This is a genomic window from Rhodococcus sp. AD45-ID, from assembly GCF_003023755.1.
Classification (GTDB): domain Bacteria; phylum Actinomycetota; class Actinomycetes; order Mycobacteriales; family Mycobacteriaceae; genus Rhodococcus_F; species Rhodococcus_F globerula.
In genome coordinates this window covers 57,672-115,342 of the sequence record NZ_PYHL01000001.1, presented here as the reverse complement: position 1 = coordinate 115,342, position 57,671 = coordinate 57,672, and the positions used below count along the sequence as shown (strand labels likewise).

Sequence of the window (57,671 nt, the reverse complement as noted above, 5' to 3'; positions counted from 1 at the left end):
TGCTGGGTATCGGGCGATACACAGTGACGGTGGAACTGCCCAACGCCGGTGGCCTGTACCGCAATGCGAATGTGACGTACCGCGGCGACACCATCGGTCAAGTCCGATCGGTGCAGCTCCACCCCGACGTCGTGAAAGCCGAATTGTCCTTGCAGAGTTCAGTTCCCGTACCCAGTACCGATCTGGTGGCGGCTGTGCGCAGCGTATCGGCGATAGGCGAGCAGTACGTCGATCTGCAGCCGACCACCTCTGACGGCCCGTTTCTGGCCGACGGCGACGTGATCGACACCGAGTCTGTGGTGATATCTCAGGAGATCGGACCCGTTCTCGATCAGGCGCAGGCGTTGCTCGCCTCCGTCCCACAGGACAAACTGCGCGCGGTGATCGACGAGTCTGCAGCTGCGTTTGCCGGTGGCGGCGAAGATCTTGCGAGACTGCTGGATTCGACCACGTCCTTTGTAGATCAGTTGTCCGACGCCACTACTCCCGCGACAACTCTTGTGCAACAACTCGCCCCGCTCCTCGAGACCCAAGTTGTCACGGGGGATCAAATCCGATTGTGGGCGTCGAGCGTCGCCCGGCTGAGCGGGCAATTGGAAATCGCGGACGGCACTATTCGCAACATCATCGACACCGGGCCAGGGTTCGCCACCGAGGCGGAGCTCTTGTTCCAGGATCTGCGTCCGACCCTGCCGATTCTCCTGGCCAACCTGACCAGTGCCGGGCAGGTTGCGCTCACCTACAACGCGTCACTCGAACAGGTACTGGTCATACTGCCGCCGCTTGTTGCTGCTCAGGAGACCGTTGTACAACGCGGCCAGGCGGACGGAGCCGCCAACGTCAATTTCCATCTGCAGGCTCAAGACCCGGCGGCCTGCTCCACCGGATACCTACCGGCGGATCAGCGCCGCGACCCCACGGTGACCAGTGTTCCGGACACTCCGCCCGATCTGTTCTGCAAGGTGCCGGCGGATTCGGTCTTTGCCGTGCGCGGTTCGCGGAACATTCCGTGTATGGAAGTTCCGGGCAAGCGGGCGCCGGACCCGGTGACGTGCCGGAGCCCGGAACCGTACGTGCCGTCGGGAACCAACGCTCCCGACGAGTTGTACACCGGGCCAGACGGGATTGCATACGGGCACACCGATATCGGTAAGGGGGATTCGTGGCAGCAGTTGTTGACGACACCGAATCCCTGACAACCGAGGATGTTTCGCGGCATGTAACCACGCGCGGACGCGTGCTTGTCGCGGTGGTGATTGCAGGTTTGGCGGCAGTGGTGGTGACCGGCGCTATGTCGATGCGGGGCGACAATGCCCGGGACGCTCATCGGCAGGAACTGGTGGACGGGGCGTCGGCGGGAGCGCTGGCATTGGTCGACATTCACGTCGATACCGTGGACGAGGATCTGGCCCAACTGCGAGCGCTCAGCACGGGCGAGTTCGCAGAGGAGTTGGTTGGCGATCAGTCGGAGTTCGTCAACGCGATACGTTCCGCATCTGTCAACTCCGACGCAAGGATCGATGCTGCTGCACTGTCGTCGGAGACGGCGACGTCGGGATTAGTACTGATTGCGGCGTCTGCGGAGGTCGCCAATTCTGCGGGCGAGACGACGTCGCGGACCTATCGACTGCGCATCGGTGTCGAGGACGTCGACGGGAAAATTCTGATGTCGAGTGTGGAGTTCGTGCCGTGAGGCGGGCGATCTCTGTCGTGCTGGTTGCGGTTCTCGCAATTGCCGCGTGCGCCCTGCTGTGGATTCGCCGCGACGGCGCTGCACTCGAGTCGGCGAGAGCGGATGCGATTGCAACGGCACCTGCGTTGGTGGAGGACTTGCTTACGTACACCAGTGAAATGGTGGACAGTGACCTCGCGGCCGGGGCTGGCGCAGCCACCGGAACGTTCAAGGACGAATTCGTCGAGTTTGCTGCGACAACTGTTGCGCCCCAATCGAAAGCGCAAGGAATCAGTACCAGCGCCCGGGTTGTGGATGTCGGGTTGCTCGGTGCCATGTTCGATCGCGTCGAATTGCTGATGTTCGTCGATCAGATCACCACCAGTTTTGCGCAGCCGGCTCCGGCGTCGAGTTCGAGTCGCGTGAAGGTCACCGTCGAACGCGTCGATGACCGGTGGTTGGTGAGTGAGCTGACACCGATCTGAGTTCTGCTCAGCTGTTGTCGTGGCCCGCCATGATCAGCCTTGCGGTGATCTCGAGGCGATCCGCGATCTGCGAGTAGGACTCGTATCCCATTCCAGCCCGCACCAATGCACCTGACCAGGCGATTTCAAGGGCTTCGAGGACGTCGGCATCATGTTCCGGTCCCAATGCCTCGACCAGGCGTTCGCGAATGTTCTTCCCGATCCGGGCGCGGAGATGTTCGACGTCCGGGTCGTCGGCCATCATCGCGGTGGTGACTGCGGCGGCGAGTTCCGGTTCATCGGACACCAGGAGTGCGACACTGCGCAGGACCGAACAGACCTGACTCTCGCGGTCCTGCTCTGCGTCGGCCTCGTGAGGGAGCGCGTCAAGGCGTCGCCAGAACAGTTCTGCGACAAGGTGGCTCTTGGACGAGAAGTAGGTGTACGCGGTTGCCGGCGCGACCCCAGCTTCGCTCGCGACCATGCGAATGGTCAGGGCGGAAAACCCATGCGTACGCAGGATGGCAACAGCTGCCTTGGTCAAACGATCGACAGTTTCGGCCTGTTGTCCCGACAGGCGCCGGCGGGTGGACTCGAAGTTGGCCTTACCAGACATGTGTCCAGACACTACGGGAGCCGGGGAAGTTGTGCGCGGTGTGGGTGGTCCCGTCAGGCTTTCCCGAGTCCGCCGGCAATTCCTCTGTCGAGTTGGTCGACCATGGCGGCGCTCAGGGCGGAGAGTTGTGCGACCTGGCTGTCGTCGAGGCCTTCGAACACCAAGGCTTGGACCAACCGAACGTGGCCGGGCGATGCCTCGATGACCTTGGCCATTCCGGCATCGGTGAGTACCGCGTTGGAGCCTCGGCTACCGCGGATCACTTCACGCTTGACCCAGCCGGCCTTCTCCATCTTCGTGACGACGTGGGAGAGGCGCGACAGCGACGCATTGGCTTGCTGTGCCAGTAGAGAGAGTTGCAGCTTGTGGTCGGGTACTTCTGACAGCGCCGACAGCACGAAGTACTCGAAATGGGTTAGTGAGCAATCGCGTTGGAGTTGGGTGTCGAGAGCCGCTGGTAGGCGGGTTACCAAGGAGATGAGGGTGCGCCAGGCCTGCTGTTGCTCGGTGGTGAGCCACTTGGTCTGAACCGGCGACTCGGCCTGGCCGTTCGATCCACTCATCGGTCTGTACCCCTTCGAAGCGCTGTGTTCTACCACTACAGGGTTGCAGACGAGTGTCCAGTGGGTGCAGGCAGGGAATAGTTGCGCGTTTCAAGTGTTGAGTTCTATATTAGGTTGAACCTTCAACTTAAAACTATTCGGTGAACTCATGAGGAGCCGCTATGTCCGCCGCCACAATGCCCGCGCTGTATCTCAGCCACGGTGCCCCGCCGTTGGTGGACAGCGCTCTCTGGGTGAAGCAACTAGGCGCGTGGGCCGGTGACCTGCCACGGCCGACGGCAATCTTGATCGTGTCGGCACATTGGGAATCCGCGCCGCTGACCATCGGATCGACCACAACGGGAACCCCGCTGATCTACGACTTCGGTGGATTCCCCGAGCGGTTTTACCGGGCTCGGTACAACTCGCCGGGGGCGCCGGACCTGGCCACGCAGGTGGCAGCGTTGATGCCAGATAACGAGCAGGTCGTCCAGCAACCCAATCGTGGCCTCGATCACGGCGCCTATGTTCCGTTGACGGTGATGTACCCGGATGCGGACATTCCCGTGCTGCAGATCTCCCTGCCGACGCTGGACCCCGAACGTCTGCTAGACCTCGGCCAACGGTTGCGTCCACTGCGCGAGCAGGGCGTGTTGATCGTGGGATCCGGATTTACAACCCATGGCCTGCCATTTCTGCGTGACCCGTCGCCGGAGGCAAAGGCTCCAGGTTGGTCTGCCGAATTCGACGCGTGGGCCGGGGAGCGGTTCGCAGCCGGCGACGTCGATTCGCTCATCGATTTCCGAGCACAGGCTCCCGGTATGCCGTACGCACACCCGACCATCGAGCACTTCGCGCCGCTGTTCGTGACTCTCGGTGCGTCGTCCGATCCTGAGCAGGTGCCCACCCAGGTCATCGACGGTTTCTGGATGGGACTCGCAAAGCGCTCGATTCAGGTCGCGTAGCGGGTCAGGTGCGACTCCGGAGAAACTCGAGTGCCTGATCGCCATGTGTGCTCGCGCGGAATTCGCTCGAGATGACCTTCAATACGGTTCGATCCGTGTCGATCACGAACGTTGAACGTTTGACCGGCATCAACTTGCCGAGCAGTCCGCGTTTGACGCCGAACTGCTCGGCAACGGTGCCGTCGGTGTCGGCGAGCAGGGGATAGTCGAAGGACTGGGTAGTGGCAAACGTCGACTGCGCTTCGACGGTGTCGGTGCTGATGCCCGCGCGAGCGGCGCCTACCGCTGCAAAATCCTTGCCGAGGTCGCGGAAGTGGCACGCTTCCGCGGTGCACACCGGCGTTGAGGCTGCCGGATAGAAGAACAGCACCAGTGGCCCCTTCTCCAGCAGGCTGGTCAGCGAACGGGGCGTTCCGTCCTGATCGGGCAGGGTGAAATCGGGAGCAAGCTGACCTGGTTTCATTCGGCTGAGGTTACCCGCGAACGAGGCCCGCGCAGGTGAGCCTGGGATGATGGAGTCATGCACGGCGAGCCCACCTCCAAGTCCGCACCCTCGTCCGACACCGCGATCGTCGATGCGGCGTCCGATTCCACCACCACGCGAGAGCAGTTCCGTGCCCTCGCCGCCGAGCATCGGGTAGTTCCGGTGACACGAAAAGTGCTGGCGGACTCCGAAACTCCGCTCTCGGCTTATGAGAAGTTGGCCGGGAACCGTCCGGGAACCTTCCTTCTCGAGTCTGCGGAGAACGGCCGGTCGTGGTCACGATGGTCCTTCATCGGCGTCGGCAGTCCTGCCGCTCTGACCGTCATCGACGGTGAAGCCGCCTGGTACGGCAACGTCCCCGCCGGCGCACCGTCCGGTGGCAACCCTGTCGACGCACTCGGTGCCACTCTCGAACTTTTGCGCTCGGAACGTCTGCCCGACCTGCCGCCTCTTACCGGCGGGATGGTCGGATTCCTCGGATACGACGCCGTCCGTCGGCTCGAAAACGTGGGCAACTCGGCCGTCGACGACCTGCAGATCCCCGAGATGGTCATGTTGCTGGCCGCAGACATTGCCGCCGTCGACCATCACGAGGGTGCGATCACGTTGATCGCCAACGCAGTCAACTGGGACGGCACCGACGCACGGGTCGAGGAGGCGTACGACGACGCCGTCGCGCGTCTCGACGCGATGACGCGGGCACTTGCGGCACCAGCCAAGTCGACGGTCTCCACGTTTGCCAAGGTCACCCCGAGTTACCGCCGTCAGCGCACGACGGAGAGTTTCGGCGTCGACGTGAAGAAGCTGATCGGCGATATCGAAGCGGGCGAGGCATTCCAGGTCGTGCTCTCCCAACGATTCGAGATCGACTGCACCGCAGCACCTATTGACGTGTACCGAATGTTGCGGGCCTCGAACCCCAGTCCGTACATGTACCTGCTCAACGTCCCGAACGGTGACGGTGAGACCGCATTCTCCATTGTCGGCTCCAGCCCAGAAGCACTGGTTACCGTCTCGGAAGGTGTCGCAACCACTCACCCGATCGCCGGAACCCGGTGGCGCGGTGCAACCGAGGAAGACGACATCCTCCTCGAGAAGGACCTCCTCGCTGACGAGAAGGAAAACTCCGAGCACCTGATGCTGGTCGACCTCGGACGCAACGACCTCGGTCGTGTCTGCCGACCCGGCACGGTCAAGGTGCACGATTACCGCCACATCGAGCGATACAGCCACGTGATGCACCTGGTCTCCACCGTGACCGGGCACCTCGCGGAGGGCAAGCAGGCGCTCGACGCTGTCACGGCGTGCTTCCCGGCCGGAACGCTCTCGGGCGCTCCCAAGGTCCGGGCGATGCAGTTGATCGAAGAACTCGAACCCACCCGCCGCGGGGTCTACGGCGGCATTGTCGGGTACCTCGACTTCGCCGGTGATGCCGACACCGCGATCGCGATTCGCACCGCACTCATCAAGGACGGCATCGGATACGTCCAAGCCGGTGCAGGTGTGGTCGCCGACTCCGATCCGGTCTACGAGGACACCGAGGCGCGGAACAAGGCGATGGCCGTGCTCAGCGCGATCGCATCGGCACACACGTTGCGCACCATCGGAGGTGAAGGGTAAGTGAGCGAACAAGCTTCGAGCACCGGCGCGGACTCGCCGACACCACGTTCGGGCCGCAGCACCACGATGCTGACCACGCTCCTGCTGGGGATCGCGGCCATTGCGCTGTGGGGAAGCTCGCGGATGACGTGGGTACAAGTAACCTCCAGTGACGGTAAGACTTTGGCGCGCACCACGGATCTCGACGGTGGCACGTGGGCTGCGGCGATGACGCCGCTCGCTCTCACGCTTCTTGCTGCTGTTGCGGCGTCGTTCGCGGTCCGTGGGTGGGCGCTCCGAGTTGTCGGCCTGTTGGTGGGATTGGTCGGCATCGGAGTCGCAGTTCCAGCTGTCCAACTGTTGGTTTCGGGAGCAGATGACGACCGCGCCGCAGATCTTGCCGAACTGTCCTCGCACCTCGAAGAAGTGTCCGCCGAAGCATCGGTGTTGCCTGCGCTGCTCGCGCTCGCCGGGGCCCTTGCGGCTCTCGCTGCCGGTGTTCTGCTCATGCGAAAGCCCAAGGCGCGCGCCGGTCTCTCGTCGAAGTACGACAACCCTGCAGCTCGCCGGGAGGCAGCGGCCAAGCTCGGACAGGGAAGCAAAGATGCGCCCGACGAGCCTGTGACACAACGGATGCTGTGGGACGCGCTCGACGCCGGGGAAGATCCGACGCTCGATACGGAAGGCGAGAAACCTGACGTGGACGGCAATGAGCCGGGCAAGGATTCACGATCGTGACCTCGATTACGTCCGAACTCCCACGCGCGTGGGTACCCGGGCGGAGTAGCAAAAAATCGCCCAACTAGGCTGACACCACCCCGATGACGTATCTCACATCGGGCACTTGCCCAGAAAGGATTCGGGCCACGATGACCGTACTCGACTCGATTCTCGACGGGGTGCGCGCTGATGTCGCCGCCCGCGAAGCCGTACTCGACTTCGCTGCAGTCAAGGCTGCCGCGGCCACTGCACCGCCCGCCCTCGATGCTGTAGCGGCACTTCTGGAACCGAGCATCGGCGTCATCGCCGAGGTGAAGCGCGCAAGCCCGTCCAAGGGTGCGCTCGCAGACATCGCCGACCCCGCCGAATTGGCAGCCGCCTACCAAGCGGGCGGTGCTCGAATTATCAGCGTTCTCACCGAAGAACGTCGTTTCCACGGATCGCTCGCCGACCTGGATGCCGTCCGCAAGGCCGTCACTATTCCGGTGTTGCGCAAGGACTTCATCGTGGGTCCGTACCAGATTCACGAGGCACGCGCCCATGGCGCCGATGTCATTCTGCTGATCGTCGCGGCACTCGAGCAGCAGGCGCTTGCCTCGTTGATCGATCGCACCGAATCGTTGGGGATGACTGCGCTGGTCGAGGTTCACACCGAGGAAGAGGCCAACCGCGCGCTCGAAGCCGGCGCCAAGGTTATCGGTGTCAACGCCCGCAACCTCAAGACCCTCGAGGTCGACAAGAACACCTTCGGTCAGATCGCCCCTGGCCTTCCGACCGAAACCATCAAGATCGCCGAGTCGGGCGTTCGTGGCACTGCTGATCTGCTCGCGTACGCAGGCGCAGGCGCAGACGCAGTCCTGGTGGGCGAAGGCCTCGTGACCAGTGGTGATCCGCGTAAAGCGGTTGCCGATCTGGTCAACGCCGGAGCGCATCCGTCCTGCCCTAAACCGTCACGCTGAATCGCATCACCGCTCGGGAGGGGTTTGCCCGCACCCGAGCGGTGGCAACTGCCCGTACCCGGGCGGTGACAGGCGACACGCTTGGGGCAGACTGGGGGAGTGACTTCACGTACTCAGGGACCAGTCTTCAAGGGCGGCAATCTGCCGCCGGCCAGTGCCGGACTTGCCGAGCGCACCACTCATGATCCGGATGCCGGAGGGCACTTCGGTGTCTACGGCGGACGTCATGTGCCCGAGGCGCTCATGGCGGTTATCGAGGAAGTTACCGCCGAATACGAGAAGGCCCGCAGCGACGACGCTTTCCTGAACGAACTCGACCGACTGCAGCGCGACTACACCGGACGCCCGTCGCCGATTTTCGAAGCAACGCGCATGAGCGAATACGCTGGCGGTGCTCGCATCATCCTCAAGCGTGAAGATCTGAACCACACCGGTTCTCACAAGATCAACAACGTCCTCGGTCAGGTACTTCTGGCCAAGCGAATGGGCAAGACTCGTATCATCGCCGAGACCGGAGCGGGACAGCACGGCGTCGCCTCGGCCACCGCCTGCGCGTTGCTCGGCCTCGAGTGTGTCATCTACATGGGTGCGGTCGACACCGAGCGTCAGGCGTTGAACGTCGCCCGGATGCGCCTGCTGGGCGCCGAGGTCGTCTCGGTCGAAACCGGTTCGCGCACACTCAAGGATGCGATCAACGAAGCTCTCCGCGATTGGGTTTCCCACGCGGACGACACTTACTACTGCTTCGGTACCGCTGCCGGTCCGCATCCGTTCCCGACCCTCGTGCGCGATTTCCAGCGGGTCATCGGTCTCGAGGCCCGCGCTCAGGTTCAGGCCTTGACCGGTCGGCTTCCCGACGCCGTCACGGCTTGCGTCGGTGGCGGTTCCAACGCCATCGGTATTTTCCACCCGTTCATCGACGATCTGTCGGTGCGACTGGTCGGTTACGAGGCAGCGGGCGACGGCGTTGAAACCGGTAGGCATGCAGCAACATTCGCAGGCGGAACGCCTGGCGCATTCCAGGGTGCGTACTCGTACCTGCTGCAGGACGAAGACGGTCAGACCATCGAATCACATTCCATCTCCGCAGGTTTGGACTATCCGGGTGTCGGTCCGGAACATGCGTATCTCAACGACATCGGTCGGGCTACCTACGAGCCCGTCACCGACTCCGAGGCAATGGATGCGCTCCTTCTGCTCTCGCGGCGCGAAGGAATCATCCCGGCCATCGAATCCGCGCACGCGGTTGCCGGCGCGCTGCGCCTGGGCAAGGAGCTCGGCGAAGGCGCCATCATCGTCGTCAACCTGTCCGGTCGTGGCGACAAGGACATGGATACTGCCGCGAGCTGGTTCGGTCTGTTCGACAACGCAGACCAGCCCGCAGACCAGAACAACACGGAAGGCTCGGACAAGTGAGCGAACGACCATCACGCCTCGCATCCACGTTTGCGGCATGTAAGGCGGAAAACCGAGCTGCGCTCGTCGGCTACCTGCCAGCAGGCTACCCAACGGTGTCCGAATCCATCGACGTCTTCAAGACGATGGTCGACGGCGGCTGCGACATCATCGAGGTCGGGGTCGCGTACTCCGACCCCGTGATGGACGGACCGACCATTCAGCGTGCCGCTGAAACTGCCCTCAGCAACGGCGTCCGCTTGCGCGACATCTTTACCGTCGTCGAGCAGATCAGCTCGGTCGGCGGCAAGGCCGTAGTCATGACGTACTGGAACCCGGTCATGCAGTACGGGATCGACAAGTTCTCCCGCGACCTCGCTGCCGCAGGCGGACTCGGACTGATCACCCCCAACCTCATTCCTGACGAGGCCGCCGACTGGATGGAAGCGTCCGAGAAGCACCACCTCGATCGGATCTTCCTCGTGGCACCCTCGTCCACCGAAGAGCGACTGGCTATGACGCTCCAGGCAAGTAGCGGGTTCGTATACGCGGCCTCCACGATGGGTGTCACCGGAGCGCGCGACGCAGTGTCGTCGATGGCACCTGAACTCACCGCACGGATCCGCGCGCATTCCGATATCCCGGTCGGTGTCGGGCTTGGCGTTCGCTCTGGCGCCCAGGCAGCAGAAATTGCCGGCTATGCCGACGCAGTAATCGTCGGGTCTGCGCTGGTCTCGGCTGTGGAAAACGGACTCGGAGCTGTCCGTGCCCTCACCGAAGAACTCGCTGAAGGTGTCCGCTCGGCTAACGTGGCGTCGTGACGTCAACTGTTGAACTACTGGCCTACATTCCCAGTCCTCCACAAGGTGTCTGGTACATCGGGCCCGTGGCACTGCGCGCCTACGCGCTCTGCATCATCGCCGGAATCATCGTCGCCATCGTCTGGGGCGACCGGCGGTGGGTCGCGCGAGGCGGCGAGAAGGGCACCGTTCTCGATATCGCAGTCTGGGCCGTGCCGTTCGGATTGATCGGTGGCCGGCTGTACCACGTGCTCACCGACTGGCCGCAGTATTTCGGTGAAGGCGGCACACCGATCGACGCACTCAAAGTGTGGAACGGTGGCCTCGGAATCTGGGGCGCAGTCTTCCTCGGCGGTGTCGGCGCCTGGATCGGGTGCCGCAGGCGTGGGATCCCCGTCGCGGCGCTGGGGGACGCGATCGCGCCTGGTGTGCTGCTTGCGCAGGCGATAGGTCGGTTCGGCAACTACTTCAACCAGGAGTTGTACGGGCGCGAAACGACAGTGCCATGGGGATTGGAAATCTTCCAGCGTGTGAACTCGTCAGGTCAGACCGATGCGTTGTCCGGTGTATCGACCGGCGTCGTAGAGAAGGTCGTGCACCCCACCTTCCTGTACGAGGCCGTGTGGAACGTCCTCATCGTCGTCCTGCTTGTCGTGGTCGATCGCCGATTCAAGATCGGCCATGGACGACTGTTCGCCCTCTACGTGGCGGGTTACTGCGCCGGTCGGTTCTTCGTCGAACTCATGCGCGACGATCCGGCATACGAACTTGCAGGCATTCGCGTCAACTCCTTCACCTCGGTGATCGTGTTCGTGGCGGCAGTTGCGTACTTCCTGCTGGCCAAGAAGGGTCGTGAAGATCCTTCCGAACTGAAGTCCAAGGACTACGTCGAGAACACGCCTGTCGAGAACACGCCCGTCGAGAACACAGCTTCGGAGGCCACCGACAGTGATACCGACTCGGATGACGGTATCGCGACGGCAAAGGTTGCCGATTCAACCAGCGTGGACGCAAAGCAGGATGTTGATCTGAAGAAGCCGGACAAGCCATGACTGGTCCGCATCGCACCCAGTTCGAGGTATAAAGATCACTTGCCTCAACGATTTGCCGGACCGTCGTCGACCCGAAGGAATACACGTTGCCTGACTTGAACAAGTATCCGGATCCCGCAGAGTCCGGGGACGCTTCGAGCTCTCAATCCGCGGTTCCCCCGCAGTTCGGTTCGCCCTTCGATTACGAGGCAACCGCTGATGCTTCCTTGAGCGAAACCTCGGCGCCCACGGAGAAGACTCCGTCAACCGAAACAACGGGCACCGGTCCCGGCTGGGACACATATGCGGGAATGGGCAACGGCCCGGGGTGGGGGAGCCATCCGATTTACCCGCCGCCGGCGGGGTCGGAGCCCACAACAGCGTTCTCGGCTGCTTCAGATCCGACGGCTGCGTATCCGATTTCGGAGCCCGCGCCGCCGAACTACACGCCGCCGAGCTACACGCCGCCGAGCTACGAACAGCAGCCTTATCAGCAACAGAGCTATCCGCCTCCGGCGGATGGTCCGGTGTACGGCGTCCCAGCCGACCAGAGCGCAAATCCGTATGCAGCGCCACCGGTTCAGGGTTACACCGCTCCGCCGCAGAACCCCGGTTACGGGCAGCAGCAGCCTTATGCGCAGCCCTATGGTTTTGTCGATCCGTCGGCGCCGTTCGGTCGTGATCCGATCACCGGGCAGCCGTTCTCCGACAAGTCGAAGGTGACCGCCGGCCTGCTCGGCATTCTGCTCGGCGGATTCGGCGCCGGCCGGTTCTATCTCAATCAGCCCGGTACTGCGATCGCACAGATTGCGGTGACTTGGTTGACGTGTGGAATCGGTGGTATCTGGCCGTTGATCGACGGCATCATGATGCTGACCGGCAGTGTGAAGGACAAGTACGGGCGACCACTCCGCAGTTGATCCCCTCGCTCGTTTCACCGTGGCACCTCGATACAGGGGTGCCACGGTTTTTTCTATCGCAACCTGCACATACCGGTTGTAAACTGACCTTTGCCGGTTGCGGGTTCGTGTGGCGGCCCCGCATGGTGGAGGGCACGCATGCTGTTTTCTCAGATGCCTGGTCCACAGGGGCTGTACAACCCCGATCAGGAAGCAGATTCGTGTGGTGTCGCCGTTGTCGCTGACATCTACGGCAGACGCTCTCATTCGATCGTGCAAGACGGCTTGTCCGCACTGCGCAAGCTGTCCCATCGCGGTGCCATCGGAGCTGATTCCACCACCGGTGACGGAGCGGGAATTCTCCTTCAGCTACCCGTCGAACTTCTGAGGGCTGTCACCGACTTCGTGTTACCGGATGTAAACGAGCGTGGTGAGAGTAGGTTTGCGGCCGGTATCTGCTTCCTTCCCCGGGCCGCGCGGCCCCGGCGACGTGCGTTCGTGCGCATCGAGCGGTGCGCGCGTTCAGTGGGATTGTCGGTACTCGGCTGGCGAGATGTTCCCGTCGATTCGGCAGTCCTGGGTATATCGGCAACGGAATGTGCGCCGTTCATCAGTCAGTGCTTTGTCGCGGACACACGTGGGGGCTCGGCCGGTATCGCTTTGGACCGCCGTGTCCTCGAGCTGCGTAAGCAGGCCGAACGGATCACCCCACATGTTGTGGACGAGGGTTCCGGCGTCTACTTTCCATCGTTGTCCGCGCGAACGATGGTGTACAAGGCGATGGTGACGCCGTGTCAGTTGCCGCTGTTCTACCCGGACCTGCAGGACGAGCGGATGCGTAGCGCACTGGCCGTCGTGCACAGCAGGTTCTCGACCAACACCTTTCCGTCGTGGACGTTGGCGCAACCGTTCAGATTTGTTGCACACAATGGCGAGTTCAATACCATTGTCGGAAACAGAAATTGGATGCGCGCGCGCGAGCCGCAGCTTCGGAGCGAGCTCTTCGGCGGCAATCTCGACGGGCTGATGCCGATCTGCACGTCCGGGGTGTCGGATTCTGCGTCGTTCGACGAGGTGCTCGAGCTGTTGTCCCTCGGCGGGCGCAGTGTGCCCCACGTTGTGGCGATGATGATTCCCGCTGCCTGGGAACAGGATTCGGCCATGTCGGCCGAGCTACGTGCGTTCTATCAATTTCATGCGTGCCTGATGGAGGCATGGGACGGACCTGCCTCGGTTACGTTCAGTGACGGAACCGTGGTGGGAGCCGTCCTCGACCGCAACGGGCTTCGGCCCGGGCGCTGGTGGCGCACCCGGGCGGGTCGAGTCGTATTGTCCAGCGAGAGTGGTGTGTTCGATGTGCCGTCGGCCGACGTGATAGCAAAGGGTCGACTCGAACCCGGTCGAATGTTCCTGTTGGACACGTCGCAACAGCGTATTGTTCCGGACGACGAGGTCAAGGCCGAGTTGGCAGGTGCTGCGCCCTATCGGCGTTGGCTCGACGCGAACCTCACTCTGGTTGGCAACACACCTGATCCGCCCAAATCACGTGGGGACCCATCGGTGCTGATGCAGCATCAGCAGGTCTTCGGGTACACCGAGGAAGAGTTGAGTGTAGTTCTGACGCCGATGGCCGCCACCGGTCACGAGCCGGTGGGATCGATGGGAACCGATACGCCGCTGGCAGTGCTCTCCGCGCGTCCCAGGCTGCTGTACGACTACTTCGTTCAACTGTTCGCACAGGTCACCAATCCACCGTCGGATGCGATTCGAGAGGAAGTTGTCACCACGTTGTCGGTGGTTCTGGGCTCTGAACAGAATCTCCTCGACCCGAACGAATCATCGTGTAGGCGAACCCTGGTGCACAGGCCCGTGGTGTCCGGAGCGGAACTGGCGGAGATCGTCCGCATATCCGGCGCTGGTGTGACGACACTGCACGGTGTGTTCGACATTGCCGCCGGCACAGAAGGTCTGGAAGCGGCGCTCGGCGAGCTACGTGACGAAGCCAGTGCGGCAGTAGACGCCGGGCGCCACATCCTGGTCATCTCCGATCGAACGTGGGACCGTGACCACGCGCCGATTCCGTCGTTGCTCGCAGTTGGCGCGGTCCATCACCATCTCGTTCGGAAGCGTCGGCGCAGTAAGGTCTCGTTGATCGTCGAGACCGGCGACGCTCGGGAGATTCACCATTGCGCATTGCTGCTCGGATACGGCGCTGCTGCTGTCCAACCGTATCTGGCCCTCGAGTCGGTTGCGGAATGTGGCCTGGACGGAGTGGATTCAGGTACTGCGGCGACGCGCTATCTGGACGCGGCCAATCAGGGTGTGCTCAAGGTGATGTCGAAGATGGGAATCTCGACCGTCCAATCCTATACCGGTGCACAGGTATTCGAGGCCTTCGGCCTGAGTGCGCGGCTTGTGGACGAGTACTTCTGCGGCACCACGAGCAAGCTCGGCGGCATAGGTATCGCGGAGCTTGCCGAGGATGTGGTGGTGCGCCACGCGGCCGCGCATGCACATCGACGTCAGCTCGACTTCGGCGGCGAATACCATTATCGCCGAGACGGTGAAATACACGTGTTCACACCGGAATCGGTGTTCTTCCTCCAGCACGCCACACGGTCGGGCCGCGCCGACGTGTTCCGGCGGTACAGCGACGAGGTCGATCGCAGCGGCGCGCAGGGCGGAACATTGCGAGGGCTTCTTGGCTTCCGAACCGGAGATCGGCCTGCACTCAGCATCGACGAGGTGGAACCTGCCGAGGCGATTCTGCGCCGATTCAACACCGGCGCCATGAGTTACGGCTCGTTGTCCGCGGAAGCCCACGAGACGATGGCGATAGCGATGAATTCGATGGGTGGACGATCCAATTCGGGGGAGGGCGGTGAGGATCCGGATCGCCTGTACGACTGTGCGCGTCGTAGCGCCGTGAAACAAGTTGCCAGCGGTAGGTTCGGCGTGACCAGCGATTATCTGGTCAGTGCAAGCGATATTCAGATCAAGATGGCGCAGGGAGCCAAGCCGGGCGAAGGTGGACAACTACCTGGCAGCAAGGTGTATCCGTGGATCGCCCGGACGCGGTATTCGACGCCGGGTGTCGGTCTCATCTCGCCGCCGCAGCATCACGACATCTACTCGATCGAGGATCTCGCACAACTGATCTACGATCTGCGCCAAGCCAACAACAAGGCCCGAATTCACGTCAAACTTGTCAGCGCTGTCGGCGTCGGAACCGTTGCAGCAGGCGTGGTCAAAGCGCATGCCGACGTGGTGCTGATCTCCGGCCACGACGGTGGTACCGGTGCGGCCGCGTTGACCTCGATCGAGCACGCCGGGACGCCGTGGGAGCTCGGGCTCGCGGAAACTCAGCAGACGTTGGTGCTCAATGGGTTACGGGAGAGAGTTGTCCTGCAATGCGACGGTGGTATGCGCACGGCCCGTGATGTTGTCGTGGCTGCGTTACTCGGCGCGCAGGAATACGGATTCTCGACAGTGCCGTTGATCGCCGCCGGTTGCGTCATGATGCGAGTGTGCCATCTCGACACCTGCCCGGTCGGGGTGGCGACGCAGAATCCGGAGCTACGGGCACGGTTCACCGGACGCCCCGAGTACGTCACAAGTTTCTTCCGGTTCATCGCCGACGGTGTGCGGGAGATTCTGGCCGACATCGGTTTTCACAGCCTCGACGAGGCAGTGGGGCGTGCTGACATGTTGGTGCCCTGCACCGAAAGTGGAAATCGGAAGAGTCGCCGCCTGGACTTGGCGCCGCTCCTGTCGGTTCCGGTCGTGACACGGCGCGGCGTCGCAGCTGCGACGCGGCCCGGCGTCGGTGATCTCAACAGGATGCTTGTCGAGCGCGCTGCCGACACACTCCACCATGCGACACTCGTTCGGATCGACTGCCACGTCCACACCGGGGACAGGGCAGTGGGTACAGCCCTCGGCGCCGAGGTGACCCGGAGATACGGGGCACCTGGGTTGCCGGACAACACCATTGTCGTGCGGCTGCACGGAACGGCCGGTCAGTCACTCGGTGCGTTCCTGCCGAGGGGGATCACTCTCGACTTGACCGGTGACGCCAATGATTATGTGGGTAAGGGGCTTTCGGGAGGGCGGATAGCTCTCCGTCCCGACGCTGATGTCGGCTTTCGCCCCGAAGAGCAGGTGATCGCCGGCAACACGCTCCTGTACGGGGCCACTGCAGGGGAACTGTTTGCGCGCGGCCGGGTGGGGGAGCGCTGTGCTGTGCGCAATTCCGGCGCCGACGCAATTGTCGAAGGGGCCGGTGATCACGCGTGTGAGTACATGACCGGCGGACGGGTAGTGATCCTCGGTGCAACCGGTCGAAATCTCGCAGCGGGGATGTCCGGCGGTATCGCGTTTGTTCTCGACGTGGATCCGAACAACGTGAACCTGACGTCGGTGACGTTGCAGGAACCGACGCCCGATGATCTCCAGTGGTTGAAGATGATGATTGCCGCCCATGTCGAATGGACGAGGTCCTGCGTCGGGGCGCGTCTGCTTGCACACTGGTCGTGCGAGTCTGGGCGATTCACCAAGGTGATGCCGGTGGATTACGAGCGAGTAATCGAGGAACAAAAACTGGCAGGTGCAGCGGAGGCCGGCGACATTCTGACGGAGACGGCCAGTGCCTGATCCGCGAGGTTTTCTCGGCATCACGCGCGCTTCGACGCCGATGCGCCCGGTGCCGGAGCGAACAGCTGACTGGAGTGAGGTCTATGCCGAGCTTCCCACCGATCAGCGCAAGCACGAGGTGTCCGAGCAAGCATCGCGCTGCATGGATTGCGGAATCCCGTACTGCCATTCGGGTCTGTCGGGGTGCCCACTGGGGAATCTGATCCCGGACTGGAACGACCTCGTGCGGCGCGACGACTGGTCCCTTGCTGCGGACCGATTGCACGAGACCAACAACTTTCCGGAGTTCACCGGACGGCTGTGTCCGGCGCCGTGTGAAACTGCCTGCGTACTTGCTCTTTCCAATCACTTGACCAGCGGAAGCGTGGCGATCAAACGCATCGAAGCGGCGATTGCCGACACCGCGTGGGAAGAGGGTTTGGTGCACCCGCAGATCCCGTCCGTACGTTCCGATGCCCGGGTGGCGATCGTCGGATCAGGGCCTGCGGGTCTCGCTGCAGCGCAACAACTGACGCGTGTAGGTCACCGAGTCACGGTGTTCGAGCGGCATGACCGCGTCGGCGGGCTGCTGCGTTACGGCATCCCTGATTTCAAGATCTCGAAGCATCACATCGACCGCAGGCTTGAACAGATGCGCGCCGAGGGGACCGAGTTCGTGACGGATTGTGATGTGGGGACCGACCTCGCGGCGGGCGAGCTCCTCTCCAACTACGACGCCGTTGTTCTGGCAATCGGGGCCGGGAGAGCGCGCGACGTCGACGTTCCCGGTCGTGATCTGACAGGAATACATCCGGCAATGGAGTACCTCGTGCCGGCCAACCGCGAATGTGCTGGTGACGGGCCGAGCAGGATCAGTGCAGCGGGCAAGAATGTCGTCATCATCGGCGGTGGTGATACCGGTGCCGACTGCCTCGGAACCGTTCACCGTCAGGGAGCTGCGTCGACTGTCGAATTGGATTACCACGAGCAGCCCCCACTCGAACGCGACGACGGCGCAGACCCGTGGCCACTCTGGCCGTTGTTACTGCGGAGCGCCCCCGCCGACGCCGAGGGGGGAGTGCGTGAGTTCGAGGTAGCCGCTCAGGAATTCACCGGTGAAAGTCACGTCCGGGCAGTGCGCGTCGCGCCCGTTCGTGTGTCACGGGACGAGAGTGGCCGACGGATTGCCGAACCGGTGGGGGCTGTATTCGACGTGCCGTGTGACCTTGTGTTCTTGGCCGTCGGGTTTACAGGCGTCGAGCGCACCGGCTTGCTGTGCGGCTTCGGCCTCGAGCCGAATTCACGAGGGGTGATCGCCTGCGGGCGCGACTGGCAGACTTCGTGCCCCGGCGTCTTCGTGTGCGGTGACGCACACCGGGGCGCATCGTTGGTGGTGTGGGCCATTGCTGAAGGACGCTCGGTTGCGCGGGCGGTCGATCGGTATCTGACTGGGGCATCGCAGCTTCCAGCTCCCGTACATCCCGGTGCGTTGCCACTCGTAATCAGGAATCGAAACTGAATCGAGTAAGAACAAAAGATGCACGTCGGACGCGCCGGATAGAAGTGCGCACTGCGAGCGACTAGGCTCGAGCCGTGAACCGACGGACAAAAATTGTATGCACCCTGGGACCGGCAACAGCTACCGGTGACCGAATCCGTGAGCTCGTGGAGAGCGGCATGGACGTGGCCCGGCTCAACTTCAGCCATGGCGACCACGCCGATCACGAAGAGAACTACATCCGCGTCCGCGCAGCGTCAGACGCTACAGGCAAGGCCGTCGGCGTCCTCGCCGACCTGCAAGGCCCAAAAATCCGGCTCGGTCGATTCAAGGACGAGCGGACCGTCTGGGAAAGCGGTGAAGAGGTTCGTATCACCGTCGACGACGTCGAGGGCACTCACGACCGCGTCGGAACCACGTACAAGGAACTCGCACGCGACGCCAAGCCGGGCGATCGCCTGCTCGTCGACGATGGCAAGGTCGGTCTTGTCGTCACGGCGGTCGAAGGGAACGACGTAGTCTGCACGGTCACCGAGGGTGGACCGGTCAGCAACAACAAGGGCCTTTCGCTTCCCGGTATGAATGTCTCCGTTCCGGCACTGTCGGGCAAAGATATTGCCGATCTGGAATTCGCCCTGAAGTTGGGTGTCGACTTCATCGCTCTGTCGTTCGTTCGTTCGCCTGCGGACGTCGAACTGGTTCACGCCATCATGGACCGAGTCGGTCGCCGCGTTCCCGTTATCGCGAAGCTCGAAAAGCCGGAAGCTATCGACAATCTCGAAGCCATCGTGTTGGCATTCGACGCCGTCATGGTTGCCCGTGGCGACCTCGGCGTGGAGTTGCCTCTCGAGCAGGTTCCGCTCGTGCAGAAGCGTGCCATCCAGATCGCCCGCGAAAACGCCAAGCCCGTCATCGTGGCAACGCAGATGCTCGAGTCGATGATCGAGAACTCGCGCCCCACCCGCGCTGAGGCTTCCGACGTTGCCAACGCTGTCCTCGACGGCGCGGACGCGGTCATGCTTTCCGGCGAGACATCGGTTGGCAAGTACGTCATGGAGACCGTCCGCACGATGGCACGCATCGTCGAGGCTGTCGAAACCGAATCGACACGCGTTCCTCCGCTGACTCACGTGCCGCGCACCAAGCGAGGCGTGATCTCCTACGCTGCGCGCGATATCGGAGAGCGCCTCGACGCCAAGGCCCTGGTTGCCTTCACCCAGTCCGGCGACACCGTGCGTAGGTTGGCGCGTCTGCACACGCCGTTGCCGCTTCTGGCCTTCACCCCATTGCCCGAGGTGCGGAGTCAGCTGTCACTCACCTGGGGAACCGAAACGTTCCTCGTCGACTCGGTGTCCACCACTGACGAAATGGTGCGTCAGGTGGACAGTGCACTGCTGTCGCTCGGGCGCTACGCGAAGGGCGATCTTGTTGTCATCGTCGCCGGTTCGCCTCCGGGAACCGTGGGCTCCACCAACCTGATCCACGTTCACCGCATCGGCGAAGAACTCCACTAGCGTGAGCGACGCGGACGCGTCGACAGACCTCGGCACACTTCTCGGTCTGCTCGATCTCGAAACCATCGGAGACGACGCGTTCCGCGGGCATCACCCGGCGCAGGTAAGTTCGCGGACGTTCGGCGGTCAATTGGTGTCTCAGGCGCTGATGGCCGCCGGCCGTACCGTCGACGGTGATCGACCGATCCACGCGATCAACGGCCACTTCATTCGCGGCGGAGATGTCAAGGCGCCCATCGAATATCGCGTCGAGCGGCATCGCGACGGGCGCGCGTTCGCAAACCGTCAGGTCACCGCGTATCAAGGCGACAACGAGCTGTTCGTGATGCTGGCAGCGTTCCAGGATTCCGGCACAGGGCTAGAGCATGCCGTCGAAATCCCGGACGTTCCGCTACCGGAGTCTTTGCCGCCCTTGGGTGATCGACTGTCCGGCTACGAGGCGACGCTTCCGCATTTTGTGGGCGCACTCAAGCCGATCGACATGCGGTACGCCAACGATCCGGCGTGGATTTTGAAAGGCGCGGGGGAGAAGCTCACCCATAATCGCGTGTGGATGCGACCGGACGGCATGCTACCGGACGACTCACTGATTCACGCCGCCGTATTGGCGTACTCGTCGGACACCACCGTGCTGGATTCCATCCTGACCACCCATGGATTGTCGTGGGGGCACGATCGGATTGTTGCAGCGACGGTAAATCATTCGATCTGGTTTCACCGGCCGTTCCGCTTCGACGACTGGGTTCTGTACGCGACGGAGTCGCCGGTTGCCGCGGGTTCACGAGGATTGGCGACCGGGCGATACTTCTCGATCGAGGGCATGCTGATGGCAACGGTGGTGCAGGAAGGCGTCATCAGGCACTTCCCGCGCAAGGGGGAATAGGACCCAGCCCCCGTAAGGGGGAACAGTCAGGCTGATTTGCGGTACTGCGATGCGAGTTCGTCGGCGCGATCCCAGGGCGACCAGTCGACTTCACGGCCGTCGAGTTGTGCCGCAACCACTTCCAGGCCGGCATGCCAGCCCGCTGCATGCGCGTACGCGGAGTCCTCGTCCTCCATCGTGTGTGTGAGGGTCAACCAGCACCCTCCGGTGCCGTCGGGGTGCAATTCCCAGTGCAATGTGTCTGCGTCCCACAGGTACTCGAAGATGTGGTGCGGATGGACGCTGATGACAGTTCCGTGTGAGCTGTGATCAGCGGGCAAGCCGTATCGCTTGACCTGTTGCGGCGTCACTTTGAACAGTAGGTCTGCGCCGGGAGTCAGTGTGAAATCGACGTCGGCGGGAAACCACGTGTCGAGAAATTCGCGTTGAGTGATGACCTTCCATACTTTGTCCGGCGATTGTGGAACGGCGAGCCGGAAGTTCAGAGACACCCGACCGTCGTACGTCAGGTTGATTGTGCCGTTGTCCATCGGTGCCTCCAACGTTGGTGCCCGTGCGGTTGCCACTATCGTGCCATTTTTGAGGCGCGGACGGAATAACTGCAGGTCAGATCGTTGTAATGTGTGCATGTCGATGTTCACGTGGCGTGCGGTTCTTCTCGGTCGGTGAGGACGCCATAGGGGTAGAGGCAATTCTTTGGTTATCATTCATTCTTTGTTTCCAGTGGTTCGTCATGCCTCCTGTACTGGCGATTCTCTGCTTAACCGTCCGGCATCGGCCGAAAGCGCTAGGCATGGTGAACACTTGGTAATGTAATGGTAAGTTCGCGTCATGGTCGTAACGAAGGTGTCCCGGGCGGAGTGTGTGGACGACGCGGATCGCGCTGGTGTCGAAACTGTGCGCTTCTACGACAACCCCGAGGCGATTCGCGGGGACTGGGAGCGTTTGGCTGCCCGTGTCGGGACTCGAATGTCGTCGCGGTTCCTGTACGCAGTCGGCGCTCACGACACCGACGGCAAAGGCTCATTCCTCTCGGTCGCGGTGTACCGGGGAGCAGAGATGGTAGCGCTGGCACCCTTTGCGGTTCGTCGCATGCTCACTGTCGAGGTGGTTCGCCTTCTCGGGCATGGGCGCGGTGTGGTCGGCGAGATCCTTGCCGCAGACGCCGATGCCGCTCGGGTCCTCTGGCGAGCGGTCGCTGCCCGGGGACTGGTGCTGCACGCCGATCTTGTTGTTGGTTCGGACATTGCGGTCAGTACACTGTTGGACGATCCGCGATGGAACTGTGCTGTGCGAGTACGGGATACCAATCTCTCTGTGGATTTGCCGGAAGGTACTGTCCCCGTGGATATTCGGAGCGCGCGTTCGTTGAAGCGGCTACGTTCCTATCGGGCGGCACTCACTCGATCCGGGTCTTCACTGGAATTCGAGCAGTTGACGACTCCGGCCGATGTAGACCGGCGATGGTCCGACATGTGCACGGTTGCTGCAATCGGAACGTCAGGGCGCGACCGCGTGAACTTCCTGGCACCCCCGAACGAGGCGTTTGTGTACCGATTCCTCCGGAGAGAAGCAGAACTCGGACGCCTCGTCATCGTCGGGTTGGTCATCGACGGGGTGTGGTGTGCCCACGATGTTTCCGTTCGGACCGGTAGTCGGCTCGAAGGATGGGTCACGCATTACCGACCTGAATGTGCCCGGACTCAACCCGGACATCAAATGATGGAATGGCTTGTCGCGCACAGCAACGAACTTGCCGTCGACGAACTCGACATGGGAATCGGTCCCACTGACCTGAAATTGGTGTGGGCGAACAACCGCACACCGGTCGTGACCATCACCGGTGTGCGGTCGGGCAGAATCGGTTCGCGGGCAATCGTTCGCGCAATCGAGACCTGGGAATCGGGATCGTGGGTCGGCCGCTCGAGAAATCTGCGGGACAAGGCTCGGTCTGCTTGGCGCCGCGTGCGCTAATCCGGACGCCGTCGGCGTTAGCCGTTCGATCAGGCAGGCGGTAACCACGTCCTCGTTGCCGTGACCAACGCGGAAACTCCGATGGTCAGTGTCGGTTCGATCACGGGCGCGTAGTGCGGAGAGTGGTTCGACGGCACGGTCCGGAGGGCAGGGTCGCTCATGTCGCCAGTCGTGAACAGCGACGGGTCGGTACCGCCGAGCAGCCAGTACGACAGTTGTGCGCCCGAACTTGTCGCGAGGATGCCGACATCCTCGCTACCGGCGCCTGCCCCCGGATCGAGAATATTGTCCTCGCCCAACCATGTGGCAAACGCGTCGAGGGTTTTGCCCAGAGCAGCCGGATCATTCACGACGATGGGGAAGCGTTCGATCTCGGTGATCGTGGGATCTTCCGGCGCGCCGGCCGTTGCGGCTTCGCCTCGGACGATGCGGTCAACGCTGTTCAGAATGCGCTCCCGGACGGCTGAGTCGTAGCTGCGGATGTTCAACTGCAGTTCGGCTTCGCCGGGTATGACATTGGCTGCGTCGCCGGCGTGGATCGACCCGACCGTGAGCACTGCGATCGCCGTGCTCGGTACCTCGCGGGAGACGATTGTCTGCAGGCGCAGAACGGTTTCCGCTGCCATCACCACGGGGTCGACGGAGTTCTCCGGCATGGATCCGTGAGCGCCTTTGCCGACGAGTCGCACGCGCAGCGAGTCGGAACCTGCATACGAGGGGCCTGCGTGGCCGGCGATCTTTCCGGCAGGCAACGGAGCTACGTGTTGCCCGAGAACAACGTCGGGCTTGGGGACCTTGTCGAACAATCCGTCGTCGACCATGGCTTGGGAGCCGGCGCCGAGTTCTTCGGCGGGTTGGAAGACGAGTAGTAGGGTGCCAGACCAACTGGCCGTGTCCGTGGAGAGGATCTGGGCGGCCCCCAACAGGCATGTCGTGTGGAGGTCGTGGCCGCAGGCATGAGCCACCGGAACGGTTTTCCCGTTCTGATCGGTCGCGGTGACGGTGCTGGCGTAATCCAGTCCGGTGTCTTCCTTGACCGGAAGTGCGTCCATGTCGGCACGCAGGAGTGCCGTTGGTCCTGGGCCGTTCTTCAGGACACCGACTACTCCTGTTTTTCCGATGCCCGTGGTGACGTCGAAACCGAGTGAGGTCAGGCGCGTGGCAACTATTTCGGCGGTGCGATGCTCTTGGAAGCCGAGTTCCGGGTGACTGTGGAGGTCCTTGTACAGGTCGGCCAGCGTCGGATCTACGGTGATGTTCTCGTGCGCAGCGTGTGGCATGAGAGTCCTCTCGATCGAGAAAAGCAGACTAATCGGACGATTTTCACGCTAACAGTGTTCAGGCACTCGGGCGCCGAACGTTACCCGAATGAGTTGATGGACTTCAGCACCGCAAAGTGGGGAGTGCCGGCTACTCAGGCCGGCGCGTAGAAGACATCGACAACAATTTGACCGGGCGATCCCATTCCGGTTGCCTGGAACTCGGGGCGCCCTGCGGCAGTGCCGACAAAAGACTGAACGATCTCACCGCTCACCAGTGCGGTCTCGACGCTCGAAATGGTGCCGCCAGACGTTTCGATCGGTGGAAATTGTTGTAGCGCAGTAGCTCCCATGATATCGATCTGAAGGATCGATGAGCCGTTCACGTCGACCACGTGATTGTCGCCGCCGCGAATCGCTTCGCTGACATACTCGACTTTCCATGTCACAGTGCCGGTTCCACTGAGGTGATACGTCACCCGCGAACGGTCGTCAAGGTGCTCGATGGCAACGGCGGTGACCTCGGCGATGGGCAGCGGTGCGTTTGTTTCAGTTCCAGGAACGACGAGACCGGGTGGCATATTTGGTGGAGGGCTGCCGATTCTCATTGTTCCAGTCTGCGCAACTGAACCTTCGACGGTTGAATATGTCGGCCGCGAATGGGAGTCGGAACCTGGTTGCGGAGATTCGGATTGGCTTTGGCAACCAGTAAGTGTCGCGGCGGACAAGAGTGCTCCGCAGCACGCAACCAGGTATCGGTGCCGCATGGGGGAAACTTATCGGCTCCGTGGATGACGCGTACGCGGATTGCGAATTTCGGTGGCGTTGGTGCCCGAGACGTTGGTGCCGGATGTTGGTAATGGATGTCCGTCAGGTGAGACCGACCCGGGGTACGAATCTGCCGACAGTGCGGCTGTAGGTGCGGTAGGTGTCGCCGTGGCGGTCGCGGAGGTAGGGCTCTTCGACGACCCGCACTTGCAGTTCTATGGTGGCGAGCAGCAGCGCGAAGCCGATAAGCGCGAGTGGGTTCGGTGTGAGGAGCATGATGCCGGCACCGAAGACGAGCATGGCGGTGAAGATGGGATTGCGGACGATTCCGAAAACCCCGGTGTGGACTAGATCGGTTGTCTCGGTCGGATCGACGCCGATGCGCCAGGATTCACCCATCTGGTTCTGTGCGTAGAGCGTGCCGACGATTCCGGCCAGCGCGAGCGCGATCCCCATCGTCTGGACAGCCGGAGTGGTGAGTACGCCGATCGGGTGCAGCACTGCGGCGAGTTGCAGTGCGGGTGCAACGACGCCAAGGGCTATCGCGACGACGAATCCGGTGCCGGCGATCCATTCCAGCGAGCCGAGTCGTCCGGTGACGCCGCGGAATCCGGTCGAGCCGGTCCGTTGGTACTGCAGCGCGCTGCGCCAGCCGAAACCGAGGACCCCGAACAGGGCGTAGAACACGAGCGCGGTCACAGCCATCTCAGATCTTTCCTCATCTGTGGTGTGTGGTCAGTCGCAGCAGTCGCGGCCCGCTGCTGACTTCATGGTTGTTGTCGGCGTGGGGCAGCAGGTATCGCCTTTCCAGGCGTTGAGGCCTTCTTTGACTGCGAGAACGGCGATCACGAGGCCGGCGACAGGGTCGGCCCACGACCAGCCGAACAGGCTGTTGAGAAGTAGCCCCACAAGCAGGACCGCAGACAGGTAGGTGCAGAGCAGGGTCTGCTTGGAGTCGGCGACCGCGGAGAGTGACCCGAGCTCACGGCCGGCGCGGCGCTGCGCGTAGGACAGCACCGGCATGATCGCGAGACTGGCTGCAGCCAAACCGATCCCGATCGGGGAGTGCTGCGCTTCGCCGAATCCTGTCAGGGCCCGGACGGCGTCGGCGGTGACGTAGGTAGCGAGAGCGAAGAAGGAGAACGCGATGATCCGTAGCGCGACCTTCTCCCGCGCTTCGGGGTTGCGGCCGGCGAACTGCCAGGCAACCGCGGCGGCAGAGGACACCTCGATCACCGAGTCCAGTCCGAACCCGATGAGCGCGGTCGACGACACACGCGTTCCCTCGGTGAGAGCTATTGCCGCCTCGATCACGTTGTAGGTGATCGTCGCCGCGACAAACCACTGAATCCGCCGCGACAGCAAAGCCTTTCGGTGGGGCGGCAGTATCGCTGAGGTCCGGGACGGCATGCCTAGCGGGGTCTCCATCAGCAGCAGTCTTCGGTCTCGGAGGCTGGACAGCAGTCCGGGTCGACGGCCAGGACCAAGCCCACGAGGTCGTCGAGCGCTCTGCCGATGCGAGGGTCGGCGAGCTCATAGCGGCTGCGTCTGCCCTCCGGGATGGCGACGACCAGGCCGCATCCGCGCAAACAAGCCAAGTGGTTGGACAGAATCTGGCGTGACACCCCGATCTTTTCCGCCATCTCGGACGGGTAACCCGGAGTAGTGCGCAGGCTCAACAAGATCTGGGTGCGCGTCGAATCCGATAGGGCGTAACCGAACCTCGACAGGGCATCGGCGTGGATTGCGGTCTTCACCCTTCCAATAGTACAGATGTTTCTGTATTCAGAAAAGGCTGTATCTGTATGGTTTCAGTAATCGAGGGTAGAGGTGTGCTTGCGGATTTCGTCTTGCCATGGCGAGTGGGCGGCCGAGGTTGGCTGACACCTGGCGAGTTCCGTATGAGCTACGTCATAGCGCGGCAACGTTGGCGATCAAGTCAGGTGCGAAAGTCACAGTTATTCAAGGGATTGCTGGGCATAAGAGCGCAATGCTGAGATTTGACCGATGCGGACGACTGTTTCCCGATGAACTTGATGCATCGGCTACTCGACATGATGAAGATCGGATCAAGGCTTTAGCGGACTGAATCGAATTTCTCGATGTACTGCGAACTGACGCCCTAGCCCGCTGGGAGATAAGACTGGGATATAAGACTGAAATTCGCGCTAGCCCGCACCTTTCGGTGCCCTCGGTGAGACTCGAACTCACACTGGACGGGTTTTGAATCCGTTTCCTCTGCCAATTGGGATACGAGGGCTTGTTGCGATGACTACATTAGAAGATGCGATTCGAATGTCAAACACCGGTACCCTCTAAATGTTCGCGCCTCGTGTCGGGGCGGTTCGATCGAGGAGGGTGGTGGCCATGAATTCGCTAGAGCTGCAAGGCAATCAGAGCAAATCACGTCGAGTTGTTGTTGCCGAGGACGAAGCGTTGATCCGGATGGATCTGGTCGAGATGCTCCGCGAAGAGGGCTACGACGTTGTCGGCGAGGCCGGCGACGGTCAGGTTGCGGTCGAACTTGCGGAGGAACTCAAGCCCGATCTTGTGATCATGGACGTGAAAATGCCCAGGCGCGACGGTATTGATGCCGCTTCGGAGATTGCGGCGAAGCGAATTGCTCCTGTGGTCATTCTCACAGCATTCAGTCAGCGTGAATTGGTGGAGCGAGCGCGGGACGCGGGCGCCATGGCATATCTGGTCAAACCTTTCTCGATTTCCGATCTTGTGCCGGCCGTTGAATTGGCCGTCAGCAGGTTTCGTGAGGTTACTGCGCTGGAACGGGAAGTCGCGGATCTGTCCGACCGCTTGGAGGCGCGCAAGCTGATCGAGCGGGCGAAGAGTGTGTTGATGGTGCGCCAGGCACTCACCGAACCAGAGGCGTTCAAATGGATCCAGCGCGCTGCCATGGACCGCCGCTCCACGATGAAGGCCGTCGCCCTGGTCGTGATCGAGACCTTGGGCGGTGAACCTGACGCCTGAGCCCGGTGCGCTCGGTGGTGCCGATTAAACCGCGCATTCGGCACGGTTGTGTAAATTGTCGAGGCCATCAGGTAACAGTCAGGTCACAGGGCTTTCTTGTCGGATCGCGATACGGTTTCGAGGTCTAGCGTCTTTTCCCACAGCGAGCGTCGTTTCGGTTGACGCGAGCACCGGCTGATCTAAGGAGCGTGGGATGGCTAGACGAACACTTGTGCGCACTGCCGCAGTTCTCGGCGTTGCAGCATTGGCATTGGCAGGCTGTAGCTCGGACGACTCCGACAGTTCGTCATCGGGCACCACCACGTCCGGCTCAGCAGCGGCAACAACCGTCTCGACGGATTGCACGCCGCAACAGGCCACGGCAGGCACTACACCGTCCACCGACCCTCTGCGCATCGGAACCTTGTTGCCGGACACGGGAAGTCTGTCCTTCCTGGGCCCGCCGATGGTTGCCGGTACGCAACTCGGCGTCAACGACGTCAACGCAGCGGGAGGTGTACTCGGACAGCCAGTCCAGTTGATCCCCGGCGATTCCGGCGATACGACCACGGACACGGCCAACACCACGGTTGACCGCGAATTGGCGGCAGGCACCCAGGTGATTGTCGGTGCGGCGTCGTCGTCCGTGTCATTGAAGGTGATCGACAAGATCGCAAGTGCGGGCGTCGTCATGTTCTCCCCGGCCAATACCTCCGACCAGTTTGTCTGCTACCCCGACAAGGGGATGTACTTCCGCACCGCTCCCACGGACGTACTGCAGGCTCAAGCAGTCGCACAGCTCATTTCAGACGACGGTGGACAGCGCGTAGCCATCCTGGCTATGAACGACCCCTACGGCACGGGTCTCGCCGACAACATCCAGAAGAATCTGATCGACTCCGGCGTTCCGTCGGATCAGGTCGAGAAGATCATCTACGACCCCAACGCGCAGTCGTTCAACTCCGAGGTCGATCAGATCAAGAACTTCAATCCGGACGCCGTGGCGTTGGTGGGCTTCGAGGAATCAGCGAAGATCATCACCCGCATGCACGAGGTGGGCATCGGACCGTCCGACGGAATGGCGCTGTACGGCGTCGACGGCAACATGGGTAACGCACTCGGTGAAGCCGTTGCGACGCCGCTGCTCGACACCATGCAGGGCACTACGCCACTGACGGATGTGGGAGCCGCGTTCCAGGATCGGCTGAAGGCTGTCAACAGCGCTTTGATCGACTTCAACTACGCGGGTGAGTCTTACGACGCCGTGGTGATCTCGGCCCTCGCGGCGGAGCAGGCAAAGTCGACGGCAGGCGTCGATATCGCCGCCAACATCAACAGCGTCACCGAGGGCGGCACCAAGTGCACGTCGTACGCGGAGTGCCTACCGCTCGTGAAGGCGGGAACCGACATCGACTACGACGGCATCACCGGTGAACTCGACTTCAACGACTCGGGCGAGCCGTCCATCGGTTCGTACGGCAAGTTGGTGTTCGGACCTACGAACACACTGACAACCGAAGGGTTTGTCGTCGTCGGTAAATAGCAGATCAACACACGAGGGTGGGCCAGGGTCTCGAAGACCCTGGCCCACCTTTTCTGTCGTGGTTACTTCTCCTTGCTGCCGGCCAGCGTTCCGAGGTACAACTCGATCACCTTGGGGTCGTTCATGAGGTTGGCTCCCGTATCGGTGTACGCATTCTTGCCCTGATCCAGCACGTACCCCCGATCGCAGATCTGCAGGCACCGGCGCGCATTCTGCTCGACCATGATCACCGAAACACCGGCTGCATTGATCTTCTTGCAGCGGATGAACACTTCGTCCTGGAACATCGGTGACAAGCCGGCAGACGGTTCGTCGAGGAGCAACACCGACGGATCCATCATCAGGGCCCGGCCCATCGCGACCATCTGACGTTCTCCGCCGGAGAGCGCGCCTGCCTTGACCTTTCGGCGTTCGCTCAGAAGTGGGAACAGGTCACTGACAAAAGCGAACCGCTCCGCGAAGGACTTGGGACGCAGATAGATTCCCATTTCGAGGTTCTCTTCGATAGTCAAGGACTGGAAGACGTTCTGAGTCTGGGGAACGTATCCGACTCCCTTCTGGACGAGTACGTGTGCGGGAGCGGACGTGATGTTGTCCTCCCGGAGAGTTACCGAGCCTTCGCGGACGGGGATGAGCCCGAACAGCGATTTGAGCAGCGTCGACTTGCCGGCGCCGTTCGGCCCGATGATGCCGACGATTTCGCCTTCCTTCAGGAAGAAGTTGCATTCACGCAGGATGTTGACGCCGGGAATGTAACCGGCCACCACGCTGTCCGCGCGAAGCAGCGCACCCGCCGACAGGCGTGCGTGTTCCTCGGGAGTTGCGGCAAATTCAGCGGGGGTGAGTGACCGTGCTTCGTTCTCGCTCATGGCTTCTCGTGCCTTCCGCGCGATTCCTCCGGACTGGATTCGAGCACCTCGACAACCTCGACCGGTAGGTTCCCCAGATCCGGCTCCGACAGATCACCGCCGGCTTCGAGCGTCTCGACTTCGGCCTCGGCCAGAGCGGCCGCGAGAACGGCGGTGTCGCCCACAGGGTTGCCCTCGTCGTCGAATTCGAGGGCCTGATCGTGATGACTTCCCAGATAGGCGTCGACGACTGCTGTGTTGGACGACAATTCGTCCGGCGTCGACTCGGCGATGACGCTGCCCTGAGCCATGACGACCACCCAATCGCTGATGTCACGAATCACGTCCATGTCGTGTTCGACGAAGACGACCGTCATACCGTCGTCGCGTAGCGATTTGATGTGCCCGAGCAGGCTCTGTGTCAGTGCGGGATTGACGCCTGCCATGGGCTCGTCGAGCATCACGACGGATGGTTCCGTCATCAGTGCCCGTGCCATTTCGAGGAGTTTGCGTTGCCCGCCCGACAGTGAACCGGCAAGGTCGTCGGCTTTGGTGTCGAGCTTGAATCGTCCGAGAAGTTCGCGGGCGCGCTCGGTGATCTCGCGTTCCTGTGCCTTCCAGGTCCAGGGCAGCAGCGACGTGAAGATTCGTTCGCCGCGTTGCCCGGTGGCTCCGAGCCGAACATTGTCGAGCACCGTCAGTTTCGACAGCGCCTTGGTCAGCTGGAACGTGCGGACCACGCCTTTACGCGCCACCTGATGGGGATACATGCGTCCCAAGGACTGACCGTCCATCGACCATGTTCCGGTGTCCGGTCGATCGAAGCCGGTGAGAAGGTTGAACAGCGTGGTTTTCCCGGCGCCGTTAGGACCGATCAGCCCGGTGATACATCCGCGTTGGATTTCGAGATGGTCGACGTCGACGGCCTTGAGGCCACCGAACGTCCGCGACACCTTGTCGGCCACCAACACCGGGTCGGGTTTGGCCGATCCCGGAACGTGGGGGACGTCGGCAAAGATCTGTGCTCGTGTCTCGGCGTCAAGCATTGAGTTGCACCTCCCGCTTGTTACCCAGTATTCCCTGCGGCCGGAACACCATCAGGAGAGCGATCATCAAACCCAGTAGTACGTAGCGCGTCGCGCCGACCTGCTGTTCCGTCAAAGACAGGAGCGGGTTCTCGCCCGAGATCGCCTGACGGAGCAATGCGTCGGGGATGGCGAGGAGGAACCAGAACAGCATCGCTCCCACGACCGGGCCGAATACCGTTGCGGCACCGCCCAGAATCAACGCTCCGAACGCGAAGAAGGTCTGAGCCGTCGAGTAGAAATCGGGGTTGATGGATTTGGTCTGTAGAGCGTTGAAGACTCCGGCCATACCGCCGATCACGCCACCGATGACCAACGCCTGCATCTTGTACACGAAGACGTTCTTTCCCAGCGACCGTGCCGCGTCCTCGTCCTCGCGGACTGCTTTGAGGACACGACCCCATGGACTGTGGCTGAGCAGGTAGACGATCCCGCAGAGGATCAGCACGAGGGTCCATCCCACGACCATCGACCACAGGTCGTCGCCGTAGAACTTCACGCCGAGGAACGAGTACTGCTTTGCGGAGTCGAACGGGCTCAGTGAGGTGAAGGGTTCGGCAAAGCTGAAGAGTCCGTTGGTTGATCCGGTGACGGAGTCCGATGCCGTTGACCGGAAGATCAGTCGCAGGATTTCCGCAGCGGCAATGGTGACGATGGCGAGATAGTCCGCGCGAAGGCGAAGAGTCGGTATGCCGAGGACCAACGCGAGAAGGCCGGCGGCGGTCAGTCCGACGATGATTCCCAGCCATAGCGGTTGGTCGTACGTCACCGTCATGATGCCGACGCCGTAACCGCCGAGCAGGGCAAAGCCGATCTGGCCGAAGTTCAGCAGTCCGGCATACCCGAAGTGCAGGTTGAGGCCGATGGCCAACAATGCGTAGAAGATCGCCGACGGCCCGATGAACTGGGCGAAGGAGACCTGGAGTGCTCCCATGATGTCCATATCCACTCACCCGATCCGTTGTCTGGATCCGAGGATGCCCTGAGGGCGAACCACGAGGATCACGATCAAGACGAGAAGCCCGCCGATGTATTTGAGGTCGGGGTTGATGATCAGCGTCGAAAGCTGAACCAGCAGACCGACTATGACGCACCCGAGAAGCGCGCCGTAGGCGGTGCCGAGTCCGCCGAGAGTGATACCGGCGAACATCAGGAGCAGGAGTTTGAAGCCCATTTCCCACTGGACACGGCCGCCGAGTTCGGAGATGCCGAACAAGACGCCGCCGAGGGCAGCCAATCCGCCGCCCAGTCCCCAGACGAACATGATCACGCGTTCGACGTTGATGCCGGACGACGCGGCGAGATCGCGGTTGTCGGAGACGGCGCGCATCGCCTTGCCGATGCGCGTCTTCTGCAGAAGTAGTGCCACGCCGACCAACACGATCAGGCTGACCACCATGACAGCGGCATTGGCGTCGGTCAGTGCGATCGGTCCCCAGTTCTTCTCGACCTGACCTTGGTAGTCGTCGAAGGGTTCGGCGCGATCGGAGAAGAAGATCAGAATCAGGTAGCGCAAGGCGATGGCAAGACCGATCGAGACCACCAACTGCGCGATCAATCCGGTCTTACGTTTGCGCAAGGGTTTCCAGACGATCCCGTTGGTGAGCAATCCGATGCCGATGCCGACGATGATCGCGAGCAGCGTCGCCGGTATCAGGGGGATGCCGACCGAGGTGTTGAATGCCCACGCCGCGACGGCGCCCAGCGTCACCATCTCACCGTGCGCGAAGTTGGTCAGCCCGGTGGTTCCGTAGATCAGGCTCAATCCGACACCGGCGATGGCAATCACGAGTCCGAAGCGGAGACCGTCGACGGTAGTTCTGATGAGTTTTTCGCCGAAGCTCACATTGGAGGCGGTGCGCACTTCGCCGAACGAGAAGATCACGGTGTTCGCGCGGCCGGCGACCACTTCGCGTTCGACGGTGGCCTGCACGCTCACCCCGTCCGGAAGGGTGTCGGCAACAATTTCGAATGTGTAGACACCCGGCGCGACCGCCAATTCCCAGCGGCCGTTCTGGGCGGATTCGCCGGCGGCGACTTCGGTGCCGGACGAGTCGAGGGCGCGAACGGTCACGCCTTCGAGTCGTGTTCCACCGTTGTTGAGATTGCCACTGACGGGAACGGCATTGGCCGGCACTGCCGGTGCGGTGGATACGGTCGGAGATTCGGGGGTATCGGTCGGTTCCTGCGCCGACGCGGTTGCGGCGAATGTGAGTACAGCAACTATCACGAGCAGGGCAAAGGCCAGGATTCGGCTCAATGTGGCGAGGGTATGCCGTTTCACTACGGGTGGGGCCACGTACGTCCTCCGAGCGGGTCGGGACAAGGTTGCCGCGCAGTCAGCGAGGTGTCAGCCCGTTGCTGCGATTTCCGGACTCTAACGGCTCTGTTCGCTTCAGACGGGGTTCTGCGATTTCCGGCATGTTTCGGTTCCGTATCGAAGCCGCGCGCAGGGGCGATTGACCTGATTTCGGGCTGGTTCCTGCGTAAAGGACCGTGGGCGGCATGTGTGTCGGTCCGAATCCCTAGACTGATGAACCGTGAGCCCCGCAACCACGACTCGGTCCAGCACGTCCACCGCCGCTACCGGTACATCCGGCAAGGCAGACGATCGTCCACTTTTGATGCTTCTCGACGGGCATTCTCTGGCATTTCGTGCCTTCTACGCGTTGCCCGCGGAAAACTTCAAGACACAGAGTGGTCAAACCACCAATGCGGTGTACGGCTTCACGTCGATGCTGATCAATCTGCTCCGTGACGAACAGCCCACCCACTTGGCAGCTGCCTTCGACGTCTCCCGTCAGACGTTCCGCGCCGAGTTGTTTCCGGAATACAAGGCGCAACGAGCCAAGGCTCCGGACGAGTTCAAGGGGCAAATCGACATCACCAAGGACGTCCTCGGCGCCATGGGGATTCCGGTCATGGCCGAGGACGGCTTCGAAGCCGATGACGTCATCGCCACGTTGACGACGCAAGCCGAAGCGCTCGGGTACCGCGTACTCGTTGTCACGGGCGACCGCGACTCGCTTCAATTGGTCACGGAGAACGTGACGGTGCTGTATCCGAAGAAGGGCGTGTCGGAGCTCACCAGGTTCACGCCGGACGCGGTCGAGGAGAAGTACAACCTGTCACCGGCTCAGTACCCCGATTTCGCGGCGCTGCGCGGCGACCCGAGTGACAATCTTCCCGGCATTCCTGGAGTAGGGGAGAAGACCGCTACCAAGTGGATTCGCGAATACGGAGACCTTCAGGGTTTGGTCGACAACGTCGACAAGGTCCGGGGCAAGGTGGGCGATTCGTTGCGGGAGAACCTCGCCAACGTGTTGCTGAACCGTCAGCTCACCGAGATGATCCGCGACGTGCCGCTGCCGTACACACCGGAGCAGTTGGTTCTGGCTCCGTGGGATCGCGAGAAGATTCATGCGTTATTCGACGACCTCGAGTTCAAGGTTCTCCGAGATCGCCTGTTTGCGACCCTGTCATCTTCCGAGCCCGAAGCAGAAGAGGGTTTCGAGGTCAGCGGCGACGCACTTGCGCCGGGTGCGGTGGCGGAGTGGCTGGACGCACACGCGCGTACCGGATCCCGCCACGGCGTCACCGTCCTCGGAACGCGCAGCACGTTCGCTGGAGACGTCACAGCGCTTGCCATCGCTGCATCCGACGGCGAGTGTGCCTACATCTCCACCACCTCGGCTACTGCGGAAGACGAAGCAGCGCTGGGTGATTGGCTCGCCGATGTGTCTGCGCCCAAGGCTGTGCACGAGGCCAAGTGGGCAATTCACGCCTTGCGTGGACGCGGGTGGACCTTGGGTGGATTGACCAGCGACACCGCGCTCGCGGCCTATTTGGTGCGTCCGGGTCAGCGTTCCTTCAATCTCGACGACCTCTCGCTCCGTTACCTCAAGCGTGAACTGCGTGCCGAATCGTCGGGGCAGGAACAGCTTTCGCTGCTCGATGACACTGATCAGCTCGACGCCGAAGCGGCGGAAACGGCAATGCTCAGTGCCCAGGCCGTGCTCGACCTTGCACAGGCGCTCGACAATGAACTCGAGTCGATCGAGTCGACGTCACTGCTCTCGGACATGGAGTTGCCGTTGACAATCGAACTCGCTCAGATCGAGGCAACCGGTATCGCGGTCGACACCGCGCATCTGCACGATCTCCAGAGCCGGTTCGCCTCCGAAGTCTCCGACGCCGCCAACTCGGCGTATGCAGTGATCGACAAGCAGATCAATCTCGGCTCCCCGAAGCAGCTGCAAGTTGTGCTGTTCGAGGATCTCGACATGCCCAAGACCAAGAAGACCAAGACCGGGTACACCACAGACGCCGAGGCGTTGCAGGGCCTGTTCGACAAGACGGGGCACCCGTTCCTCGAGCACCTTCTCGCGCACCGCGACGCAACACGCATGAAGGTCACCGTGGACGGGCTGCTCAAGTCGGTCGCCGAGGACGGGCGGATCCACACCACGTTCAACCAGACCGTCGCCGCAACCGGACGCCTTTCTTCCACCGATCCCAACCTGCAGAACATTCCCGTGCGCAACCAAGCGGGACGCGAGATCCGCGACGGTTTTGTGGTCGGCAACGGCTTCGACGTTCTGCTGACCGCCGACTACAGCCAGATCGAAATGCGGATCATGGCCCACGTGTCGGGCGACGAAGGACTCATCGAGGCATTCAACACCGGTGAGGACCTGCACAGCTTTGTCGGTTCGCGCGCATTCGGTGTGCCGATCGAGGAGGTCACCCCGGAATTGCGTCGTCGGGTCAAGGCGATGTCGTACGGACTTGCCTACGGACTCAGTGCATACGGTTTGGCGTCACAACTCAAGATTTCGACCGAAGAGGCAAAGCAGCAGATGGATGCCTACTTCGCGCGATTCGGCGGAGTACGTGACTACCTCCACGCAGTGGTCGAGCAAGCTCGAAAGGACGGCTACACCTCGACGCTCTACGGCCGTCGTCGCTACCTGCCCGATCTCAACAGCGACAACCGTCAGCGCCGCGAAGTTGCCGAGCGCGCCGCGCTCAATGCGCCCATTCAGGGCACGGCAGCCGACATCATCAAGGTCGCGATGATCAACGTCCAGAAGGCACTTGCCGATGCGGGACTCGAGTCGCGGATGCTGTTGCAGGTTCACGACGAGTTGGTACTCGAGGTCGTGGCCGCCGAGCTCGAGCAGGTCACCGCGTTGGTCAAGGACAAGATGTCCACCGCTATCGAGCTGTCCGTTCCGCTTGATGTGTCGGTCGGCACCGGCCGCAGTTGGGACAGTGCCGCTCACTGAGGTCTGCAATGAAAAGTGGCGCAGGGCAATTCGATTGCCCTGCGCCACTTTTTGTTGTGAGAGTTACTCGGCGGAAGCTGACTGCTCTGCGATCTGCTTGCGAACCTCGTCCATGTCGAGCGCCTTGACCTGAGTGATCAGATCCTCGAGCGCGGGGGCGGGCAGAGCGCCGGCCTGGTTGAACACGAGGACACCTTCGCGGAAAGCCATGATCGTCGGGATGGAGCGGATGTTCGCCGCTGCGGCGATGCCCTGCTCGGCCTCGGTGTCGACCTTCGCATGGACAACGTCGGAGTGCTTGTCCGCGGAAGCCTCGAAAGTGGGAGCGAACTGGCGGCACGGGCCGCACCACGAAGCCCAGAAGTCCACGAGCACGACATCGCTGCCGTTGATGGTTTCGTCGAAGTTTGCCTGGGTGAGTGTCTGGGTGGCCACGAGGGTCCTTTCCATAGTTCGGTGCGCTGTGAAGCAGCAGCTGTTGGTGTGTGCAACGCCGAGGAATCGCCAATTCTTCCCTGCTGCGCCGACCGGACTGCGCACGAGGCCGCGTGGACGGGGCCGAAGTACCCGGTCAGGTACCTACGTCTACCTTTCTGAAGAGTCTTGTTAGTGCATCTACCTGCATAAATGCATATTTGCCCGGTGTTGAACGAGCTTGTAGGTCTGGAGATCTGCGCCAAGTTTGCGGCTCCGGGTGACGCGCGGCACATAAATTACGTGGTTCCAGGCGGAAAACCGAAACAGGTATGCCATGGGCAGTTCAGCGGAAGTCAGGAGCGCGAACCGCCGACAGAGTTGTGGGCATCGCCGCAACCCGATCGGGCTGCGGGACATCCTGAAGGGAAATCCACAAGCTCATGGCTGTACGCACAACCTCTCGAACCAACGCCGCTCTGACCCGCATTCTTCGAAGCGCCATCATTATCGGTGCACTCACCGCAGGGGCTTTTGCTTCGACTACCGCCGGCGCGAGTGCTCAACCGCTGGCGGCTCCGTCTCAGTCGACGCACGTTCAGCAGGTTGCGTTCTACTCGTCAGCCGGATCGCAGGCGGTGGGCGCGGCGGAGTCGAAGGTCGGGGCACCGTACGTGTGGGGCGCGACCGGACCTAGTTCGTTCGACTGCTCCGGATTGGTTCAGTGGGCATACGCGCAGGCCGGAGTGTCGATTCCCCGGACGACCTACGCACAGGAAGCCGGTGGTGTCCCCGTATCTCGAGGAGACCTGCAGCCGGGTGACCTGGTGCTCTACTACGGCGGCGACCACGTTGGCATCTACGCCGGCAACGGCACGGTAGTCCACGCGCCGACGTCCGGACAGTCGGTCACGTACGCGCCGGTCGACTCGATGCCTTTCCACGCCGCACGCCGGTACTGATCCAACGCCCCACAACGTCGCGAGGTGCAGAGAGTGATGGACAGTCGAACTACAGATATTCGATGCCTGACAATTCTGCACTGCGATGGGTGCGGAAGGTTGTCCGCACCACTGACGCAGTCCTGCCCTGAATGTGGCTGTCGGTTTCTCCACTCGGTTCCGTGCTGCGGCACAGGCACCATCGTCTCCTGGCGATATGTGCAAGGAGAGAATTGCGGGTCAGCATCTGCGCGGATTCCGATCATCGCGATTGTCGAGTTGGATGAAGGTCCGTGGTTGTACACGCTGATCGATTCTGTCCGGCACGCGATGCCTGACAAGCAGTCGCGAGTCGCGTTTCGGTGCAAGGAGCCGGGCGATCGGTTTCCCCACTTCAGCCTCACGTGACGTTTCGTGCCTGTTCGACAACCCATCCGGCGATCTGAGCACGTGAGCTGAACCCGAGCTTGGTCAGAATATGTTCGACGTGTCCCTGGGCGGTGCGAATCGAAATCACCAGTTTCGCGGCGATCGCTTTGTTCGTCAGCCCTTGGGCAACGAGGTCGGCGACTTCCGACTCGCGTTTGGTCAGGCTCGGTCCGATTTGGTTCGACGGAACAGTGACCGGTGGATTCTCGTCGAGCGCCAACGCCGTGGCCTCCGAGATCTTCAGCTTCGCGCCCTTCTTGAACTCGGTGTCGAATTTTCGAGCACCGAGCTGGAGTTTTGACACTCGTGCGCACTCCTCGTGATTGGCAGTCATGCCGAGAACACGGATCGCCGGAGTATCGATCTCGTCCAATAACGTCTGCACTGCGCCCATCAGCGCAGCGGCATGTCCGTAGCGCTTCGCGTCTGCCGCGATCCACGCCAGCACTTCCATGCACCATGCCGAACCGAACGGATCGTCCACGAGCCGAGCCAGTGTCAGCCCCTTCTTCAGCTGCGATTCCGCTCGCGCTTGGTTACCGTCGGACCACAATGCGAGCCCGAGATTCCAGCACGAACGTCCCCGGTACACGATCTCGCCCAGCGGTTCGGTGATCGAGAGCGACTCCTCGTAGCACTCGATGGCCCGGCTGGTGTCGCCAATTTGGTGGTAGGCCAGGCCGAGATGGTTCAGTGCCCAGACATGTCTCAGCAGGTTGTCCTCGGGGCGGAACACTTCGAATGCATGTGAGATGTCCGTGACTGCCTGCTTCGGGTTGCCGCTGAAGAGGGCAAGAACACCGCAGGCGTACGACGCGAGCGCATCCGCGTCCGGACTTCCCAGTGACTCCGCGCTCGCGCGCGCTTCCTCGGCAAGAGCAGCGCCCGCCTCGGTGTCGCCTTGGATGGATGCAAGCCGACAGTCAGCGTAGAGCGCTTCCAATCGGGCGACCGTCGGTGTCTCGGAGTCGCAGGCAAGGATTCGGTCGAACCAGTGTCGAGCTTCGCTGAACAGCCCTCGGGAGAACCAGAACGGAAAAATTGCCACGGCCATCCGAAGCCCAGCCTCCGTATGGTCTACGCCTGATTCCGAGATGCACAGCTCCATGGCCTCGTGCAGATTCGGCTGTTCCCGCCCCAACCGATCGATCCAGTCCAGTTGATTGGGTCCGATCCACTCGGCTGCTGCCCGTAATGCCAACTGCTCGAACCACTCTCGATGTCGACGTTGTAATTGTCCGGCTTCGCCGCATTCTTTCAATTTCTCCGCGCCGTACTCTCGCAGGGTCTCGAGGAATCGATACCGAACCACGGACGTCGGCTCCTCTCGAATGAGGATCGACTTGTCGATCAGCGATACAAGCACGTCCAGCACATCGGCCGATGTCAACTCGTCAGCGCAGATTCCCTCCACAGCATCCAACTCGAAGCCGCCGGTGAACACGGACAGCCGAGCCCACAGCTTCTGTTCGAGCGGGGTGCATAATTCGTAACTCCAGTCCATGCACAACTGCAGGGTTTGCTGGCGCGTCGGAGCCGTGCGGTTGCCTCCGGTCAGAAGCCGGTACCTGTCAGTGAGATGCTCGAGAATCTGAGTGGTGGACATCGAACGCAATCGGGCCGCCGCCAACTCGATGGGAAGTGGAAGCCCGTCGAGTTGATGGCAGATCTGCGTCACCGAGGCCCTGTTGTCCTCGGTGATCGCGAAGGTCGGAAGCACAGCGCATGCACGTTCGATGAACAACGTCACCGCGTCGTATCCCGACAATCCCTGCAGGGAGGGTGTTTGATCGTGATCCGGGACGGTCAGTGGTGACAGTCGGAGCACGCTCTCCCCGCCGATGCCGAGTGGTTCGCGGCTCGTGGCCAGGATTCGCAGCTCCGGGCAGGTCTGCAATAACGCTTGTGCCAGTGCAGCAATGGCATCGAGCATCTGCTCACAATTGTCGAGCACCAACAACGTTCGATGTGGACGCAGGTGCTCGACCAACGTCTGCTGTACCGGTCGGGCGGAGAGGTTCCGTAGCCCGAGGGAGGCGGTCACTGTTTCGGCCACCAGGGGCTCGTCTCGGATCTCGCCCAGTTCGACCAACCAGACTCCGTCGGGAAATGCTTGCCGGCAACTTCTCGCAACTTGCAGCGCAAGTCTGGTTTTACCGACACCGCCGACCCCGGCCAGTGTCACCAGCCTGTTGGCGGCCAGCGCCTTCTTCGTTTCGGTCAACTCGCGGCGACGCCCGACGAAACTGGTCAGATCGAGCGGTAGGTTCCCCATGTCGTCTCGGCCACGCGTCGAGGCGTTTCCGGACACGGGGCCGGTTCCACGTGGTGGCGAAAAGGTGGTGCGAGGCTTCGAGCTGTTCGAATTCGGGTCACCGAGTTCGGGATTCAATGCCATCTCGTCCAATGACCATCCGCGACGGCGTTGAGTTTGCCTGAGTTCCTCGCCGAATTCTGCGGCAGATGTGGGTCTGTCACCGGGATACACGGCCATCGCGTGTTCGAGGACTACACGTAAGTCGTGGGGGAGGTCGGGTTCGGTGGCGACGTCCGGAACCTGTCTGCCGGAAATGGCTGCGAGCAAGGTCGCGCCGAGGCTGTAAATGTCAGCAGCGGCATCCGACTGATCTCCGCGCAGGATCTCCGGAGCCGTGAACGCCGGCGAACCGGTGACGATGCCCTTGGCGGTTTCGAAGGCGTCGACCACGTGTACCCGCGGCCGGTCGTTGCGATAGCCGTTCACGTGAGCAATGCCGAAATCGGCAAGTTCAGGTTCGCCGTAGTCGCTCAGAAGCACGTTGGCCGGCTTCACGTCCCGATGGAGGATCCCCGCGCGGTGCGCAGTTTCCAACGCGCCCGCGACCTTGATTCCCAGGCGACATGCCGCCTCGCATTCGAACCGGCCATGGGCGTGGATCCACGCTGCCATCGAACCTTGAAGGTGGTACGGCATCACAATGTACGGCCGACCGCTGCTGGTCGCGCCCACCGACAGGACATTGAGAATATTCGGGTGCCCGGTCAATCGGCCCATCGCACGCTGTTCACGAAGGAATCGGGCGAGATTCTCGCTGTCGAATTCGCCGGTCAACACCTTGACGGCCACGACGCGGTCCAGAGCGGGCTGGGAACAACGGAATACCACACCGAATCCGCCGCGGCCGATCTCGCGGGCATCCGCGAATCCGGCCACCGTCAGTTCCGCGGTGACCAGGTCAGCCCGTGTCGGTCCGTCGTGCTGTGTTACTTCGCCGAGCTGCGTCGGCGGTGGATGATTCTCGATCATCAGTTACTTCGATCCGGTGCAATTGCTTTCGGTGTGTAAACGTCACCGAGAAAGCCTCGAGCGGACCGCAGCGCGGTCGCTCGAACATGCACACGTCACTTCTCGGCGAGTATCTACAGGGTAACTCTGCTCGCGGATTGTGGGGAAAATCACGCCTACGGGGATTCGGGCTGTGTGACAGCCCGGAATGTTCGCCGGTAAGCCTGTGGTGTCGTGCACCGTAATCGGAGAAAGTGCTGGCGAAGGACCGCGCCACCGCCGAAACCCACCCGTTCGGCTATGACGTCGACAGGTAGATCACTGTTTTCGAGTAATTGCTGCGCCGCGAGGACGCGTTGATCGCTGAGCCAGCGAGCCGGGGTTGCACCTGTTTCAGATTGGAAACGGCGGGCGAAGGTTCGAGGCGACATGTTGGCGCGCGCAGCCACCCGCGTCACCGTGAGGTTCTCGGCAAGGTGTGCCGTCATCCAGTCGAGTAACGGACTCAGCGTTGTATCGGGAACTGTGGCAAGGGGACTGGCGACGTACTGAGCTTGTCCGCCATCGCGGTGTGGCGGAACAACCATGCGTCTGGCGATCCCGTTCGCGACGCGACTGCCCTGTTCTTTCCGGACGATATGCAGACACAGGTCGATGCCCGCAGCTGTTCCGGCACTCGTGAAAACAGGATCCTCGTCGACGTACAACACGTCTGGATCGACCTTGGCGTCCGGATAGGCGTCGGCCAATCGCTTGGCGTGGCGCCAATGGGTGGTGCACCGCTTTCCGTCGAGTAAGCCTGCCGCTCCCAATATGAAGGCGCCGGTACACAGACTTGCCACCTTCGCGCCGCGGCTCACCGCGTCCTGGAGTTTGAGTAGGAGCGGATCGGCGCTCGAATCGGGGCGCGGGGCGCACATGTAGTCGTCGTCTGCGGCGTAGGTCCCGCCGGCCGACACGATGATCAGATCCGCGTCGTCGAGAGCGTCCAGGTTGTACGGAACGTCGATGCCGTATCCGAACCGGGTTCGGATCGGTCCTGGAACTGCCGCGACCAACGAGAAATCGTACGTCGGCAAGTTTTCGTCCGAGCGATCGAATCCGAACACCTCGCAGGCCACCCCGAGTTCGAAAGCCTCCGTCATCGGCATCAGTGGGACCACCACTTTTTCGAGCATGTGTCGAGTCTGACAGAAAAATGACGTCGTGGCAGAAAATCGTTCAAGTATGGCATTTCTGCCACTATTGCTGCATGTACTACTGCGTCAAGCTTTGTACATGGCAATCATCATCGTCAGTCTGATCGTCCTCGTCACCCTCAACGTCCTGGCTCTGACCGGGCGCACTCCCGACACTCGCCGCGACGTGAGCCCCCACGGCGAATTCACCTTGTGAGGGCGAGCCTGCTCTTCCAGTACGTCGCCGCGTCGATGGTGTGGGGCGCAAGCTTCCTCTTCATGAAGATCGGCCTCGAAGGATTGTCCTTCACTCAAGTTGTCCTGTGGCGCTTGGTTTTCGGTGCACTGGCGTTGGTGATCGTTTCGGCGATCAATCGGATCGGATTGCCGCAGGATCGTCGAATCTGGAAGCACATGTCCTTTCTGGCGGCGATGCAATGTGTAGCTCCGTGGCTGTTGTTCAGTTGGGCCGAGCAGAGCATGTCGTCGGGGCTCGCCAGCATCTACAACGCCACGACACCGCTCATGACGATGGCGGCGTCCCTCGCATTCCTGCCCGGGGAGAGCTTGACCAGATTCAAAGCCACAGGCCTCATGCTCGGGTTCTTCGGTGTTCTGATTGTGCTGTCCCCGTGGAACATCGGAGTTGGTGGAAGCGTCAGCGCGCAGATCGCCTGTCTTGGAGCTACCGCGTCGTATGGCGTCTCGTTTGTCTACCTCCGTCGCTTCGTCCTTCCGCTCGGTGTTGATACCCGCACCATCGCGTTGCTGCAGATCAGCATCGGGGCATTGTTCATGGTGCTCGCGTCGCCGGTCATCGCCAACACACCGATGCACCTGACACCGGCAATCATCGGGTCGATGATCGCTCTCGGCGCATTCGGAACAGGATTGGCATTTATCTGGAACACCAACGTCGTGCAGGGGTGGGGTCCGACAGCGGCCTCGACTGTCACCTATCTCAGCCCAGTCGTCGGCGTTGCGCTTGGCGCGATAGTGCTCGGCGAGAGCATCGGCTGGAATCAACCACTCGGAGCGTTGATCGTGATCGCGGGAATCCTGGTCACCAGGCGGGCAACTCGATCGCTCACGCCGGCGGTGTCAGTGACCACTCCAATTTCTGTTCGCCGTCCCACCGTCTGATCGGACCGCAATCGCCGGCGATCACGTCCTTGCTCAGTAGGGAGATCGCGCCGCCCAGTTGATCCGGCTCGATCCGCCGAGCCAACGTCACATGTGGCGTCCACGTACCCGGTTCGATGTGCCCGGGAATGCCACTGGACCCGGCTGCGGCGTCGAAGACATCACGGTGAAGTCGCAGGAGCGCTCTCGACGGGATGACAGAACGTGCCAATACGAACTGCCTGCCGCCGAACACGATGTAACCACCCAATCTGATTTCGAAGGGTGGTAGCGAGAACCGTCTGGTCAGGACCTCGTCGACCTCAGGCGGAATCGCACGCGCGACAAACAACGTGATGTGCGGTCGATTGCTCTCGCGCACCATTTTTCCCTGACTCGGTAGACCTGCGTCAGCGAGCGCAGACCACTGACCGCGTATCGCCGACTCACTCGACTCGCCGAGTAACAACTCCACCGACTGGACCATGATGGGTAATGATTGCCCGATGACAGGTACGAGTGCAATCGGATCATCGGGCCTGCGGCTGGGACTCATGCGCGGCGACGGAATCGGTCAGGATATCGTCCCGGCCACTCGGGAGATCGTGGACGGCGCAATGTCCTCGGTTCACGCCCAACCAGTGGAGTGGGTGGAACTGCCGCTCGGCTTCGAAGCCATCGACAGTCACGGGACACCGATTCCCGACGAGACACTCACGGCACTCGAGCAGCTACCCGGATGGATCCTCGGACCACATGACAGCGCGTCGTACCCGAGCGAGTTTCGTGGACAGCTGACGCCCGGCGGTGTGATCCGAAAGAAGTTCGAACTCTTTGCGAACATCCGTCCGGCCGCTGTTCTGAGCGGAGTGAAGGCGACTGTTCCGGACATGGACTTGGTGATCGTCCGCGAGAACACCGAGGGGCTGTACGCAGACCGCAACATGGCTGTCGGTAGCGGTGAATTCATGCCGACGCCGGACCTCGCACTGGCGGTTGGCGTTTTCACGCGCGCAGCGTGCGAGCGAATAGCCCGAACGGCGTTCGCTCTGGCGACGCGTCGACGCAATCACGTCACCATCGTCCACAAAGCGAATGTCCTCACCCTTACCACCGGGCTTTTCCGCGATGCCTGCCGCACTGTGGCCGCCGATTTCCCTCATGTCGTTGTCGACGATGAACATGTCGATGCCATGGCCGCACTTCTGGTTCGGCGAGGTGGAGATTTCGATGTCGTAGTCACCGAGAACATGTTCGGCGACATCCTGTCAGACCTGGCAGGAGAGTTGGCCGGCTCGCTCGGGACAGCGCCGTCGATCAATGTCTCGGACACTCGAGTCATGGCGCAGGCTGCGCACGGAGCGGCGCCGGACATAGCGGGCAAGAACCGAGCCAACCCCACAGCCATGTTTCTCTCGAGTGCGATGATGCTGGACTGGCTGGCAGATGTCCGTCGCGAACCTGTGTTGTCGGCTGCGGCGCGTCGAATCAGAAATGCGGTGAACGCCACTATTTCCTCGGGAATCGCGACCGCTGACCTTGGCGGCCTTGCGTCCACCAGCGAATTCGCCGAAGTGGTGTACGCGCATACACTTCGTCGCTGATTCTTGTATCGCACGGGTGGGGAAGGAGTTCGGAATCGTTAGTCGAGGAAGTCCTGCCGTACCCTACCGTTCTACTGAATTTCGAATGAGCGTTGCTCGATGCGGCGATCGACGAGTGGAGAGCAGAGTCGTGGTCGGTGAAAACGCGCGAGCAAGAGTGTTTCGTCGCGGGGGAGTACGCATACATCTCGTTCGGCTCCTGTTGGTCGGCGTGATTGTCGCGCTCTGCGGGGGATGTGTGGTCAACGACGAAGGTCTTGTGCCGGAAGGTCCTCCACTCACGGTGCAGAAGGTGCCTGAGATTGCGGCGCTGTTGCCACCGAAGGTCGCTGAAACCGGCAAGCTCCAGATCGGGGTGAACATTCCCTACGCGCCCAACGAATTCAAGGACGCGGACGGCAACATCGTCGGATTCGACGTCGACTTGATGAAAGCTGTTGCGGCAGTGCTCGGAGTCGAGGCGGTCTTCAACCAAGCGGACTTCGACAAGATCATTCCCGCAATCCAATCGGGGAGCTACGACATGGGAATGTCGTCGTTCACCGATTCCAAGGAGCGCGAGAAGACGGTCGACTTCGTGACCTACTACAGCGCAGGCATTCAATGGGCGCAGCGCCCGGACAATCCTGTCGATCCGAACAATGCGTGTGGGCTGCGGGTCGCGGTCCAAACCACGACGACCGAGGACATCGACGAAGTGCCTGCAAAGAGCGAGGCATGTGTTGCCGCAGGCAAACCGCCGATCGAGAAGGTCAAGTACGACAGCCAGGACGACGCGGCGAATGCGCTCATCCTCGGCCGAGTCGACGCACTGTCCGCGGACTCGCCGGTCACCGGCTACGCGATCAAGCGCAGCAAGGGCCGAATGGAAGCGGCGGGTGAGCCCTTCGATTCGGCACCGTACGGTTGGCCGATCGTCAAGGGCTCGGAGCTGGGTCCCGCACTTCAGCAGGCCATGCAGTACCTGATCGACAACGGCGTCTATCAACAGATCGCTCAGACGTGGAGCGTCGAGGCCGGCGTCATCGAAGTATCCAAGATCAACGGCGCGGAGAGCTGATGAACATGACAACAACCGAGAGTGGCGATCCGGCGCCGATCAAGGCGATCCCACTGCGCAGACCTGGTCGCTGGATAGCTGCGATCGTCGTAGTGGTGTTGTTCGGACTGTTCGTCTACGGGGCGGCGACCAACGACGCGTTCGGATGGGGAACCTACGGTCGGTATCTGTTCGACTCGCGAATCAGCGCGGCAGCGTGGAAGACCATCCAACTGACAGTGCTGTCGATGGTGATCGCGATAGTCCTTGGCGTGATTTTGGCTGTGATGAGGTTGTCACCCAACCCTGTCCTCAGGACAGCCGCTTGGGGGTATCTCTGGATCTTTCGTGGCACGCCCGTGTACGTCCAATTGGTGTTCTGGGGGCTGTTTCCGTCGATCTACAAGAGCCTCGATCTCGGTATCCCGTTTGTGCATCAGTTCGTGCACATCGATCTACAGGGAATCCAGGCGGCGTTCCTTTTTGCCGTCATCGGGTTGGCATTGAACGAGGCTGCCTACATGGCGGAAATCGTCCGAGCCGGAGTGAGTTCGGTCAACGAGGGACAGACCGAAGCATCCATCGCGTTGGGCATGACGTGGAGCCAGACCATGCGCCGAACGGTTCTCCCACAGGCGATGCGCGTGATTATCCCGCCGACGGGCAACGAGTTGATCAGCATGCTCAAGACGACGTCGCTGGTGTCCGCAGTTCCGTACAGCTTGGAGTTGTACGGTCGTGCCAGAGATATTTCGGGTGCAAACTTCGAGCCGATTCCATTGCTCATGGTTGCGGCAACCTGGTACCTCGCGATCACCAGCCTGCTGATGATCGGCCAGTTCTACGTCGAGCGGTACTACTCGAAGGGTGCCACGCGAGCACTGACCACACGCCAGCTTCAGGCGCTTGCCGATGCGCAAGGCAACGCGACGGTAGTGGAGACACTCCCGGACACTCCCGGAGGAGAACGCAAATGACACCGATGGTCAAGGCAGATCGAGTGTGCAAGAACTTCGGCGCACTCCAGGTTCTCAAAGGCGTGTCACTCGAAATCGATCGTGGGCAGGTGCTCTGCCTGGTCGGTCCGTCCGGGTCGGGCAAGTCGACCTTTTTGCGCTGCATCAACCACCTCGAACAGGTCAATGCCGGACGCCTGTATGTCGACGGCGACCTCGTCGGTTACTCGGAGAAGAACGGCAAGCTTTACGAACTGCACCCACGGGCGGCGGCGAAGCAACGTCAGGACATCGGCATGGTGTTCCAGCACTTCAACTTGTTCCCGCACCGAACTGCGTTGGAAAACATCATCGAAGCGCCCACCCAGGTGAAGCGCGTCAGCAAGAAGAAGGCAATCGAGCGGGCAAAGGATCTGCTCGATCAGGTCGGTTTGAGCGCCAAGGCAAACGCATACCCCGCCCAGTTGTCCGGTGGACAGCAACAGCGCGTTGCCATCGCGCGGGCACTCGCGATGGACCCGAAACTGATGCTCTTCGACGAGCCGACGTCGGCTCTCGATCCGGAACTCGTCGGTGAAGTTCTGACAGTCATGAAACAACTCGCCAAAGACGGTATGACGATGGTCGTCGTCACTCACGAGATGGGCTTCGCCCGTGAGGTTGCCGATCAGCTGGTGTTCATGGACGGCGGAGTTGTCGTCGAATCCGGTGAGCCGCGACAACTTCTGGCCAACCCGCAGCAGGATCGCACCAAGGCATTCCTGTCGAATCTGCTGTAGCTCTCAGGGTTTGACGGCGCTGAATATCGCGGTGCCCGGAAAGAGCTGGCCGCGTAGAGGACTCCACTGTCCCCACTCGCGGTCCAGCCACTCCGGCCACTCCGGTTCGATGATGTCGTGAACCTGCAGGCCGGCCGCCACCAGTTCGCGGACGCGGTCGCCGATCGTGCGGTGGTGCTCGACGTAGGTGGGTACGCCGTTGTCGTCGACCTCGACGTAGGGCGTGCGGTCGAAGTAGGGGAGTGTCGCAGTCAGTCCCTTGGGTCCTGGGTCGTCGGGGAAGATCCAGCGAATCGGATGGTTGACCGCAAACACCCACTTGCCGCCCGGCCGTAGAACTCGCGCTACTTCGTTCATCACTTGCTGCGAATCGGCCACGAACGGAACGGCTCCGAAAGCGGAGCAGACGATGTCGAAGCTCGCGTCGGCAAACGGCAGCAATTCGGCGCTCGCCTGGATCAGCGGTACGCGTGGTCCGCCGGCAGTCATAGCGTCGACTCCGCGCGAGAGCATGCCCATCGAAATATCGAGTCCGACGGCCCGGGCGCCGTGACCGGCCAGCCACCGGGCGCAGGGTGCGGAGCCGCACCCTACTTCGAGGATGTCCTTGTCGACGATGTCGCCGAGCAGGTGGTGATCGCCTTCGTGTAGACCCTCGGGGCACCAGACGAATTCACCGTCTGCGCTGTTCACGCCCAGAAACTCGCCATGAGTACGGTGGTAGTCCTCGGCGTCTGCGTCCCACCACGCGCGGCTGGCGCGGTCGCTCGCATCGGAGTCGACCCGGGCCCTGCCGACTCCGCTGGTCCCGAGAATGGAATTGGCGGCAGCGTGGCGATCGTCAGACATGTCGAACAGACTAGAGCGCTACCAGCGGCGACAGGGTACCCGGGTTTGCCCGCTCGCACCGCCGACGCGTAGTCTTACCCACGCGAGTGTCTGTCATTCAGTCGAATATCTGTACTAGGCCTTTACCGAGGCCTTGGATCGGCGTGAACGAGAGATCTTGTGGTGCACCGTTCGGGTGCGGAATGTGTTTCGGTTTCCGGTTGTTAGTTTCTGTGCAACTGGGTACTGCATTCCGGTACCTACAATGTTGCATCTCGTCCGACAAAATCCATCAACCGACCACAACTCGTCCGGAGCAATTCAACATATGCCCTCCACAACCGTCACCTCGCCGCAGGTTGCCATTAACGACATTGGCTCTGCCGAGGACTTCCTCGCCGCCATCGACGCAACGATCAAGTACTTCAACGATGGCGACATCGTCGAAGGCACCATCGTCAAGGTCGACCGCGACGAGGTTCTGCTCGACATCGGTTACAAGACCGAAGGTGTCATCCCTTCTCGTGAGCTCTCCATCAAGCACGACGTCGACCCCAACGAGGTCGTCTCCGTGGGAGATGCGGTCGAGGCTCTCGTCCTCACCAAGGAGGACAAAGAAGGTCGACTGATCCTGTCGAAGAAGCGTGCTCAGTACGAGCGTGCCTGGGGCACCATCGAGGAGCTCAAGGAGAAGGACGAGGCCGTCAAGGGCACCGTCATCGAGGTCGTCAAGGGCGGCCTCATCCTTGACATCGGCCTTCGTGGCTTCCTCCCCGCCTCGCTCGTCGAAATGCGTCGCGTCCGCGACCTCCAGCCGTACGTCGGCAAGGAGATCGAGGCCAAGATCATCGAGCTCGACAAGAACCGCAACAACGTGGTCCTGTCGCGCCGTGCATGGCTCGAGCAGACTCAGTCCGAGGTTCGCAGCGAATTCCTGCACCAGCTCCAGAAGGGCCAGGTCCGCAAGGGCGTCGTGTCCTCCATCGTCAACTTCGGTGCATTCGTGGACCTGGGCGGCGTAGACGGTCTGGTTCACGTTTCCGAGCTGTCTTGGAAGCACATCGATCACCCGTCCGAGGTTGTCGAGGTCGGCACCGAGGTCACCGTCGAGGTTCTCGACGTCGACCTGGACCGCGAGCGCGTCTCCCTGTCGCTCAAGGCAACGCAGGAAGATCCGTGGCGTCAGTTCGCCCGCACGCACGCCATCGGCCAGATCGTGCCCGGCAAGGTCACGAAGCTGGTTCCGTTCGGTGCATTCGTGCGCGTCGAAGAGGGAATCGAAGGCCTCGTTCACATCTCGGAGCTGGCTGAGCGCCACGTCGAGGTTCCGGACCAGGTTGTCGGCGTCGGCGACGATGCACTCGTCAAGGTCATCGACATCGACCTCGAGCGTCGTCGTATCTCGCTGTCGCTGAAGCAGGCCAACGAGGATTACAACGCCGAGTTCGATCCGTCCAAGTACGGCATGGCCGACTCGTACGACGAGCAGGGCAACTACATCTTCCCCGAGGGCTTCGATCCCGAGACCAACGAATGGCTCGAGGGCTTCGACAAGCAGCGCGAAGAGTGGGAGAACCGCTACGCCGAGGCTGAGCGTCGTCACAAGATGCACACCGTTCAGATGGAGAAGACCGCTGCAGACGAGGCCGCTGAAGCTGCCACCGCTGCTGCCGGCTACTCCTCGGAGACGGCTTCTGCAGACGACGAAGAGGCTCCGGCCTCTGCAGGCTCCGCTCCGGCAGAGTCCGCTGGTGGATCGCTTGCAAGCGATGCACAGCTCGCCGCACTTCGCGAGAAGCTGTCGGGCAACGCATAAGGATTACCGCTTGATCTGATCAAGCGAGATCTGTGAAAGAACCCCGCTCCTGCGCAAGCAGGAGCGGGGTTCTTTTGTTGTGTGGCACAAGTATTCGCGTCACACCGGTTGTCGCATGGGAGGAAATGCGACAGCCACCAGTCTGGCGACTGGTGGCTGTCGGGTGAAAGCTGCGGTGCTGCTAGGTCAAGCGGTGGTGGCCGGAGCCGGGACCCAATACGTCGCGGTGGCTTCGGCTGTGCGCTTGCGCATCGACGCGAAGCTGTGACGGCCCTGGCTCACGAGGACGGTGAACCACGTTCGCCGATGTTCGGCCAATGCAAAGGCAACCTCGGGAAATTCGATACAGTGCACGCCGTTCGGCATTCCGAGGCGATGCTGACCAAGATGGTCACGATCTGCTCGCATGGCGTCCACTTTCTCGAGAAGGTGCAGGGCGTTCGCTAGAACTTAACCACACGGATTGCCTTTATTGTGGTATTTGCGTCTCGAGTTGTGTGGCGTGTTCAATTTCAGGACTCGAATCTCGTGCCGTGAGCATAGGTGAGAGACTGTCCGTTGTGTTGAGAGTTGGCCTCACTGGAGGCATCGGAGCCGGCAAGTCGACTGTGTCGAAAATCCTCACCGAACTGGGAGCAGTGATCGTTGATGCCGATCTGATCGCCCGAGAGGTCGTAGAACCCGGTACTCCGGGGTTGGCTGCGTTGGCGCAGGCGTTCGGTGACGGCATCATCGCGCCGGACGGCACCCTCGATCGACCCGCGCTTGCGGCGTTGGCGTTTGCCGACGACGCTTCCCGCGGCACTCTCAATTCGATCCTGCATCCGTTGATCGGCCATCGTACGGCCGAAGCCATTGATGCTGCGCCAGCGAATTCTGTTCTGGTGCAGGATATCCCGCTGCTTGTCGAAGCTGGAATGGCTCCGGCGTTCAATATGGTTGTCATCGTGTACGTCGACGCCGAAGAACGCGTCCGGCGGTTGGTCGAGTCACGTGGGATGCCCGAGAGCGATGCCAGGGCGCGGATCGCGGCGCAGGCGACCGACGATCAGCGCCGCGCCGTTGCGGACGTCTGGCTCGACAACAGCGGTGATCCAGGCGCCCTGGACGCTGTGGTCCGTGAACTGTGGGCCAATCGAATCGCACCGTTCGAGGAGAATCTGCGCACCGGAACAGCGGTTCGTGTACTTCCTGAGCTGAGCCCCGCGGATCCGCAGTGGCCGGTGCAAGCAACTCGCCTGATCAACCGGTTGGCACTGCTGTGTGGTGATCGAGCCACGCGTATCGATCACATCGGTTCCACTGCCGTACCGGGACTCGACGCGAAGGACGTGATCGATCTTCAGATCACTGTCGAACACATCGGGATTGCGGACGACTTGGCCGCTGACCTTGCAACTGGTGGTTTTCCGCGTCTCGAGAATATCGTCGCGGACGATCCGAAACCTGCCTATGTCGGGGGTGAAACCGATCCGAGCGTGTGGGCGAAGCGGATTCATTCCAGCGCAGATCCGGGTCGGCCGGTGAACATCCATATTCGTGTCGACGGTTGGCCGGGCCAGCAATTTGCCGTGTTGTTCCGTGACTGGCTGCGGGCGGATGACGACGCCCGTGCGGAGTATGCCGCGTTGAAGGTCCGGGCCGCGGAGCACGCGTCCGGAATAGATGATTACGACAAGGCGATGGATGCGTACCTCGCGGTCAAGACACCCTGGTTCGACGCGGCGTTCCACCGTGCGTGGGAATGGGCAGACAAGTCGGGTTGGACGGCCTGACGCCTACCGCCAGGTGATCGGCATGCCCAACGACGACAGCCACGCGCCGAGATCGTGACCGTGGGCGGCAATGCCGTCGATGGTGCGGGCAGCGGTCAGCATGGCCTGTTCGGACGTCTGGGCGTCGAGTATTCCGGATGCGTGCGCTTCCAGGAGTTCGTCGACGTCGAGTAGTTCGGTGCTGCGGCCGGTCTGCACAATCAGATCGAGATAGTGGTCTTCGGATCTCCATGCGTGCTCACCGCGCGTGAATGTGCCGATGTCGATGTAGTGATCCTGGTCCCGTTCGTGCCCCGGCGTGAAGTGGAAGATCGACGCTCGGATTCCGAGGTCGGGAAGTATCCACGACTCCAGGTAGTGGAATTGTGGATGGTCTGCGTGTCGGCCCATGTACAGGCCCCATGGCTCTTCGCGGTAGGTTTCGACCTGGCGAACGAAGCCCTTGGGGTCGATGTTGGTTCGGGCCTCGAGGTCGAAAGTTTCGACTTTGGGCGGGTGAATGTGAATACGTGCTTCGCTCATGTTGCATGAACCTACCGCTGCGACGAGCTTGTGCCCACGCATGATGTCGGTGGGTGCGCATACCCTGGTTTCATGGCGTTTGCTTCCGAACATCCAGTCGTCGCACATTCCGAGTTTCGTCCGGTCAGCGACATCGAGCGCTCTGACGGCCGCTTCGAGGTCGTCAGTGAATACGAGCCTGCCGGCGATCAGCCCGCTGCCATTGCCGAGCTCGAGAAACGGCTCAACGAGGGCGAGAAGGACATAGTCCTACTTGGTGCCACCGGCACCGGCAAATCTGCGACGACCGCCTGGCTGATCGAGCGCGTGCAGCGGCCGACGCTGGTGATGGCACCGAACAAGACCTTGGCTGCTCAGTTGGCCAACGAGCTTCGCGAGATGCTGCCGAACAACTCGGTTGAATACTTCGTCTCGTATTACGACTACTACCAGCCTGAGGCATATATCGCTCAGACGGACACGTATATCGAGAAAGACTCGTCGGTCAACGACGACGTCGAACGCCTGCGTCACTCCGCGACGTCGAGCCTGCTCTCGCGACGGGACGTTGTTGTGGTCGCGTCCGTGTCGTGCATCTACGGTCTCGGTACACCGCAGTCTTACCTCGATCGCTCCATCTCGCTCGAAGTGGGCGTCGAGGTTCCGCGTGATGCGTTTCTGCGCCTCCTGGTCGACGTGCAGTACAACCGCAACGATGTTGCGTTCACCCGTGGTTCGTTCCGCGTCCGGGGTGACACGGTTGAAATCATCCCGTCGTACGAGGAGTTGGCGGTTCGGATCGAGTTCTTCGGCGACGAGATCGAGGCGCTGTACTACCTTCATCCGCTCACCGGCGACATCGTCCGGAAAGTGGATACGGTTCGGATCTTCCCCGCGACCCACTATGTTGCCGGGCCCGAGCGTCTCGAGCGTGCGGTCAAGGACATCGAGGCAGAACTCGAACAACGACTCGAAGAGTTGGAGGGCAAGGGCAAACTGCTCGAGGCGCAGCGGCTACGGATGCGAACGCAGTACGACTTGGAGATGATCAAACAGGTCGGATTCTGCTCCGGAATCGAGAACTATTCACGGCACATCGACGGCCGTGGACCTGGCACCGCGCCGGCTACGCTGATCGACTACTTCCCCGAGGATTTCCTCCTGGTCATCGACGAGTCGCATGTGACCGTTCCACAGATCGGCGCCATGTACGAGGGTGACATGTCGCGTAAGCGCAACCTGGTGGAGTTCGGTTTCCGCCTGCCGTCGGCGACGGATAACCGGCCGCTGACCTGGGAAGAATTCAGTCAGCGCATCGGTCAGACCGTCTACCTGTCGGCAACGCCAGGCAAGTACGAGTTGGGGCAAGCCGGCGGTGAGTTCGTCGAGCAGGTGATTCGTCCGACAGGTCTCGTCGATCCCGAGGTGATCGTCAAGCCGACCAAGGGGCAGATCGACGACCTGGTTCACGAGATCCGGGAACGCGCGGCAAAGGACGAGCGAGTCCTTGTCACGACATTGACCAAGAAGATGTCGGAAGATCTCACCGATTATCTGCTCGAACTCGGAATTCGGGTTCGCTATCTGCACTCCGACATCGACACGTTACGTCGCGTCGAACTGCTGCGGCAGTTGCGACTGGGGGAGTACGACGTCCTGGTCGGTATCAACCTTCTGCGTGAGGGCCTCGACCTTCCCGAGGTGTCGCTGGTTGCGATTCTCGATGCCGACAAGGAGGGCTTCCTGCGGAGTTCCACCAGCCTTATCCAGACCATCGGCCGCGCTGCTCGTAACGTGTCCGGCCAGGTTCACATGTACGCGGACAAGATCACTGCCTCCATGGCGCAGGCAATCGAAGAGACCGAGCGTCGCCGTGAGAAGCAGGTCGAATACAACAAGAAGATGGGGGTTGATCCGCAGCCTCTCCGCAAGAAGATCGCCGACATCCTCGATCAGGTCTACGAGGAAGCCGAGGACACCGCTGCGTCCGTCGACATCGGTGGTTCCGGACGTAACGCGACGCGTGGCCGTCGAGCGCAGGGCGAAGCAGGCCGCGCGGTCAGTGCAGGAGTGTACGAAGGCCGCGACACCAAATCGATGCCCCGGGCAGAATTGGCAGACCTGGTCAAGGAACTCACAGATCAGATGATGAATGCCGCCCGGGACTTGCAGTTCGAGTTGGCCGGTCGTTTGCGTGACGAAATCTCGGATCTCAAGAAGGAGCTTCGAGGCATGGACGCGGCCGGTTTGAAGTAGTTCGGTGGGATGTGTGTGAATCGGGAACGCCCGCTACGGTTCACATATGGATGCACAGACTGCCGGCAAGACCGGCCGTACTCTCGAACTTCTCCATTCGCTGGCTTACTTCGTTCCGGAGACGGAAAAGGAATTGGTTGCGCTGGGGCTCGAGCCGGGCCGGATGGTGTACTTCGCGGGTCGCGCTGCGCCCTTGGGTACGCCACCCGCCACTGTCGTGACGTCGGCGTTCTACAACTTCAATCCGGAGTTGGTCGCCAGCGTGATTCCGCGCGCGTGGGACCTCGCGAAACCGTCGGAGATTGTTGCTGCGCGCTACCGCGCCATCGACGCCGCGTACGTTCGTCTCCTCGGCGAAGAGGTGACGTCGTCACAGGACATGGCTGAAGCTGCCGAGTTGGTTTCCATTGCAGCGCGGAACATCCCCGGCGTCGAGGGGCGTCCGCTGTACGCCGGTTGGGCTTCCGTCGAGTGGCCGACCGTGCCGCACCTCGCGTTCTGGCACGCACTGACTTTGCTGCGGGAGTACCGCGGTGACGGACACATCGCCGCACTGCAGACTGCCGGACTGAACGGGTTGGAAGCCTTGATCACCCACACCGCCACGGGTATCGGATTCCAGCAGAAGTTTGCTCAGAGTCGTCGCGGGTGGTCTGCCGAGCAGTGGGCGCAAGGTGTCCAGGATCTTCAGGATCGAGAGTTGCTCGATCGTAAGTCGGGAGCACTGACCGAGGACGGGCAGGAACTGCGCGACGTAGTGGAGGACTTGACGGACGATCTGGCTTTGGCGCCGTGGGACGCCTTGGGCGAATCCGGAGCAGACAGGCTTCTCGAACTGGCAGCGCCGTGGCGTGCTGCACTGACTGAACAGGACGTGTTTCCCGCAGCGCTTTTCGGTCCGCGATTCGGAAACCTGCGCTGATCCGGAATTCAGTGTAATTTTTTGATGTGACTGCAGATCACATTCACTGCGGTGTTGTGGTGTGTATGGCAATTGGCACTATCGCTGCGCTCTGCCCGCTAATGTCAGCAGCGCTGACTTTCCCGTAACCGCTGACTATCTCGTAACCATGGAGGATGAATGAGTGCCTACCGGACCGTTGTCGTAGGAACCGATGGCTCCGAGTCGTCACTGAAAGCAGTCGACCGGGCCGCAAGCATTGCAGCCGATGCCAGTGCGCAATTGATTATCGCGTGCGCGTACTACCCGGCAGACCCCAAGGACGTCAGCGCTGCGGCAGATGTACTCGGCGACGAGGCATACCAGGTCACAGGTTCGACACCTACCTACGAAATCCTCCGAACGGCTCGGGAGCGCGCACATGCGGCCGGCGCGGAGAAGGTCGTGGAACGGGCAATCGTCGGAGCGCCCGTCGAGTCGTTGCTCGCCTTGCTCGACGAGGTCGAGGGTGATCTGTTGGTCATCGGTAACCGTGGACTCAACACACTGACCGGGCGTCTACTCGGATCGGTACCGTCGGATGCTGCACGAAAGGCAACATCCGACGTTCTGATCGTTCATACCGTTCGCTGAAAGTTCTCAGCAGTACTCGGTCTCGGCCGCATCGACGATCACCGTTCCCAACCGATAGGGATCGGCACTGATCGGCGATGCGGCCGAACTGTTTTCGGTGCTCTCCACGTCTTGGAGTTGGCCTGGTCGGCTGGTGGCGCCGTTGTGCGTCACGCTGCGCAAATTCTCGATGATCATCGTTCGATCCGTGCCCACCGCCAACTGGCGGCAGATTCCGTCCCCAAGTACCTGCAGGGTGTCGTCGGTAAGCGGTGTGGTGACGCCGTCTGCAGTGATCGCGTCCCGGAACCGTTCGAGTGCCTGATGTTCGGGGGAGTCGGCAATGGCGGTGGCCGGTGCGGCGCCGTCGGCGGTATCCGACGCCGAAGACTCGGCCTGAGCGCATCCGATCAGCGTCCCGGCGCACAGGCCGATCAGCGCAGCTCCGACGACCTGTGGGCGGCGACGGAGTAGCCACTGCGGCATGCGTGCGGCGATCGGAGCGGTCACGAGAAGATTTCCTTCAGTAGAAGTGGCACGAGAGAACCTACTCGGTCGCATCACATCACGGGTGTGAATGCAGCTTCGGCGATGTTGTCGAGCACAGCCGGAAGCGATTCGATGTGAATGATGCCGAGCCGCTGTGTTGCTCGGGTCAGTGCGACGTACAGGTCATTCATGCCGCGCGGCGATTCGTCGAGAATATCCGAGGGTTCGACGATGAAAACGGTGTCGAATTCCAGGCCCTTGACGTCCTTGACGGAGAGCACACTGACAGAGTCGCCGGCGAGGCCGGACAGGTTCTTCACCGTCTCGTGCCCGGCGATCACTGCGGTCAGGCCTGTGTGAGACT

Annotated in this window: 52 protein-coding genes and 1 tRNA gene (2 of these 53 cut by a window edge); 30 read left to right on the top strand and 23 right to left on the bottom strand. The window is 61.7% G+C overall.

The window, feature by feature from the left end:
- The 3 genes in view from C7T36_RS00535 to C7T36_RS00525 are tightly spaced (each overlapping or abutting the next) and all read left to right on the top strand, a layout consistent with a single transcriptional unit that may run on beyond the window.
- Positions 1–1,196: the 3' portion of an MCE family protein gene (locus tag C7T36_RS00535; protein WP_045070078.1), read on the top strand. It extends 103 nt beyond the left edge of the window; 1,196 of the gene's 1,299 nt are visible here — the last part of the coding sequence; its start codon lies beyond the left edge, outside the window; its stop codon occupies positions 1,194–1,196.
- Complete coding sequence (locus C7T36_RS00530; RefSeq protein WP_239654792.1) at positions 1,163–1,693, top strand: hypothetical protein; 531 nt, start codon at positions 1,163–1,165, stop codon at positions 1,691–1,693. Before C7T36_RS00535 ends, C7T36_RS00530 begins: the two co-directional genes overlap by 34 nt.
- On the top strand, positions 1,690–2,157 hold the full coding sequence (locus C7T36_RS00525; RefSeq protein ID WP_052683618.1) for a hypothetical protein: 468 nt from the start codon (positions 1,690–1,692) through the stop codon (positions 2,155–2,157). The genes C7T36_RS00530 and C7T36_RS00525 overlap by 4 nt, the downstream gene beginning before the upstream one ends.
- A 7-nt stretch (positions 2,158–2,164) precedes the next feature.
- Here C7T36_RS00525 and C7T36_RS00520 read toward each other — a convergent pair whose 3' ends face one another.
- Together C7T36_RS00520 and C7T36_RS00515 are read right to left on the bottom strand one after the other, a co-directional pair.
- Positions 2,165–2,752: a TetR/AcrR family transcriptional regulator gene (locus C7T36_RS00520; RefSeq protein ID WP_045070075.1), complete on the bottom strand. Its 588-nt coding sequence runs from the start codon at positions 2,750–2,752 to the stop codon at positions 2,165–2,167.
- A 53-nt stretch (positions 2,753–2,805) separates the two neighbouring features.
- Positions 2,806–3,315, bottom strand: a complete 510-nt coding sequence (locus C7T36_RS00515) for a MarR family winged helix-turn-helix transcriptional regulator (protein WP_045070073.1) — start codon at positions 3,313–3,315, stop codon at positions 2,806–2,808.
- Between the two features lie 161 nt (positions 3,316–3,476).
- On the opposite strand from C7T36_RS00515, the gene C7T36_RS00510 reads away from it, so the two are divergent.
- Positions 3,477–4,259, top strand: coding sequence for a dioxygenase (locus C7T36_RS00510; protein WP_045070071.1), 783 nt, complete (start codon positions 3,477–3,479; stop codon positions 4,257–4,259).
- Between the two features lie 4 nt (positions 4,260–4,263).
- Here the strand turns inward: C7T36_RS00510 and C7T36_RS00505 are convergent, their stop codons facing one another.
- A complete protein-coding gene (locus tag C7T36_RS00505) occupies positions 4,264–4,722 on the bottom strand; it encodes a peroxiredoxin (protein ID WP_033231404.1) in 459 nt (152 codons plus the stop codon).
- Positions 4,723–4,779: 57 nt separating this feature from the next.
- Here C7T36_RS00505 and C7T36_RS00500 point away from each other — a divergent pair, with 57 nt between their 5' ends.
- The 11 genes from C7T36_RS00500 to C7T36_RS00450 all read left to right on the top strand — a co-directional run bounded on the left by C7T36_RS00500 (position 4,780) and on the right by C7T36_RS00450 (position 20,673).
- On the top strand, positions 4,780–6,363 hold the full coding sequence (locus C7T36_RS00500; RefSeq protein WP_033230858.1) for an anthranilate synthase component I: 1,584 nt from the start codon (positions 4,780–4,782) through the stop codon (positions 6,361–6,363).
- 66 nt (positions 6,364–6,429) lie between these two features.
- A complete protein-coding gene (locus C7T36_RS00495; protein ID WP_045071040.1) occupies positions 6,430–7,080 on the top strand; it encodes a TIGR02234 family membrane protein in 651 nt (216 codons plus the stop codon).
- A 131-nt stretch (positions 7,081–7,211) separates the two neighbouring features.
- Positions 7,212–8,021 carry an indole-3-glycerol phosphate synthase TrpC gene (gene trpC, locus C7T36_RS00490; protein ID WP_033230856.1) on the top strand — a complete coding sequence of 270 codons (810 nt, stop codon included), beginning with the start codon at positions 7,212–7,214 and terminating at the stop codon, positions 8,019–8,021.
- A gap of 99 nt (positions 8,022–8,120) precedes the next feature.
- Positions 8,121–9,437, top strand: coding sequence for a tryptophan synthase subunit beta (gene trpB / locus C7T36_RS00485; protein WP_045070068.1), 1,317 nt, complete (start codon positions 8,121–8,123; stop codon positions 9,435–9,437).
- Complete coding sequence (gene trpA / locus C7T36_RS00480) at positions 9,434–10,237, top strand: tryptophan synthase subunit alpha (RefSeq protein WP_033230854.1); 804 nt, start codon at positions 9,434–9,436, stop codon at positions 10,235–10,237. Before trpB ends, trpA begins: the two co-directional genes overlap by 4 nt.
- Entirely contained in the window at positions 10,234–11,268 is a 1,035-nt protein-coding gene (lgt, locus tag C7T36_RS00475; protein ID WP_033230853.1) for a prolipoprotein diacylglyceryl transferase, read from the top strand. Before trpA ends, lgt begins: the two co-directional genes overlap by 4 nt.
- 86 nt (positions 11,269–11,354) lie before the next feature.
- Entirely contained in the window at positions 11,355–12,167 is an 813-nt protein-coding gene (locus C7T36_RS00470; RefSeq protein WP_375128010.1) for an NINE protein, read from the top strand.
- 138 nt (positions 12,168–12,305) lie between these two features.
- A complete protein-coding gene (gene gltB, locus C7T36_RS00465) occupies positions 12,306–16,799 on the top strand; it encodes a glutamate synthase large subunit (RefSeq protein WP_045070064.1) in 4,494 nt (1,497 codons plus the stop codon).
- A complete protein-coding gene (locus C7T36_RS00460; protein ID WP_045070062.1) occupies positions 16,792–18,297 on the top strand; it encodes a glutamate synthase subunit beta in 1,506 nt (501 codons plus the stop codon). The genes gltB and C7T36_RS00460 overlap by 8 nt, the downstream gene beginning before the upstream one ends.
- A 74-nt stretch (positions 18,298–18,371) precedes the next feature.
- Entirely contained in the window at positions 18,372–19,790 is a 1,419-nt protein-coding gene (pyk, locus tag C7T36_RS00455; RefSeq protein WP_033230849.1) for a pyruvate kinase, read from the top strand.
- 1 nt (position 19,791) lies between these two features.
- The gene (locus C7T36_RS00450) at positions 19,792–20,673 is read left to right on the top strand and encodes an acyl-CoA thioesterase II (protein ID WP_045070061.1); all 882 of its coding nucleotides are present in this window, start codon (positions 19,792–19,794) and stop codon (positions 20,671–20,673) included.
- Positions 20,674–20,699: 26 nt separating this feature from the next.
- Here C7T36_RS00450 and C7T36_RS00445 read toward each other — a convergent pair whose 3' ends face one another.
- A complete protein-coding gene (locus tag C7T36_RS00445) occupies positions 20,700–21,203 on the bottom strand; it encodes an SRPBCC domain-containing protein (protein WP_033231403.1) in 504 nt (167 codons plus the stop codon).
- A gap of 301 nt (positions 21,204–21,504) precedes the next feature.
- Here C7T36_RS00445 and C7T36_RS00440 point away from each other — a divergent pair, with 301 nt between their 5' ends.
- Complete coding sequence (locus C7T36_RS00440; protein WP_084703003.1) at positions 21,505–22,647, top strand: GNAT family N-acetyltransferase; 1,143 nt, start codon at positions 21,505–21,507, stop codon at positions 22,645–22,647.
- A gap of 29 nt (positions 22,648–22,676) precedes the next feature.
- On the opposite strand, the gene C7T36_RS00435 is transcribed toward C7T36_RS00440, so the two are convergent.
- The 6 genes from C7T36_RS00435 to C7T36_RS00410 all read right to left on the bottom strand — a co-directional run bounded on the left by C7T36_RS00435 (position 22,677) and on the right by C7T36_RS00410 (position 26,934).
- A complete protein-coding gene (locus C7T36_RS00435; protein WP_045070059.1) occupies positions 22,677–23,927 on the bottom strand; it encodes an amidohydrolase in 1,251 nt (416 codons plus the stop codon).
- A 134-nt stretch (positions 23,928–24,061) separates the two neighbouring features.
- Positions 24,062–24,514, bottom strand: coding sequence for a hypothetical protein (locus C7T36_RS00430; protein WP_141484378.1), 453 nt, complete (start codon positions 24,512–24,514; stop codon positions 24,062–24,064).
- A 262-nt stretch (positions 24,515–24,776) separates the two neighbouring features.
- Entirely contained in the window at positions 24,777–25,379 is a 603-nt protein-coding gene (locus tag C7T36_RS00425) for an isoprenylcysteine carboxylmethyltransferase family protein (RefSeq protein ID WP_045070057.1), read from the bottom strand.
- A 30-nt stretch (positions 25,380–25,409) separates the two neighbouring features.
- On the bottom strand, positions 25,410–26,102 hold the full coding sequence (locus C7T36_RS00420) for a cation transporter (RefSeq protein WP_045070056.1): 693 nt from the start codon (positions 26,100–26,102) through the stop codon (positions 25,410–25,412).
- Entirely contained in the window at positions 26,102–26,431 is a 330-nt protein-coding gene (locus C7T36_RS00415; RefSeq protein ID WP_045070053.1) for a helix-turn-helix transcriptional regulator, read from the bottom strand. The genes C7T36_RS00420 and C7T36_RS00415 overlap by 1 nt, the downstream gene beginning before the upstream one ends.
- Positions 26,432–26,860: 429 nt before the next feature.
- Positions 26,861–26,934: transfer RNA gene (locus C7T36_RS00410), tRNA-Leu, on the bottom strand.
- Between the two features lie 107 nt (positions 26,935–27,041).
- On the opposite strand from C7T36_RS00410, the gene C7T36_RS00405 reads away from it, so the two are divergent.
- Positions 27,042–27,659 (top strand): ANTAR domain-containing response regulator, encoded by a 618-nt coding sequence (locus tag C7T36_RS00405; RefSeq protein WP_033230841.1) that lies wholly within the window; start codon positions 27,042–27,044, stop codon positions 27,657–27,659.
- A 193-nt stretch (positions 27,660–27,852) separates the two neighbouring features.
- On the top strand, positions 27,853–29,181 hold the full coding sequence (locus tag C7T36_RS00400) for an ABC transporter substrate-binding protein (RefSeq protein WP_033230840.1): 1,329 nt from the start codon (positions 27,853–27,855) through the stop codon (positions 29,179–29,181).
- Between the two features lie 62 nt (positions 29,182–29,243).
- Here C7T36_RS00400 and C7T36_RS00395 read toward each other — a convergent pair whose 3' ends face one another.
- Genes C7T36_RS00395 through C7T36_RS00380 form a run of 4 tightly spaced genes read right to left on the bottom strand, consistent with a single transcriptional unit; the run spans position 29,244 to position 33,374 of the window.
- Entirely contained in the window at positions 29,244–30,050 is an 807-nt protein-coding gene (locus tag C7T36_RS00395) for an ABC transporter ATP-binding protein (RefSeq protein ID WP_033230839.1), read from the bottom strand.
- On the bottom strand, positions 30,047–31,075 hold the full coding sequence (locus C7T36_RS00390; protein WP_033230838.1) for an ABC transporter ATP-binding protein: 1,029 nt from the start codon (positions 31,073–31,075) through the stop codon (positions 30,047–30,049). The genes C7T36_RS00395 and C7T36_RS00390 overlap by 4 nt, the downstream gene beginning before the upstream one ends.
- Positions 31,068–32,057 (bottom strand): branched-chain amino acid ABC transporter permease, encoded by a 990-nt coding sequence (locus tag C7T36_RS00385; protein ID WP_033230837.1) that lies wholly within the window; start codon positions 32,055–32,057, stop codon positions 31,068–31,070. The genes C7T36_RS00390 and C7T36_RS00385 overlap by 8 nt, the downstream gene beginning before the upstream one ends.
- Positions 32,058–32,063: 6 nt before the next feature.
- Positions 32,064–33,374 carry a branched-chain amino acid ABC transporter permease gene (locus C7T36_RS00380; protein ID WP_202025948.1) on the bottom strand — a complete coding sequence of 437 codons (1,311 nt, stop codon included), beginning with the start codon at positions 33,372–33,374 and terminating at the stop codon, positions 32,064–32,066.
- A gap of 280 nt (positions 33,375–33,654) precedes the next feature.
- Between C7T36_RS00380 and polA the strand changes: the two genes are divergently transcribed.
- A complete protein-coding gene (polA, locus tag C7T36_RS00375; protein WP_033230836.1) occupies positions 33,655–36,402 on the top strand; it encodes a DNA polymerase I in 2,748 nt (915 codons plus the stop codon).
- 63 nt (positions 36,403–36,465) lie between these two features.
- Here polA and trxA read toward each other — a convergent pair whose 3' ends face one another.
- Positions 36,466–36,837: a thioredoxin gene (trxA, locus tag C7T36_RS00370; protein WP_033230835.1), complete on the bottom strand. Its 372-nt coding sequence runs from the start codon at positions 36,835–36,837 to the stop codon at positions 36,466–36,468.
- A 422-nt stretch (positions 36,838–37,259) separates the two neighbouring features.
- Here trxA and C7T36_RS00365 point away from each other — a divergent pair, with 422 nt between their 5' ends.
- Positions 37,260–37,778, top strand: a complete 519-nt coding sequence (locus C7T36_RS00365) for a C40 family peptidase (RefSeq protein WP_045070047.1) — start codon at positions 37,260–37,262, stop codon at positions 37,776–37,778.
- 379 nt (positions 37,779–38,157) lie between these two features.
- Here the strand turns inward: C7T36_RS00365 and C7T36_RS00355 are convergent, their stop codons facing one another.
- Positions 38,158–41,472, bottom strand: coding sequence for a protein kinase (locus C7T36_RS00355; protein WP_084703001.1), 3,315 nt, complete (start codon positions 41,470–41,472; stop codon positions 38,158–38,160).
- Between the two features lie 155 nt (positions 41,473–41,627).
- Positions 41,628–42,629, bottom strand: a complete 1,002-nt coding sequence (locus C7T36_RS00350) for a helix-turn-helix domain-containing protein (RefSeq protein WP_045070043.1) — start codon at positions 42,627–42,629, stop codon at positions 41,628–41,630.
- 213 nt (positions 42,630–42,842) lie between these two features.
- Between C7T36_RS00350 and C7T36_RS00340 the strand changes: the two genes are divergently transcribed.
- Positions 42,843–43,772 carry a DMT family transporter gene (locus tag C7T36_RS00340; RefSeq protein WP_045070041.1) on the top strand — a complete coding sequence of 310 codons (930 nt, stop codon included), beginning with the start codon at positions 42,843–42,845 and terminating at the stop codon, positions 43,770–43,772.
- Here the strand turns inward: C7T36_RS00340 and C7T36_RS00335 are convergent.
- Positions 43,717–44,238 carry a 2'-5' RNA ligase family protein gene (locus C7T36_RS00335; protein ID WP_033230829.1) on the bottom strand — a complete coding sequence of 174 codons (522 nt, stop codon included), beginning with the start codon at positions 44,236–44,238 and terminating at the stop codon, positions 43,717–43,719. The two genes, C7T36_RS00340 and C7T36_RS00335, sit on opposite strands and share 56 nt — an antisense overlap.
- 19 nt (positions 44,239–44,257) lie before the next feature.
- Between C7T36_RS00335 and C7T36_RS00330 the strand changes: the two genes are divergently transcribed.
- The 4 genes from C7T36_RS00330 to C7T36_RS00315 all read left to right on the top strand — a co-directional run bounded on the left by C7T36_RS00330 (position 44,258) and on the right by C7T36_RS00315 (position 48,129).
- The gene (locus C7T36_RS00330) at positions 44,258–45,355 is read left to right on the top strand and encodes an isocitrate/isopropylmalate dehydrogenase family protein (RefSeq protein WP_045071032.1); all 1,098 of its coding nucleotides are present in this window, start codon (positions 44,258–44,260) and stop codon (positions 45,353–45,355) included.
- An 85-nt stretch (positions 45,356–45,440) separates the two neighbouring features.
- Positions 45,441–46,415 (top strand): ABC transporter substrate-binding protein, encoded by a 975-nt coding sequence (locus tag C7T36_RS00325; RefSeq protein ID WP_242484549.1) that lies wholly within the window; start codon positions 45,441–45,443, stop codon positions 46,413–46,415.
- The gene (locus C7T36_RS00320) at positions 46,415–47,371 is read left to right on the top strand and encodes an amino acid ABC transporter permease (protein WP_084702999.1); all 957 of its coding nucleotides are present in this window, start codon (positions 46,415–46,417) and stop codon (positions 47,369–47,371) included. The genes C7T36_RS00325 and C7T36_RS00320 overlap by 1 nt, the downstream gene beginning before the upstream one ends.
- Positions 47,368–48,129, top strand: a complete 762-nt coding sequence (locus C7T36_RS00315; RefSeq protein ID WP_033230826.1) for an amino acid ABC transporter ATP-binding protein — start codon at positions 47,368–47,370, stop codon at positions 48,127–48,129. Before C7T36_RS00320 ends, C7T36_RS00315 begins: the two co-directional genes overlap by 4 nt.
- A 3-nt stretch (positions 48,130–48,132) precedes the next feature.
- Here the strand turns inward: C7T36_RS00315 and C7T36_RS00310 are convergent, their stop codons facing one another.
- On the bottom strand, positions 48,133–48,978 hold the full coding sequence (locus C7T36_RS00310) for a class I SAM-dependent methyltransferase (protein ID WP_033230825.1): 846 nt from the start codon (positions 48,976–48,978) through the stop codon (positions 48,133–48,135).
- A gap of 307 nt (positions 48,979–49,285) precedes the next feature.
- Here C7T36_RS00310 and rpsA point away from each other — a divergent pair, with 307 nt between their 5' ends.
- Entirely contained in the window at positions 49,286–50,773 is a 1,488-nt protein-coding gene (gene rpsA, locus C7T36_RS00305) for a 30S ribosomal protein S1 (protein WP_033230824.1), read from the top strand.
- 186 nt (positions 50,774–50,959) lie between these two features.
- On the opposite strand, the gene C7T36_RS00300 is transcribed toward rpsA, so the two are convergent.
- A complete protein-coding gene (locus tag C7T36_RS00300) occupies positions 50,960–51,181 on the bottom strand; it encodes a hypothetical protein (RefSeq protein WP_033230823.1) in 222 nt (73 codons plus the stop codon).
- A 152-nt stretch (positions 51,182–51,333) separates the two neighbouring features.
- On the opposite strand from C7T36_RS00300, the gene coaE reads away from it, so the two are divergent.
- Positions 51,334–52,548 carry a dephospho-CoA kinase gene (gene coaE / locus C7T36_RS00295; RefSeq protein WP_045070039.1) on the top strand — a complete coding sequence of 405 codons (1,215 nt, stop codon included), beginning with the start codon at positions 51,334–51,336 and terminating at the stop codon, positions 52,546–52,548.
- Positions 52,549–52,551: 3 nt separating this feature from the next.
- On the opposite strand, the gene C7T36_RS00290 is transcribed toward coaE, so the two are convergent.
- Positions 52,552–53,070, bottom strand: coding sequence for a DUF402 domain-containing protein (locus tag C7T36_RS00290; RefSeq protein WP_045071025.1), 519 nt, complete (start codon positions 53,068–53,070; stop codon positions 52,552–52,554).
- 72 nt (positions 53,071–53,142) lie between these two features.
- On the opposite strand from C7T36_RS00290, the gene uvrB reads away from it, so the two are divergent.
- From uvrB to C7T36_RS00275, 3 genes are all read left to right on the top strand, one after another.
- Positions 53,143–55,305: an excinuclease ABC subunit UvrB gene (gene uvrB / locus C7T36_RS00285; protein WP_033230821.1), complete on the top strand. Its 2,163-nt coding sequence runs from the start codon at positions 53,143–53,145 to the stop codon at positions 55,303–55,305.
- 46 nt (positions 55,306–55,351) lie between these two features.
- A complete protein-coding gene (locus C7T36_RS00280) occupies positions 55,352–56,227 on the top strand; it encodes a hypothetical protein (protein WP_045070036.1) in 876 nt (291 codons plus the stop codon).
- Positions 56,228–56,386: 159 nt separating this feature from the next.
- Entirely contained in the window at positions 56,387–56,839 is a 453-nt protein-coding gene (locus C7T36_RS00275) for a universal stress protein (RefSeq protein ID WP_033230819.1), read from the top strand.
- A gap of 6 nt (positions 56,840–56,845) precedes the next feature.
- On the opposite strand, the gene C7T36_RS00270 is transcribed toward C7T36_RS00275, so the two are convergent.
- Both C7T36_RS00270 and C7T36_RS00265 read right to left on the bottom strand, forming a co-directional pair.
- Complete coding sequence (locus tag C7T36_RS00270; RefSeq protein ID WP_052683615.1) at positions 56,846–57,328, bottom strand: hypothetical protein; 483 nt, start codon at positions 57,326–57,328, stop codon at positions 56,846–56,848.
- 50 nt (positions 57,329–57,378) lie between these two features.
- Positions 57,379–57,671, bottom strand: the final stretch of a protein-coding gene (locus C7T36_RS00265; protein WP_045070031.1) for a 3'-5' exonuclease. It continues 1,990 nt past the right edge of the window; only the last 293 of its 2,283 coding nucleotides appear in the window; its start codon lies beyond the right edge, outside the window; the stop codon is at positions 57,379–57,381.

What these genes read in the sequence shown, in the direction of transcription:
- C7T36_RS00515 (WP_045070073.1), bottom strand. Translation starts at nt 3,315, where the DNA reads ATGAGTGGATCGAACGGCCAGGCCGAGTCGCCGGTTCAGACCAAGTGG.
- uvrB (WP_033230821.1), top strand. Translation starts at nt 53,143, where the DNA reads ATGGCGTTTGCTTCCGAACATCCAGTCGTCGCACATTCCGAGTTTCGT.
- C7T36_RS00400 (WP_033230840.1), top strand. Translation starts at nt 27,853, where the DNA reads ATGGCTAGACGAACACTTGTGCGCACTGCCGCAGTTCTCGGCGTTGCA.
- C7T36_RS00405 (WP_033230841.1), top strand. Translation starts at nt 27,042, where the DNA reads ATGAATTCGCTAGAGCTGCAAGGCAATCAGAGCAAATCACGTCGAGTT.
- rpsA (WP_033230824.1), top strand. Translation starts at nt 49,286, where the DNA reads ATGCCCTCCACAACCGTCACCTCGCCGCAGGTTGCCATTAACGACATT.
- C7T36_RS00365 (WP_045070047.1), top strand. Translation starts at nt 37,260, where the DNA reads ATGGCTGTACGCACAACCTCTCGAACCAACGCCGCTCTGACCCGCATT.
- C7T36_RS00445 (WP_033231403.1), bottom strand. Translation starts at nt 21,203, where the DNA reads ATGGACAACGGCACAATCAACCTGACGTACGACGGTCGGGTGTCTCTG.
- C7T36_RS00510 (WP_045070071.1), top strand. Translation starts at nt 3,477, where the DNA reads ATGTCCGCCGCCACAATGCCCGCGCTGTATCTCAGCCACGGTGCCCCG.
- C7T36_RS00300 (WP_033230823.1), bottom strand. Translation starts at nt 51,181, where the DNA reads ATGCGAGCAGATCGTGACCATCTTGGTCAGCATCGCCTCGGAATGCCG.
- C7T36_RS00325 (WP_242484549.1), top strand. Translation starts at nt 45,441, where the DNA reads ATGAGCGTTGCTCGATGCGGCGATCGACGAGTGGAGAGCAGAGTCGTG.
- C7T36_RS00355 (WP_084703001.1), bottom strand. Translation starts at nt 41,472, where the DNA reads ATGATCGAGAATCATCCACCGCCGACGCAGCTCGGCGAAGTAACACAG.
- C7T36_RS00320 (WP_084702999.1), top strand. Translation starts at nt 46,415, where the DNA reads ATGAACATGACAACAACCGAGAGTGGCGATCCGGCGCCGATCAAGGCG.
- C7T36_RS00505 (WP_033231404.1), bottom strand. Translation starts at nt 4,722, where the DNA reads ATGAAACCAGGTCAGCTTGCTCCCGATTTCACCCTGCCCGATCAGGAC.
- C7T36_RS00435 (WP_045070059.1), bottom strand. Translation starts at nt 23,927, where the DNA reads ATGCCACACGCTGCGCACGAGAACATCACCGTAGATCCGACGCTGGCC.
- C7T36_RS00330 (WP_045071032.1), top strand. Translation starts at nt 44,258, where the DNA reads ATGACAGGTACGAGTGCAATCGGATCATCGGGCCTGCGGCTGGGACTC.
- C7T36_RS00350 (WP_045070043.1), bottom strand. Translation starts at nt 42,629, where the DNA reads ATGCTCGAAAAAGTGGTGGTCCCACTGATGCCGATGACGGAGGCTTTC.
- C7T36_RS00385 (WP_033230837.1), bottom strand. Translation starts at nt 32,057, where the DNA reads ATGGACATCATGGGAGCACTCCAGGTCTCCTTCGCCCAGTTCATCGGG.
- C7T36_RS00280 (WP_045070036.1), top strand. Translation starts at nt 55,352, where the DNA reads ATGGATGCACAGACTGCCGGCAAGACCGGCCGTACTCTCGAACTTCTC.
- C7T36_RS00500 (WP_033230858.1), top strand. Translation starts at nt 4,780, where the DNA reads ATGCACGGCGAGCCCACCTCCAAGTCCGCACCCTCGTCCGACACCGCG.
- C7T36_RS00420 (WP_045070056.1), bottom strand. Translation starts at nt 26,102, where the DNA reads ATGGAGACCCCGCTAGGCATGCCGTCCCGGACCTCAGCGATACTGCCG.
- C7T36_RS00290 (WP_045071025.1), bottom strand. Translation starts at nt 53,070, where the DNA reads ATGAGCGAAGCACGTATTCACATTCACCCGCCCAAAGTCGAAACTTTC.
- C7T36_RS00390 (WP_033230838.1), bottom strand. Translation starts at nt 31,075, where the DNA reads ATGCTTGACGCCGAGACACGAGCACAGATCTTTGCCGACGTCCCCCAC.
- C7T36_RS00310 (WP_033230825.1), bottom strand. Translation starts at nt 48,978, where the DNA reads ATGTCTGACGATCGCCACGCTGCCGCCAATTCCATTCTCGGGACCAGC.
- gltB (WP_045070064.1), top strand. Translation starts at nt 12,306, where the DNA reads ATGCTGTTTTCTCAGATGCCTGGTCCACAGGGGCTGTACAACCCCGAT.
- C7T36_RS00425 (WP_045070057.1), bottom strand. Translation starts at nt 25,379, where the DNA reads ATGGCTGTGACCGCGCTCGTGTTCTACGCCCTGTTCGGGGTCCTCGGT.
- C7T36_RS00315 (WP_033230826.1), top strand. Translation starts at nt 47,368, where the DNA reads ATGACACCGATGGTCAAGGCAGATCGAGTGTGCAAGAACTTCGGCGCA.
- C7T36_RS00395 (WP_033230839.1), bottom strand. Translation starts at nt 30,050, where the DNA reads ATGAGCGAGAACGAAGCACGGTCACTCACCCCCGCTGAATTTGCCGCA.
- C7T36_RS00520 (WP_045070075.1), bottom strand. Translation starts at nt 2,752, where the DNA reads ATGTCTGGTAAGGCCAACTTCGAGTCCACCCGCCGGCGCCTGTCGGGA.
- C7T36_RS00335 (WP_033230829.1), bottom strand. Translation starts at nt 44,238, where the DNA reads ATGGTCCAGTCGGTGGAGTTGTTACTCGGCGAGTCGAGTGAGTCGGCG.
- C7T36_RS00440 (WP_084703003.1), top strand. Translation starts at nt 21,505, where the DNA reads ATGGTCGTAACGAAGGTGTCCCGGGCGGAGTGTGTGGACGACGCGGAT.
- C7T36_RS00495 (WP_045071040.1), top strand. Translation starts at nt 6,430, where the DNA reads ATGCTGACCACGCTCCTGCTGGGGATCGCGGCCATTGCGCTGTGGGGA.
- C7T36_RS00430 (WP_141484378.1), bottom strand. Translation starts at nt 24,514, where the DNA reads ATGAGAATCGGCAGCCCTCCACCAAATATGCCACCCGGTCTCGTCGTT.
- trpC (WP_033230856.1), top strand. Translation starts at nt 7,212, where the DNA reads ATGACCGTACTCGACTCGATTCTCGACGGGGTGCGCGCTGATGTCGCC.
- C7T36_RS00275 (WP_033230819.1), top strand. Translation starts at nt 56,387, where the DNA reads ATGAGTGCCTACCGGACCGTTGTCGTAGGAACCGATGGCTCCGAGTCG.